This is a genomic window from Annamia dubia NIES-4383 (assembly GCF_055394725.1).
Genome location: NZ_AP025630.1, coordinates 3621373 through 3679043, shown reverse-complemented (window position 1 = coordinate 3679043; position 57671 = coordinate 3621373). Strand labels below are relative to the sequence as shown.

Sequence of the window (57671 nt, the reverse complement as noted above, 5' to 3'; positions counted from 1 at the left end):
TTTCTATTCTTTGATCTGTTCTTCCCCAAACATAACCTAAAATGTCTCCCCAAAGTAAATGACATTCATCAATCATAAACACTACAAGCTCTCCACTCTCTATTTCTTCTTTCCAAATCTCTAATTTTTCACTGATTTCTTTTTTTTTAGCTTCGACTAATTCGTCATTTTTAGCCGGATTCTTTTTTGAGTTTTTTCCAACTTATTTTCGCTTCTTTGAGCAAACTATAATAACTTTGATTGGATTTATAACTAATATTATATTCTCGCTCTAAATAAATTTTTAAATCTGATAATCTTAAATATTCTTGCTCTCTTAACCAATTAATAACTTGGTCTTTTTCTTCTGGTTTTAATTCACTTTTAGTTCCTTTAAACTGTAATTTCAAGCTTTCTACTCCACAAAAAAGAGCTTGATTTTTCCACATACTAATAAAGCTATGAGAAACTTGTAATAATTCTTTTACTTCATGGTATGATTTTCCTTCTAAAATCATTTTGACAGCTAAAGCCCTTGTCATTTCTTTAGCCTCTTGTGTTTGATTGATGAAATCATTTAACTCAGAAATAATGTTCATTTTTTTTTCCTTGAATTTAGATTATAATTAATATTATATCTGTTATGACCTATTTAGGATTGCTATATTTATCTCCATAGGAGATTGAAACATAACTGGACTTATGATTTATTTGATGACCCCGCTTTTTATTAATAATTATCTCCATAGGAGATTGAAACAATTATATTTAATTTTCAGGGAAAACTATCCTCAAATGCTCTAAAATCAATCTTCATAGGAGATAATTATTAAATTTTAGTTAAACATAATTAACCATCATGAAAATAACTTTAAAGCCCGTTTATTATCGCACCAATCTTAAAACATCCGTACCTTTCCCCGGATTATCTAACAGTAATTCACCCTATCAACATCAAATACAAACCTATTGTGCCATCGCCAGAACTCAAAATTATCAAACAGCTTCCCAATGGTGTAATGATTGTGAATTAATCAATCAATGCCCTATTCATCAACTTCCAGAATTAACAAATCAGCAAACAATTTGTATTACTAATTCAGCTATTACAGGGGGAGGAAAAACCCTAGCTAGTTATGCTTATGGTATCGAAAACTGTTACAAAGGTCATAAAATATTAGGGGTATATCCAACCAATGAATTACTCCATGATCAAAAAAGAGCAATAATTAAATTATTTCAACAAATTCACGGCCGTGAACCAAAAATAGGAATAGATGGAGATATATTAATTGTTGACGGTGAATTTCTGCGACAAGAAAAAGACGCAGGAGAACGCAATATTAAACTAATAGAATATATTTTAAGCGACACAAAGATCGTCTTAACTAATCCCGATATACTTTACCTCTTGTGTCATCATCTTTATGCAAATAGTCAAGAAACAACAGGCACCAATATTAGTGCTTTTTCTATCTTAATGCGTGATTTTAAAACAATTATTTTTGATGAATTTCATCTTTATAATATTAAACAACAATCCTCAATTATCTGGATTGTTGGACTTTGCGCTCAACTTTTTGCTAAAATAAAAACAAGAACAAATCATAGTTTTATCTTTTCCTCCGCCACACCCTTAAATTTAGAAGAAGGTTTCGGTAAACAATTACAATCATTAGAACAATTTGGAGTTATTTCTGTTAATATTCAACAAAAAGGAGACGATGAGGGGCGCCCCGTCATGGAAGAAATTAATTTAACCCTTGAAAGTGCTAATTTAAGGGCATGGGAAGGGGCAAATAAAGCCTTAGAATTATTACCCCAAATTCAATTTTTATTAGCTCAAAATCAAGAACATCGCTGTTTATATGTGATGGATTCCGTAGCAACAGCCAGAAAATTAAAACAAGAATTAAGTCAAATATTTGGGATTCAAAAAGTAGGAGAAGCACACGGTTTAGTACAAGCAAATGAGAAAAAAGAAGCTTTAAAAAAATTTCATACCACAGGCACAAGTGGCATCGAAGTAGGGATAGATTTTACCGATGAATATTTTAAGGACTTATTATTATTTGAAGCCAGAAATAGCTCTCAATTCTTACAAAGATTGGGTAGAATTGGCAGAAATGGGCGTAATATTTCCGATAATCAAGCAATCGCAATTGTTCCGGCAGAAGTAGTTAATTATTTTCAAGAATATCCTCATCTTGCTAATAAATTAGAGCGTCATACATTTACCCAGTTAATAAAACAAGCATTTCGTTGGTTTGAACCAGAAAGATTTAATCATTATCGTAATATTTATTCACCAATAGAAGCCGAATATACCAGTAAAATTTATTTAAGAGGCTTTGAATGTGGCAAAAATAAAGTAACAGGAAAATTTGAAGAAACAGCAGAAAGAAAAGACATCTCCAATAACTGATAAAGCTTATATGGTAACAGTTTCATCTTTAATCAGCACTCAGCAATCAATCGCCGTAAAGTTAATTTCACGTCAAAATTTCCTCTAAATCTAATTTCGTCCCAAAAGTATGACTAATTAAAACATCAATTACTTCATTTGATGACGATGATTTTACTATTTCTAAAACTAAACTCTCAATTCTTAATCTCACTAACCCACAAACTGTTAAAAATACTGACTGATATTTATCTTTTCTTAATCTAAATCTTTCTCTTGCTACTCGCCATATTTTTATGATTCTAATTAAATGTTCTATAAATATTCTTACCGATGAAATCTTTTTATTTTCTTCTTTTTCTTCCTGAGTTAATACTCCTTTTTCGGTTTTTTCTTTGGGGTAATAATTTGTGGCTCTCCCACATAAGCTTTATCCCCTTTAAACCTTTGATCTATCCCAAACTTATTAAGATTTTGACGACAGATGTTAATATCACTTGAAGGCCCTGGTTTTCCCGCCACTACATCCACAATATCTCGGCCTTTTGGAAGACTAATTAATTGATTTTTAAAAGTATGTTCACATTTTTTTCCACTATAACATTTTTTCTGTTCTTCATAGTCTAAAGGTCTTTCTCTTGGCTGTTCTTCACTATCTACTAATAATTCATTTTCCTTCAATTTTTCCAACATTTCTTCTATTTTTTCTGGGGACTTTTTTACTTGTTCTAGTAAAGAGCATGGCAAAGCTTCTCTCATAATTTTTTGCCAATAATCAAACAAATTATTGGCTGTTGATTCACTTACTTGAAAGACGATACCTAATAGTTGAAAACTCAGATGATGTCTTAAATAAATTAAAGTCAAAATAATCTGGTTTTCTTTTGAAAGTTTACTCTCTCTACCACCCCCTGAATTGATAATTCTAGTTTTTTGTTTTTCGGATTCTTCTTTTGCTTGTTTCTCCAAGATTAAAAGATGTGCGATTAGCAGTTCTAATTGTTCATAATTAATTCCTAATAATCTTTTAGTTGCTTGTTTGTGATCTTGAATATATTGCCAAGTATAATTACTCATTTTTGTTATTTCTCCTTAAAATTTTTGTTGATGATAGCTTAATTTTTTTATTTATATTATATTATAGAGATGTCTAAAGTTTACCAGAGAACAACTTAGTGATTTAATCATAACCTTATATCCGGGTCATAATCGTGAAAATATAGGCAAAGAATTAACAAAATTAGTTTTTAATGGCACAATTAGCGCTATTTTTGGTTTTCGTAGTGGTGGTAGTATTTTAGAATCAAATATTTATCGAATGATGGGCTTAAAAGAAACTAAATTACAACCATTAATTAACTTTAATATTCCCTATTTTGATTATCAAAAATCTCAAGAAAATAATAGTTTTCCTTTTCATAATTATTCCTTATACCATTTACAAAAAGTAGCTACACAGATAAAGCATTCACAATATAATCCCAACCTGCTAAAGACAGGATAAAATCTTCTTGTAAATTATTTAAGATATTAGCTACTTTATTTTTGACATCATCTAAGTTCTTAAACCAGATATTTTTTAACTGTTGTTTGATATATAACCACAGTCTTTCAATCGGATTTACTTCTGGACAATAAGGTGGTTGAAATAACAAAATTATATTCTCAGGTACTTCTAACTTTTTGGCAGTATGACAGGGTGCATTATCTAACTGTATTATATGAACCTCATCGGGATATTCTTTACTAAATTCTGTTAAATATTTACCAAAGCATTCACTATTAAAATGAGATAGTTCATAGAAAAAACTTTTGCCATTTTCTACTTCGATTAATCCATAAAGATAATAATAGTCATAATGCCATTGTAATTCTTGTTCTGGTTTGACTCCTTTTAAAGTTATTTTCCTTCCTAATTCTGTTCTAAAACCTAATCTAGTTTCATCTTGACACCAGTAACAAATATTTTTAGTATCACCCCATTTCTCTTTTATTTGAGCTATTATGCCTTTTAATCTTATGGGTAAATACTCTTTAAATACGGATATTACCCCTTCATTTTGATACTCATGATAAGGACGTGGTACTTTTAATTTTGCCCCTAATTCGTATCTCACTAATTGATGTATTGTGGTATAACTTATCTCAATATCTTGACAAGTAAATAACCATATTTTTATTTCTTGGTAACTGTTAAATCCTTGAGGCTCACTTAATTCTTTTTTGACCAGAGCCACTGTTTCTAGCTCTAGTTTTTTTGGTCTTCCTGTTTTATTATGTTCTTGTAATAATGCGTCTAATCCTTCCGTCTTATATAAGTGAAACCATTCGTAAATTGTTCTCTCACTACGTCCCATCATTACCGCTAAGTATCTGATCGTTTCAGCCACTTGAATTTTCCAAAGATATAAAGCTTGAACTTTGGCAAAATTCAAAGCTGTTTTTTGTTGTTTCATGAGATTTTTTAGTGTATCTGCTGATTCAATTACTTCTATTTTTGATATTCCTGACATACTATTGCTCCTGTTAATTTATTCCTATACTAACCCTGAACTTACTTTTTGTAAATGGTATTAATACAGGAAAAGCCTTTAATGTAGCACAGCAAAAACACTTACCACCCTTATTTGAGATACTAGACTTTCAATGGGGAATTAGCTCGGCGAAATATCATATTGCTTTTGATTTAAACGCCTTTTTTCTTTGTTGTTTACCAGAAAAAAATCAAATTTTAATGTGTTAAAGTATTAAAAAATTTTTTTGATCACTACCGAATAAAATCAATTTGACAAATATTTAAGGGGATAATAGGCTCAAATTCTTTGCGATCTGAAGTAACTAAAATACCCCTTTCCTGATGAGCTAAAGTTAAAGCAAAACAATCAGCTAAAGAAATTCGTTTAATTGTGGCTTTATATTTACTAACTTGTCGCCAAAAAGTAGCAGAAAAATCAAAGCGAGTTTTAACATTAATATCACTCAATTCTTTGATTATTTTTTCTGCCGAAGTTTCCCCACCACTACGATAAAAGTCATAGTAAACTTCACATAAATTAACAATATGAATCATACAATGATTATCGGAATTAAATAACAAATTTTCAACATTTTCTGCTCCTGTTTCATCCCTAAAAAAAGCAATAACAGCACAAGCATCTAAAATAATATTCATCGGTTACGATCCTCCCAATCAATTTCTGCTTGTTTACGTTGAGCAAAATCTTCACTACTGGTATTAAGATGGGCATATTTACCACGCAATGAGTTAATTAATTGTTTTCTTTCTTCTTCTGACTTAACAGTTATTTCAGGAAGAAAATTTTGCTTAATTAATTCTCTAACTTGCCATAATTGATCATCAGAAAGACTATTTAAAGATTCAATAATTTCTTGACGAATTTGAGTATGATTAATCATTATTAGCACCTCAATTTTGAATACCTTTTTTAATTATCCATTATCCATTATCCATTGTCAATTGTTATAAATCAACTTATTCTAAATATAATTTAACCATTTCTTCAGTAATTTGCTTAAATTCTTCAACTAAAAAATCAGGGGTAATAATTTCCACATAAGGTAAATATCTTAACAAACGTTGTTTTGCCCAAAAATAATTAGTAATTTGAGCATTAATTAATAAAGCATCGGGATGACGTTTACAAGGATCAGAAATCGGCTGATCTTCATGATAAAATCTGGGTTGATATTGTTTAGCGATATTACCCCAAACTCGAAAAGAAATAGGATAAGTTTTCGGTGATTGAGGATTAAATTTTCTGGCTAAAACTTTTACTTTATCTCTAATTCGATCAATCCGAAAAGACTTTTCCAGATTTTTTCCCACCTGATATGCTAATAAATAAAGCCTTCCTTCTTTCCAATCTAAACTCATCGGTTCAAGATGATATAATAAGGATTCTTGACTATTTCTACCTAAGTAACAAAATTCAACTTCTTGACAACAACGAATCCCAAATTCTAACTTATCAATATTATAAGAATGATTAGCTAAATCAATTAAAATATTTGGGACAAAATTAAAACCACTACTTTGATTTAATAACTTTTTTTGAGAATTAGGAAGGATTCTAATAATTTCCGCTAAAGCTACAGCCGAACTTGTCAAACCAATATCATCTAATAATTTAAAAGCAATTCGTAAAGCATCTAAAGTATTTTCTGATAACCTAACAGGAAAAGCACAAGCAGTTAATACTCTTTTTTTATTGATAACTTCCAAACTAAAACCCCAATCTTTTAAACGAGTTAAATCATTTTGAATTGTCACTCGATCGGGAAGATAACCCAGATCAACTTCAATTTTATCTCTTAATTGTGCCATCGAATGAGGTTTTTCTGATAAATAGCGTAATAATAACAACATCCTTTCCGTCGCCCCAAAAGAACTTTTACGTTTTGTCATCTGTAATTAAATTTACTACAGTTCATATTTTACTCTTAAATAGAGAAATCAAAATCAAGATATTCAAAGGAGATAAAAAAATGCCAGTCAGTATCTTAATTCATTTTTTTCCTCAAGTTCAACTCAGCCGTAGTGCTAGTAGTGGAAAATGGTTACATGGTTTAGTGTTTAACTTATTTAATCGTCTTGATCCCCACTATGCCCAACTCTTGCATGAAAAACATAATTATAAACCATTTACCTTATCTCCTTTATTAACTAAAGGCAAAGGAAATTTAATCAATGAAGGGCAAAAGTGTCAAGTAAGATTAACCCTCTTAGACGATGAAAAAATCTCAGATTTATTAACAGTTTTTACCCAAATCAATCAAGAACAATTGATTTTAGGTAATGCCCCTATTTCTATCGAAAAAGTACAAGTTTCTTCAGAAAATAATCATGATTTAACTCGTTATCAAACATGGGAAGAATTACTAGAAATTTCACCCACACCATATATTAATTTACAGTGGCATTCTCCTACCGCCATCAAGCAAAAACAACGAAATTCTCTCTTTCCCATTCCCGAAACGCTCTTTTATTCATGGCAAAAAAGATGGGAAACGCTCTCTCCCTTGCCATTACCAAAACAACTTACTCCTGATGATTGGTTTAACAGTTCTCAAGTTAGTAATTATCAACTCCAAACATCTACAGTTTACTTTGGTAATTTTAAACAAAAAGGATTTAAAGGAACAGCTAGTTATGAAATTAGAGGAGATGAAATAACTCAAAAACTAGCGAATATTCTTAGTCATTTTGCTTTTTATTGTGGCACTGGATATAAAACCACAATTGGGATGGGGCAAACGTCTGTAATTAATCAACCTAAACTATTGACCAATTCTCAACTCTTACTCAAATAATTATGCTCAATTATGATGAAGTTTTTGTTCCAATTGCATCCCTCAATAATTATAATTATTGTCCTCGATGTTGTTGGTATATTTATGTTACCGGAGAATGGCAAGACAATCAATTTACCATTGCCGGAACTCGTCAACATCAAAGAGTAGATAGTGAAGAATTTACTCAAGAGAATAACTTAAAACAATGGCGTTCTTTACCTCTTTATTCTGAAAAATTAGGATTAATTGGAAAAGCTGATTTAGTTGAAGAAATTGATGGTCAACTCTATCCAGTAGAGTACAAAGTTGGGACAAGTGCTAAATGGAAAAATGATCATCTTCAATTATGCGCTCAAGCTTTAGCCCTAGAAGAAATGCTTAAAATAACTATTCCTATAGCTTATATGTATTATGCAGGTAGTCATCAACGCATTCCTGTCCAATTAGATGATTATTTACGACAACAAACTATTAACAAAATTGAAGAAATTAAACAAATGTTAATCACTGGAAAATGTCCCCCTAATCCTTACAAATCGGAATGTCGAGGCTGTAGTCTTTATGATATTTGTTTACCAAAAGAAACAGCACAAGCTCAATTAGCAATTCAACTTCAATAGTCTATCTATTCCTATACTAACCCTGAACTTACTTTTTGTAAATGGTATCAGACTAGATTTTGATCTTCTTTCAGTTGTTAGTTATGTGAGAAAAATTTGACTTGTTTTCTTCATTTTTCCTTTATAATCAAGAACAAATATTCTCAAGCAAAAATCAAAATTATGGCCATCTCAGAAATTACCAAAACACTTCTAGCGGCAAAAAAAGCAAAAGGTTTAACCTTTGAAGACTTAGAAAAAGCAGTAGGATATGATGAAACATGGATCGCTTCAGTCATTTACCGTCAAGCCAGTGCGGATGAAACGGAAGCAAAAAAAATCATCGCCATGTTAGGGCTTCCTGAAGAAATGGCCGAAGAATTGACGATACCGCCGTTAAAAGGCTCTCTTGAACCCACCATCCCCACGGATCCTTTAATTTATCGTTTCTATGAAATTATGCAAGTCTATGGAATGCCCCTCAAAAGCGTCATTCAGGAAAAATTTGGGGATGGAATTATGAGTGCGATTGATTTTTCCCTTGAAGTGGATAAAGTCGAAGACCCTAAAGGCGATCGAGTTAAGATTACCATGTGCGGTAAATTTTTACCTTATAAAAAATGGTAACTTCTCTTGATTTGGCGATCGCACGATTCCTTCAATCAAAACAAGGTTAACTGACCAATACTCACATTTCCCCGTTTACCAGCATGATAGCTCAAATGGCACGAAGTACAAAGAGGGATCAGATTTTCTTCCCGGTTATCCTCTGGACGAAAGAAGTGGAAAGTGTGAAGTGTGAAGTGGGAAGTAAGGAAAGCTCCACTTCCCACTCTTTTCTGAGCTTTATCATCAAGGGGTCTGAGACATTGCCTTCCACACTTAGCACATTGCCAACCAATCCTCAATCGCTTTAATCGTTTCCTTACCCAAGGAAATAGCTTCACTTTGATCTTTCTTGCCCTTGCCAAAAATTGTTAACTTATCCTGAATTATTCATGAACAAAAAAATCAAATCTGAACTAATCCAAAATTAATCATCAATAGACTTGTTGCGAAATAATAAAAAACCATATTAATTATGAAATCTAAGATCATAGCTTTCTCCTAATCTGTTTTCAATCTTATGCTACCTCCAAATATAAATTCCATAATCCACACGCTGTTAACATTAACTTATCATCAAAATCGGACACACGATTCCTATAAATATCACTCACTGCTTTATATCTTTTAACTCCCGCAAAAGCATTTTCATATACTACTCTTTCTTTTGCTAACTCTTTATTTTCTTGTTTTTGCTGTGGTGTTAATTCTCCTCCTTTCGGCTTCTTATGGGGCAAATGGATATTTTCATACTGTTTTTGTACCCCCTGAAATCCTAAGTCTGCTAACACTGATATTTCTTCGGGTATGCCACCAATTATATCTTCTTGATCGTGTATTTTTTTATCATGTTTTTTTCCATTACTACTCGGACTTAAAATTAAGATTTCCTTCAATAAATGATCAAAGGCTTGAAGATTTAAGCCTGTTGTCGCTCTTAATAATCTTTGATTGTTAACGATCTCTGTGTTTGTTCTCACGATCGCTGGTTATTATAACCAAATCATGACCTATTTCGCAACAAGTCTAATTAATAAGAAGAAAAAATACAAAAATCAACATCACATTACCTGATAGGAACAAATTTTCCAAGGTAAAATTAAATTATTTTCTTCAGTCTTAATTTTGTTTTCTAATAGATCAACTTTTTCTTTAATTTCTAAGTTTAATTCTCCTGATAATTTAAGCTTAGTTTCTTCTCCATAAGCCTCATACAATCTCATAATAATCTCATTACTTTCTTCTCCTAATTTCAAAGCCATTAAGATTAAATTTTCACTTCCTAAATTTAATAATTCTGCTTTTTCTGGAAAAATATGCTCACCACTTCCATTATAAGAAACATCAATTAAAATGTCAAGTAATTTTTGATTAAATTCATAACCTTTTTGCACAATTTTAGCAGTTTTCCAGTCACCTTGATGGGGTAAAATTCCATAACTAAAATGATGTATTCCTCGATCGGCATTAGGATCGGGAAATTTTGGACTTCTTAACAAAGTTAAACGTATTTGATCTCTCTTACTATCATAACCATATTTACAGTTATTAAATAAAGTTACCCCATAATTACTATCACTTACACTAGCCCAATGTAAAGCATAAACTTCCCATTTTGCCTGATCATATTTATTTTGAGAAATGAGGGGAGTTCGTATCGTGCTACATGGCGTAGCACGATATAGATATGGACTTTTAAAGGTTAAAGGGAAAGAAGTTTTAACTAAGATCTGATCTTCTTGCCAGTTGACAGTTGTATCAATAGTTAATAAGGGAGAATTAAAAGATAAAATATAATCTTGGGTAAAGGTAGAATGATTAAATTGTTTGATCACCCTAACTATTTGACGTAGATCACCATTTTCTAACCATTCGATTGAACTTAGTTGGGCAGATGGTAACATTTTACTTTCATAATTTGGATCAATATTCCAAGCATCCCAGTATTGACCTTGATCTGTAAAAAACTGTAATTGATTACCATTAGCTTTTAAAACTTGTTTATGATTAACTTTATCATAAAAGTGTGCGATTTCTCCAGTATTTTGATCGAGTTCAATTTTCACATAGTCATTTTCTAAAACAAAATCTTTTTTAATTATTTGAACATCTTTAACTTCATCATCTAGTTGGGAAGCATAAACAATTTGATAGCCGATCGAGGGTATATTTTCCGCTAAAAATAACCATTGTTGATCATAAGTTTGTTGTGATGGTATTTCTTCGCCTTGACTATTAAATAATTGCCAGTTACCTTGGGGTAATTTAATCTTAACAAAATCACTACGACACCAGTTTAAACTATTAAAAATTAAAATAGCTTTCCTTTCTTGAGATGGTAAATTTTTTAAAGCAATATATGAAGCTAATTTCTGTAAACTATGAATGATCATTGTTTCTGCTGAGACTATAACTTTTTGCCATTTCTCATTAGCTTCTGTGAAAACTTCAGGAATAGAAGTACCCGGTAAAATATCATGAAACTGATTAAATAAAACATCTTTCCATAACTGTTCAATTTTTAATTTTTGCTCTTGACAATTGACTTGACAAGGGGTATTATAGATAATGGGAAAAGATGTCGCCCGATAACCCCCTTCTTCAATTAACTTTTGCTCAATAATGTAGTTAAGAGTATTAAGTAACTCAGCTTGATATAAAAGCACTTCACAACGGCGGTTAAAATATTTTTGTTCACTATGGGTAGTATAACAACCTCGGTGAAATTCTAAATAAAGTTCATCCTCCCAAATGGGAAAATTAGATTGATGATCCTTGCTTTCTAAAAGTTGTAAATAGTCTAAATTAGTGGTAAATTTACTATCAGGAAAAAAAGGAGATTGTGACCATTTTTTTTGTACCTCTAACATATCACGGGTAGGGCCGCCACCATGATCACCCACCCCCGGAAGCCATAACATTTCTTGTAAATTAGTTTGACTTTCCCACTCTAACCAATAGTCTACCATTGTTAAGGGATTGGTATTCATAACTCCCGCCTTATTAGGGGGTGAAATTAAAGTTAAAATCTCACTACCATCAGGCGATCGCCACCAAAAAACACCGTGAGGAAATTTATTAGTATCATTCCAATGTAATTTACCCGTCACAAAATATTTAATCCCACTTTGTAACAAAATTTGGGGAAGTTGGCCACAAAAACCAAAACTATCAGGAAGCCATGCTATTTCTGTAATAAAACCGAATTTTTCTTGATTATATTTTTGCCCATATAATAGTTGACGGATCAATGATTCTCCTGAAATAATATTAACTTCAGGCTCTACCCACATTCCTCCGATAACTTCCCATTTTTTTTGTTCAATTTTAGCTTTAATTTGCTCAAAAAGATCAGGCCGATTTTGTTCGATCCATTCATATAATACGGGTGTAGAATGACAGAAAGTTAAATCTTCATATTCCTCTTGTAAATTTAAAACTGAAGTAAAAGTATTTTGGGCAACTTGCCAAGTTTCTTTAGTTTCCCATAACCAAGCTAAGTCTAAATGGGTATTTCCTACTATATAAAATTGACGTTGTTTTATGCCCGTAGTGAGGGGAATTAATTTTGCTCTAATTTCCCTTAAATGTTGATGGAAATGCTCCCTATTTGTTAAAAGTTGCCAATCAATTTTAGTTAATTCTTCTGCTAAAATTTCTAATTGATCGGGCTTAAACTTTTCTAAATATTGTTGTAAAATTTGTAGTTCATCGGCAAAGGTAGCTAAACAAAAACCCGTTTCATTCTCATAGATAGCTTTTGACTGCATTAAAGCCCCTATATCATGGTTAGGGCTAACTAATCTTATTAATACCGTAATTTCTTGATTAATACTAGCTCTTGAAGTTAAAATGATACGGGTACTAGAATCAAATAGATCACCCTCTTGGATCAACTTTCCATTAAGATAAATTTTCGCATCTTTCGCCCACCAAACTAAACTTAATCTTAAGGTTAAACTCTCTACAAAATAACCATTAAAATGCTCAGGAATAATCAATTTTTGTCCCAACCATTGCACTTGACAACCTTTAGGAAAGATGATATAATTATTATCATTTAATGATGCTGGTTGACCTAAACTAAAATCAATTTGGTTTAAATTATTAATATCTATAATTTCAGGAAAAGATAACCAATTTTGTTGTGTTTCCCATTGGGTAAAATGACGTAATTGTTGAATTGTATTGGTGATAATTTGTAAATTCCGATTAATACTTAATTCTGTCATGATTAAAAGCTTAAAATTGTGCTAAAATAAATTAAAATAAAATAATATAATATTTTTCCTACTGTTATGACTCCAGAAAGTAAAATTTTAATTCAAGGAATTACTGAAGCTAGAGGCATCCATTATGCTACAAAAATGAAAGCCTATGGCACAAATGTGGTAGCAGGTGTTTCCGTTGGGCAAGGGGGCGAAAATGTCAATGATATTCCCGTCTTTGATCTAGTGGAAGAAGCGATCGCAACGGTAGGAGAAATAGAAGCATCGGTGATTTTTTCCCATCCCTATCAAGTCTTAGATGCCGCCTTAGAAGCCATTGCAGTGGGGGTAAAACAATTAATTATCGCCACTTCTGGCGTTCCCCCCCTTGATCTGATCAAATTATTGAAAAAAGTACAGGCTACTAATACTCTGATTTTAGGGCCGGGCAGTAACGGGATTATTTTACCCGGTAAAATGTACGCCGGAACTTATGAGCCTCACTTTTATCAACCCGGTAATATCGGCATAATCAGTTTTAGTGACGGATTAAGCTACGAAACCGCTTTAGCCTTGAACAAAGCAGGTTTAGGCCAATCTATGGCGATTAGTTTAGGAATTGATGATATTATATGCTCACATTTTGAAGAATGGTTAAATATATTAGATGATAATTCAGCCACCGAAGCCATAGTTTTAATCGGTTATCCTCATGGAAAAACAGAGGAAACAGTCGCAGAATATATTAAAAATTGTATAAATAAACCAGTTTTTGTTTATATTCCGGGGGAAAATACTCCGGTTGAAGTTAATTTTAAAGATGCGGCCACAATTATTGCCACACAATTATCTAGCCCCGTCATTGAAACGGTAACTTTTGCAAACAAAATAACCACTTTTCAAAATGCAAATATTCCCATAGTTCAATCTTTACAAGATATTCCTATTTTAATTAAAGAAAAACTAGCTATAGTTTAAAGTAGAGATATACGGGGTACATCTCTACATAATTTATTGATTAATATTGATAGTTTCTGTTGTCTCAATATTATTAATTTCAGTTAAATTTTGATTTTGCTCCAACATTTCTAATAATCTTTGTTGTTGAATAATTTTAAAATTATCAGATTCTTGATTAATATTTTGATTAGATGCTTCCACATCAAAACTACCTCGGTTTAAATTCATATTATGAATTAAATCAAAAGGCTTTAATGAGCCACCTAAAGTAGATGAGGAGTTTTCTTCGTTATTTTGATAACCCGTATTATTAGGCTGATTTTGTGAAGCAGTTTGGGCAATACTACTAACAGTATAAAATAAATTAATACTAATACCTAAACTGAGGAAGACCATAATTTTTGTTAAGTTTTTCATAAGATTAGACTTCGCAAGATAAAAGTTAATTATTGGTCATTAATTACTACTTATTACTTATTTATTGATTAATTAATTAATTGGCTAATTCTTCTAATTTTGCCTGTTGATCTTGACTGATACAAGACTGAATAATTGTTTCCAAGTCGCCCGTTAAAACCGTATTTAAAGGGAAATTTTGCCCTAAACGGTGATCGGTAACTCGATTATCTTTATAATTATAAGTCCTGATCTTTTCAGATCTTGCACCCGTTCCCACCTGCGATCTACGCATCGAAGTTACTTCAGCCTGTTGTTCTTGTAACTTCATTTCATACAGTTTAGCGCGCAAAATTTGCATCGCCCGTTCTTTATTTTGTAATTGTGAGCGTTCTTCCGTACAAAAAATTCTAATACCCGTTGGTTTGTGAGTTAAATCAACCGCCGTTTCCACTTTATTAACATTTTGACCACCTGCACCGCCCGATCGAGCCGTTGTTAACTCAATATCCTTGGGATCAATATGTACCTCCACTTCATCCACTTCAGGCATGATCGCCACCGTAGCGGTAGAAGTATGGACACGGCCACCAGCTTCTGTGGCAGGAACTCTTTGCACACGGTGAACTCCCGCCTCATACTTAAGTTGACTGTAGACCTGATCCCCAGTAATTTCTAAGATAGCCTCTTTAAAGCCTCCCATATCGGCCAAAGACTCACTCAGTAACTTCACATTCCAATTTTGGGACTCAGCATAACGGGAATACATCCGTACTAGATCACCCGCCCAAATACCGGCCTCATCGCCACCCGTACCGGCGCGAACTTCTAACATAATATTTTTATCATCATTAGGGTCACGGGGAAGAAGTAAAATTTTTAAACGGTTTTCTAAAAATTCAATTTTTTCGTTTAATTCTTCTACTTCTAAAGTGGCCATTTCTTTCAATTCTGGATCGCCGTTAGCCTCTTTCATAATCTGTTTTGCACCGATTAATTCATCTTGGGTTAACTTCCAAGTATCATAGGTGTTAACAGTTTCTTCAAGGGAAGATCTAGCCTTAGCAATTTTTTGTAATTCGTCCGGCTTGGTGGCAATATCGGGATCGGCTAAACGGCGAGTTAATTCATGAAAAGTCTGTTCAACTGATTGTAATTTATCTAAAAGATAGGTTTCGGCCATAATAATTTAATGCTTTTTTTATTTGTTATTTATTATTTGTTATTTGTAAATATAATTTAGCACCGCTAACCTTTTCTTTCTCTATAATTGCGGTTAATATTGTTATTAATAATAAAATTTAATAAACTCATTCTGATTTATGTTAAAGATTTAATCTAATTGAAAAAGTAATTATAATTAGTCTATAAAATCAATTATTATTACTTTTCCTTGTTTTCTGTTCTTTTTTTCGTGAATTTTGACTGATAACGGTTAACTGAGAAACTAAAAACTTATTTTTGAGTAGAGTCGCTTTTCTCAAGCATTCCATATTTGCGTAAGAAACGATCAACTCGTCCTTCCGTATCAATAATTTTTTGTGTTCCGGTATAAAAAGGATGATTTCCAGACCAAACTTCTACGTTAATTTCGGGTTTGGTTGATCCTACGGTCATAATTACTTCACCATTACAAACTACTTTTGCTTCGGGATACCAAGTAGGATGAATACCTTGTTTTGGCATAGTTTTTAATACTCCTATTTTTAAATAATCAATTAAGCAATTGACTATTATAACATATTAGGACAGTTTTAAATCGAATTAACCAATTATCAATTATCCATTGTCAATTGATAATGAAAAGCTATAATATAGCAAAACTAGGAGATTTGGCCACAATGAATCAATCAATTAGCTGGAGTAAGGTCATAGCGATCGCCCTGATCCAAGGATCAATAACTTTAACTTGGATTGTTTATAATTTATATTTACCTGACTTTCTCAAAACTTTAGGATTAAGTGCTAGTTTAGCACAAATAATATTAGTAATTGAGCATTTTTTAGAAGTAATAATTGAACCGATCGCAGGTAATTTTTCTGATCAACAGGAAAGAAGGATCGGCACTAATCTTCCTATGATAACTGTGGGGATTATCTTAGGTTCAAGTTTATTTTTTTTGTTACCTGGGGTGGTGATTTTTGGGGATGAAGGGATCAAATGGTTATTAATTATTATGGCTATTTTATGGGCTAGTGCGATGGCTATTTTTCGTGCGCCTGTGATGTCTTTATTAAGAAAAGTATCGAGGAGTGAAAAATTAGTTGAAGCGGCCAGTTTATTAACTTTATTTAGTAGTATTGTTGGAGCTTTGCAGTTTGATGTTTTTGAGATTATTTTGAAAATGGGAGCGCCTTTTGCTTTTTTCTTAAGTTCAGTTATTTTAATAGGCTCAGGCTTTGCTATTCAAAGGGTTTTACCCCCTGACTTTCAAGATGAAAATACAATTATTGCTAATGAATTAAATAAAAAAATCCCCTTGATTAAATTAATTATTATTAGTTTTACAGGGTTATTTGTGGGAATAGGTTTAAGATTTTTTTATGGTACTTTAACACAAGTTTTTAATAGTCAATTAGGAGATAAAAGTAAGTTAGCAATGATGTTATTTTCAATTATTTTAGGAATTTCAGCTTTATTGACTGGCAAAATTGCCAACAAATTAGGTAAAAGTCAAGGCTTATTTTTGGGGACAATTATGACAGCTATTTTTTTACCAATTTTAGCATTTATTCCCGTAAATATTATTACTAATCTAGCTATTTTGAGTTTATTAATTAGCTTTAGTTTTGTGTTAAATGGAGTTCTACCCTTTATTTTAAATATTACCCCTGATGGAAAAACTGGTTTTGGCATGGGTTTATATTTTGGTTGTTTTGGAGGAGGCATAAGTCTATTTATTTTATTGTCCAATTATCTTAAATTTTTATTCACCAATTTAACCCCTCAAATTAATAGTATTGGTGGCCTAATTTGCTTTGCGATCGCCTCCGTTTTCATTTATTTAAGTTCAAATCAAAACCATTAATAAAGAATAAAAAATAACTAATCTAAACCTAAAATTTCCTTAGATTTTTCCAAAACTTCTCTAGGGCGAAAAGGTTTAGTTAAATAAAGATTAGCTCCCACCGCAATGCCACTTTTTTTATCAAATTCTTGCCCCCTAGCTGTTAACATAATAACATAAACATTATCCATTTTATAAACATTTTTAATAATATTACAAACTTCTAAACCACTCATTTTAGGCATCATTACATCTAAAAAAATTAAATCAGGTTTTTTTTCTTTAATAATTTCTAAAGCCGATTGACCAGTATTAGCAGTTAATAATTCCACGTCATATTCATCCTCTAAATATTCTAAAGCTTGTTCCATTAAAATTAGAATATTCGGTTCATCATCAACAATTAAAATTTTCTTAGTCATAAACAATTTAAAAGTTATTTATTATTAATAAAATAAAAAATTATTATTTATTTACTGTTCACTTAAACAATCCAACTGTTTTAAAGATAATTTAAGAATTTGATTATACAACACTTCATCTAATCAAACAAAACCCTTATGTTTATTTTCCATTGTATCTATATTTTGGGCAATTTGGGCTAATAAAGTTTTTGGATTTGCACTTTTAACTAAGATAGCTAAAGGCAATAATTCAGAAATATTCAATAAAAATAATGGATACCATTCCCAAATTTTAATTACAATTCTTCAATAATATGTTCAGCAGAATGGACAATTTCCCTTAACATTTCTAATAGATTGGGATCGACTTTTTGCCATAATCCTCTTTGATTTGCTTCTAATAATCTTTCCCCTATATCCCTTAATGCCCAAGGGTTTTTCTCCTTAATAAAAGCCTGTACTTTCTCATCTAAAATATAAGCTTTTGTTACCCCTTCATACATATAATCTTCCACACAATTAGTAGTAGCTGAATAACCGAATAAAAAGTCTACAGTAGCGGCTATTTCAAATGCTCCTTTATAACCATGATCCATTACTCCTTTAATCCATTTTGGATTAATGACTCGACTTCGATAAACTTTCGCTATTTCTTCTTTTAATAATTTTACTTTAGGATTAGTAGGAATGGAATTATCCCCAAAATAAACTACAGGATTTTTCCCTTGGAGTGAACGCACAGCAGTGGTTAAACCCCCTTGAAATTGATAGTAGTCGTCAGAATCTAAGAGATCGTGTTCTCGATTATCTTGATTTTGTAGGACAATTTGTAAATTTTTTAATCTATTTTCAAAGGCTTCACTAGCTTTAATTGCTTCCATTTCTTGACTATTTTCCTTTAGTTGATAGGCATAACTACTCCAATCAAGATAGGCATTAGCTAAATCTTGATCATCTTTCCAGTTTTGACTATCAATTAATCCCTGTAAACCTGCGCCATAAGCCCCCGGTTTTGAACTGAATATTCTGTAGGTTGCTCTCAGTTTGGCTTCTTTTTCTGTTAAGCCTTGATTTTCCCAAAATGCCTGTTCTATCTCCACTTGAGACGCTAAAGGATTAATTTCTTTTTCTTCTTTTAGGCTTGACACAGCGAAAATCACGTTGTACAATAACTGTAGTAGATTGGGGAAACTATCTCTAAAAAATCCCGATACCCTCAGCGTCACATCAACACGAGGCCGCCCTAATGCCGATGGTGTAAGGATTTCAAAGTCAATCACTCGGCGGGAAGCATAATCCCAAATGGGCTTTACACCCATTAAAGCCAACACTTGTGCCACGTCATCTCCACCAGTTCTCATGGTGGATGTACCCCAGATGGAAATGGCTAGAGTTTGGGGGTATTCGCCGTTTTCTTGAGTATATCTTTCAATTAGGGTTTCGGCGGCTTTTCGCCCCACTTCCCAGGCGGTTTGGGTGGGGATCGAGCGAATATCTACGGAATAAAAGTTTTTGCCCGTAGGTAATACATCTGTACGGCCACGGGTGGGAGCGCCGGAGGGGCCGGGGGGGACATATTGGCCGTTTAAGCCTTTGAGGAGGTTAGTAATTTCTTGATCGGTTTGTTGTAAACTGGGCAATAATTGATGTTGAACCCACTGTAAAACCTTTTGGGTAAGGGGGAATTGATAATTAGTAGTAGATATTTCTTGATGGGGTAAAATGCCTTCTAATAATTGACTGGCATAGTTTTCTAATATTTCAATCACATCGCTAATTTTAACGGCATTTTTGAGGTGATAAAAGAGTTCTGATGACATCATCCCAGGGTTATTATGGAAGATGAAATAATCTTGGGGGTTAGAGGTTAAAGGATTAAGATTTAAACAAAAATCAGAGGCGATCGCTGAGGTTAAACCAAGGTGATCTGAACTTGGTTGACGTGCCATAGATAAAATTAAATCCCGTAGTTTTTCCCCTTGGGGGCATTGGCCAAAAATATGTAGGCCGTTTCTAATTTGTGCTTCTTTCAATTCACATAAATAACCATCAGCAACGGTGAGAAATTCTGGTAAGGTTTGTTGATCTAATTTTTCAATACCTAAATCTCGATCTATGTTACTATCTTTAACTAATTCAAGTATTTTTTGGTTAATAATTTTTAAGCGAGAGGGATCGAGAGATTGTGCCTGATAATATTCATCTATTAATGTTTCTAATTGTTGTAAATTATCGTAAAGTTCCGCCCTTGTTAAAGGTGGTGTGAGATGATCAATAATAACAGCATTACTCCGTCTTTTGGCTTGTGTTCCTTCTCCCGGATCATTAACAATAAAGGGATATAAATTAGGTAAATTATCTAAACAAACTTGAGGATAACAGTTTTGAGAAAGCACTACACTTTTCCCCGGTAGCCATTCTAAATTACCATGTTTTCCAAGGTGAATAATGGCTAAACTATTGAACTTATTTTTTAACCAATAATAATAGGCTAAATACTCGTATGGAGGTTCAAGATCGGGGGCATGATAGTTTAAACTTTGATCGAGATCGTATCCTCTAGGGGGTTGAATACCTACAAAAATATTACCAAAAGTTAAGCCAGAAATGGGAAAATCTTGTTCAATTTTATATTTTTCCCAACGGTTATTAATACCTGTTTGTACTGCTTCAGGTAAACTTAAAAAATAGGTTTCAAATTCTTGATAGGATAGACTTTGATAGATGGGGCGGCCATGTTTACTTTCTGGATCATTGGTGATAGATTGGGTTAATAACTGAATCAATTGATCACCATTTTCAGGAATATTATTAACGGTATAACCTTCACTTTCTAAAGCTTTTAAAATATTAATACAACTAGCAGGAGTATCTAAACCAACGGCGTTAGCAATTCTCCCATTTTTATTGGGATAATTAGCTAAAATGATGGCTATTTTTCTTTCTTTTTTAGGGGTAGTTTGTAAGGTTAACCAATTTTGGGTTAGATCACAGATCGCTTCGATGCGATCTAAGATAGGTTCATAGACAACAATATCGGTTTCTAATTGTTGATTATTAGTAGCCACCGACTTAACAGAAATAGCATGGGTAATAATGCGCCCATCTACTTCAGGTAATACCACATTCATGGCGGTATCAGAAGCACTTAAACCTTGCCAACTATTTTGCCAAAATTCTAAACTACTTCTACTTAAAATTACTTGTAAAATAGGGATATTTAATTTTTGCCAAAGTTGGGGGGCTTCTTCTTGATCTAATGTGCCTAAAGAAAAGCTAGTGGTATTTAATAAAATGGAAATTGACTGCCCATTTTCTGGTTGAAAATATTGTAAAAGTTGAGGATGTAAGCTAGAATCTTGTAAGGAGGAAATAAAGACGGTTATAACTTCTAAATTACGATTTTCTAAAGTCTTAATTAGGGTATCAATGGGTTTAGTATTTCCCGCTAAAAAATGGGAACGATAAAATAAAATACCTACTTGATTTTTGGGTAAATTATTATTATTATCTACTTCCCACTTCCCACTTCCCACTGCTTGATATAAACCAATTTTAGGGATAACTTGGGGCTGTTCAAAAGGATAATTAGTATCTAAACAATTATTAGTAACAAACTTTAAAGCATTAACAAAATTATTAACTCCACCTTCCACAAAATAACGCCATAATTGATCCACTAAATTTAAAGGTACGGTAGAATTACTAATTAAAGTGGGATCGGGTAGATCATCCCCAGGTAAAACAAATAAATTAATCTCATACTCGATCGCCAATTGTTTAACCACCTCTAAACCATAAGACCAATAAGAACTACCCCCCAATAATCGTAAAATAATAACTTGAGCTTGACTTAAAATTTTCTGCGCATAATCATCAATACTTAATTCTTGTTGTAATTGTAATAAATTAACACTTCTCACCGCAGGGAAAGACTCAGGTAAATAGGATAAACTAACGGCTAAAGTTTGAATATCCGTATCGGCCGCCGTTAATAAAATAATTGGTGCGCAAGTTTGTTCGATGAAAATAACCCCTTGTGTGTCAGGTGTCCAACCTCCGGGGATGGTCGCAATTCTGTGCATTAAAATTCCTCGTAAGTAAATTTAATAATTATTTTCCCTTTCTTTAAAAATAATTAGATCTTGTGACAATTTCAACAAAATAAGTAATCATATTATTAGTTATTCGTTATTTGTTGTTAGTAATTGATTACTATTAACTGTTCACTGTTCACTGTCCACTGTAATGTTCAGTTCTGATTGTTGTACAATTCGGCGCACTTTATCTCAACAAATTTTCCAACAACTCTGTCTATTTTGGCAAGAGTTCAGGGACAATGATGAGGAAAATACCGTTTTGCTTGATGAAAACCTTTTGAAGGCTCAAATAAATATTATAGAACAAGAAATAAAAATAGATACCAATAATCAAAAAAATCGTCTTTTATTTCTGCTAACTCCAGAATTTCAAGTTTTACTTAGTGGACTAGAAATTAATCAAGGTTTATTTTATCAGGTTACAATTTTATTTAATACCTCCTGTGTTAATCTTCTGTTAGAAGATTTGTTAAATCATTTAGAAACACCATTTTTCTTAAAAACAAAAATTCAAAAAATCAAAAATTGTTCTGATCAATTACAATCTAATTTACAAAGTAAATTTCTCTTAAAATTAATTAATTTTTTAGAGTTAGCCGCTTCGGGTAAATTAAGTTATGATCTTGATTCTACTCAAGTACAACGTAAACAGGATATTTTAGCAGAAGTAGCCGAACAAATTAAAAATAATTTAGATCAATTAATTATTATTGAAAAAACATTACAAAAAGTTCAAAAACTATTAGATGTTGATCGCTTGTTAATTTATCAAGTTAATGTACCTATTACCTGTGCTTTAGATAATTCAACCTTGGAAGAAACAGTTGACTTAGTAACATTTGAAGTCTTAAAAAATGAAACAATTGAATCTATTTTATATTTTCAAGATGAAACTTGTTTTTCTGATTTACATTCTTGTCGTCAAAAATATTTAGAAGGTTTTAAATATGTAATCAATGATATAGAAAAAGATGATTTAATCTCAACTTGCTTAAAAAAATTAATGAGAAAATTAAAGATTAAATCAAAAATGGTTGTACCCATTATAGTTGATAAAAATTTATGGGGTTTTATCATTGCCCATTACTGTTGTAATACCCGCATTTGGCAACCAGCAGAAGTTAATTATTTAACCCAAATTGCTGAATATTTAGCCTTAGCAATCAGTCAATCCCAATCTTATCAAAAATTGGCAATTCAAAAACAAAAATTAGAAAAAAAGATTAATCAACATAATCAAGAATTAAAATATGCTTTGATTGCGGCTGAGGTGGCTAATCAATCTAAAAAACAATTTTTAGGGGCGATCAGTCATGAATTATTAACCCCTTTAACTTGTGTGATCGGTTTATCTGGCACATTAATTCATTGGTCAACTAATAAAAATAATCCCTATTTATCGAAGGAAAAACAACAGGAATATTTACAAAAAATCAATGATAACGGTCATAAATTAATGAATTTAATTAATGATCTTTTAGATTTATCTCAAGTAGAAGCTGGAAAAACTTTTTTACATTTACAAACTTTTTCTCTTCAACATTTATGTGCTTTTATTATTCATAATTTACACAATGAAGCCAAACAACATGATATTCAATTAAAATTAGATTTTCAAGTTACATCCGATCTAGATCAATTTTATGGCGATCAAAATCGTTTACAACAAATTTTATTTCATTTATTAGATAATGGCATTAAATTTACTCCGGCCGGAGGCGTGGTTATCTTAAGAGTTTGGCGAGAAAATCAATATGTTATCTTTCAAATTGAAGATAATGGAATTGGTATTTCTGAACATCAATTACCCTTATTATTTAATAAGTTTCAACAACTAGAACAAACTCGCACTCGTACCCATAGTGGCACTGGTTTGGGGTTGGCTTTAGTTAAACAATTAGTTGAACTTAATCAAGGTATTATTGAAGTAGAATCTATGGTAGGAGAAGGCTCAATTTTTACCGTGAGAATACCTCAAAATTTAACGATTAATAGTGAAGATCAAAACTTACTTAATCAACAAATAATTGAGGGAGAATCTAATTTTCCGGTGGGGCAAAAACCTAGTATTGTAATTATTTCTGATGATGAAGAAAATGCCACTTTAATTTGCGAATTATTAACCAGTTCTAATTATCAAGTTATTTGGTTAATGGATGGTTCAACTATTTTAGATAGTATTAGTTTACTTGAACCTTCTGTGATTATTATAGATGAAAGTATCACTGATTTTCATGATTTAGCATTTGATTTAAAATATCTTAAATCTAAACAAAAATATCATTTTATTCTCATTGCGATCGCCAATTCAATTCTAACAAAAAAAGGTTTAGAAGATTATCCCTTTAATTATTGTTTTTCTAAGCCAATTTCTCCCGTTGAATTTATTGAAAAAATTAAATTTTTAATTCCACAATAAAATATTTATTCCTTATTATCAGGTCAAGTTGTCAAGTTTCTACCATTAAGAGCGCTAAGAATTGATTAAGCTTAAATCCTTTTCGAGATGTTAAAATAATAAAAATTGATAACTTTTTATGATTCAATCAAAATTAAACTTAAAAAATGATGACTTTTAACGAGGAATTTCAATTATTATTACGCGCTTGTTATCCTTTAATTTACATTCCCACTTCTGAAGAAGAACGGGTAGAAAATGCGATTAATTTTGTTGCTCAAAAATTAGGTAATCGCAATCTTTATTTATGGGATTTTGTGGAAGGTTATCAAAATAATCCTAATCATCAAGGCCAAGCAAAACGTAATCCTTTACAGGCCTTAGAATTGTTAGATAAATTACCTGCTAATTCTGGTGGAATCTTTATTTTAAGGGATTTTCAAAGATTTTTAGAAGATATTTCAGTCTCTCGTAAATTAAGAAATTTAGCCAGACGTTTAAAGTCAGAACCGAAAAATATTGTGATTATTTCTCCTGAAGTTTCTATTCCTAATGAATTGGCAGAAGTGTTTACAATTATTGATTTTCCTTTACCATCTGCCACCGAATTAAAAATAGAAATTCAACGATTAATTGGCTCAACTGGTCAAAATTTATCGGAAACTTTTTTAAATGAATTAGTTAGATCCGCTCAAGGTTTATCATTAGAAAGAGTCAGACGGGTTTTAACAAGAGCGATCGCCTCTCATGGCCAAATCGAATCTGAGGATGTGGAGTTAATTTTAGAGGAAAAACGTCAATCTATCAGACAAACTCAGATTTTAGACTTTTATCCGGCCACTGAGCAAATTTCCGATATTGGGGGCTTAGATAATCTCAAAGACTGGCTTTTACGGCGGGGAGGTGCTTTTAGCGATCAGGCTAGGGCTTACGGTTTACCCCATCCCCGTGGCCTCTTATTGGTGGGGATCCAAGGTACGGGAAAATCCCTCACGGCCAAGGCGATCGCCCATCATTGGCATTTACCCTTATTACGTTTAGATGTGGGGCGTTTATTCGGAGGATTAGTAGGAGAATCCGAGTCAAGAACTCGTCAAATGATCAATTTAGCAGAGGCACTTTCTCCCTGTATTCTCTGGATTGATGAGATTGACAAGGCTTTTTCTGGGATAGAAGGAAAAGGGGATTCTGGCACAACTAGCAGGGTTTTTGGGACTTTTATCACATGGTTAGCCGAGAAAAAATCTCCGGTTTTTGTGGTGGCAACTGCCAATAATATTCAGACTTTACCCCCTGAAATGCTCAGAAAAGGCCGTTTTGATGAAATATTTTTTGTGGGATTACCCTCACAAGAGGAAAGAGAGGCTATTTTTAATGTGCATTTATCCCGTTTACGCCCTCACAATCTGAAAAATTACGATATTAAACGCCTTGCTTATGAAACTCCCGACTTTTCTGGGGCGGAAATAGAGCAAACTTTGATCGAGGCCATGCACATTGGTTTTAGTCAAAATCGAGATTTCACCACTGATGATATACTAGAGTCAGCCAGTCAAATTGTGCCATTGGCCAGAACTGCACAGGAACAGATCCAATTTCTCAAAAGTTGGGCGCAAGCGGGAAAAGCCCGTTTAGCGTCACGTTCAAGTAGTTTAAATCTTCGATTTCAAACTAGAGAGCAGTAAATAAATAATAAGTAATAAGTAATAAATTAATAATAATAATTTATTCAAAATAATTAATCTTTGATAAAAAATATGCAAACTTTAGATAATATTATGATTATTTTCGCCATTTTAATTTTAGGTGGTGGCTTTTTTATTTTAGTTCAAGGTGTTTTAGCAATGGGGAAAGAAGATCAGAACAAATGATCTATAATAACTATTCAATAGTAGACATCGGGCTAAAATCATCGGTAAAATAATAATTGAATCACAATTATTTTAGAGAATAAAGATCAATTATCTAATGATCATAAAATTTTTAATTTTCAAACAATTATGAGCTATAATAATTTCATCAGCATTTATGACCCTGTTAAATCCAATGACTATTTCTGATGATAATTCAGTTAAAAACTTAGTTGATCATATCTTCAAAACTCATCGTTTATCCCGTGCTGATCAACAAACTTTAATGTCTTTTTTATTGTCTAAAGATATGATTAGTCGGGAAGAAAATCAATTAATTAATAGCGTTTTTGATGCTGTTCGTCAAGGGCGTATCCGTGTTTCTGATTAACTTTTATTGAGTCTTGTTTATTAAGTTTTGCCAACTAATTGATCAGGCCAATTGATCGGTTTTGATCGGTTTTGATCGGCTCGAATTTGTTTAAAGTTAATCAAAAAAACTTCTCAAGTTTATGGCATTCATCAAAATAAATATTTTAAATATATTTAATCATAAATAAACCATTTTTTATCAATTAGAAAAATCATGTCTCAGCCTCAAAATTTACCATCTTTAGATAATTTAGAGTTTGTTCCTTTTTTAGATGAACAGGGAAAAATTAACGAAATTTATCAGGGAAAGATTGGAGTTTATGGAATTTTTAATCAAGATCAAACATTACAAGTTGTTAGTTATTCAAGGGATATTTATTTAAGTTTAAAACAACATTTAGTCAGAAAACCTTTAGAATGTTATTGGTTAAAAGTCAAAACGATCGAGCGGCCGAGTCGGACTATTTTAGAAGAAATTAAACTAAAATGGATTGAAGAAAATGGTCAAATTCCTTTAGGAAATGGAGAGGATGAAGATCAATGGCATAAACCGATCGAGGTTAAACCTTTGATGAGTGATCAAGAAAAAGAAATGTATCAAAAAGAAGAAGAAAAGGCTCAAATTAAGTTATTAAAAAAAGTAGCAAGAAGGATTGAATCTCAAATTCAAGAGCAATTAGAAAAAAGAGGTGTGATCATGGAATTTAGATTTAATCCTAAACTAAAAGAACAAGGTTTATTAGATTTAAAATAAGATCAAATTATAATGATCAAAAGTTGGAAATTTTTGTTAAAATAAAGAGGAAATCTTTAACGTAAATCAAAAATCTCTGACTTTTTTCCTAACCATCTCTTTCTTGATAAGATCTAATTATGGAGTCACAAGTTAATCATCAATCGTCATCATCTAATTCAAGTTTAAATAATACACAAGAATCTAATTTTGTCATTCCTCCTTCTATACAGAGAAATCAAGCTTTTTATCTTCAAGAAGTAGACACCAATAATCCTTGGTTACTGATAACATCTATGATTGTGATGATTATTGGGTTACTATTTCATTGGCTTTGGATTGGAATTTCTGGCACTTTTGTGACTCTTTTATTATCTTTAAAAGTGGTTTTACCCTCTTTAAAGGGGTGGATCTGGCAATTTTTAACGCCACAGGAGCGTAATTTATTAGTCGGCTCGATCGGCTTAACATTTGGTTTCGGGATATTATTCCATTATTTAGGCTTTTATGGTCAGGTTGGGGAATGGCTCAACCAGTTTAAATATGATGAGTTTGGCTCATGGGCGGAATGGGTTGGTGCGGTTGGTCAAATTTCCATCGCCGTGTTAGCGGTATATGTAGCATGGCAACAGTATGTGATCTCCCGTGATCTAACCATTCAACAAAACCGCATTACCCAACAACAAACCATTGACACCTATTTTCAGGGTATTTCGGATCTTGCTTTAAGTGATGAGGGTTTATTAGAAGACTGGCCACAAGAAAGGGCGATCGCTGAGGGGCGCACGGCGGCCATTTTAAGTAGTGTAGATGCGGGGGGAAAAGCCAAAATTTTACGCTTTTTATCCCAATCAAGACTAATTACCCCTTTAATGCGTGATAGCCACTTAGGAAGGGCAATTTTAGACGGATCGGGAGGTTATTTAGAGGATCGGCCTAATGGGGTGAGGGTAATTTCTTTAGGGGTCATTTTAGCAGGTGCGGATTTAGAAGGGCAAGATTTAAGATGGACAGATTTAAGTGAAGCGAATATGATTAGGGCTAATTTAAAACATTGTGATTTAGTTAAGGCTAATTTAAGCCGTACTGTTTTATATGAAGCGGATCTTAGTGGGGCTGATCTCAGGGGTACTCGTTTATTTTATGGTAACGTAGAAACCGCCACACCCCGCAGTCGTAATCAAATACCTAACTATGAAACGGGTGAATATACGGGCGTGGTGATTGAAAATGCTAATTTTACCGATGTTCAACGTCTTAGTGACGAACAAAGATACTATTGTTGTGCATGGTGTGGAGAAAAATCTCGTAAAACTATTCCGGGGGGATGTGAGGGGATTCCGAATAAGTTAGGAAGATAATGGATAATTGATAATTAATCAATAAGCTAAATTAATGATTTCATTAAGGCTTAACTCTAGTCTGCGAAGGCAGACTTTGTTTAGATAGCCTTACCCTTCAGGGTTTAGGTGTTTTTTTAGATCTGATTAATTAAAATCATTAATATAATAGCACAAATTGCCCCAATTAAAGTATTAATAATATTAACTAATTCATTACTTAACCATGTTATTTTTGCCTGTAAAGTTGCACCGATTAAACTCTCCATCGTAGTGGCAATAAAGGCCGCTATTACTGAAATAATCACCCCCTGAAAATTAATTAAATTAACAGCAAAACCTAACAAAGAAATGATCAAAGAAGCAAAAATTCCCGCTAAAGTTCCCTCTAAACTAACAGCCCCTTCCGTACCCCTTGGCACAGGTTTTAAAGTAGTAATTAAAAAGGTACTTTTGCCATAAGCTTTGCCGATTTCACTGGCAGTCGTATCGGATAATTTAGTGCTAAAATTAGCGATATAACCTAACATTAATAAAGACTGAATATAACTATCTTTAAAAATTAAAATACCTAAAGCACAAAAGGCCGCTATTAAAGCCGATCCCCACACATTTTCCGCACCTCTTGCCCCCGATCTTTTTTCCGCTATACCTTCGGCTTCTTTTTGTTTAATTTTAATGCGAGTTACCCCCGATCCCACTAAAAAATAAAAACCCACAATGAGATAACCTTGCCAACCTAAACTTCCCCAGATTAAAACACCTAAAATCCAAGCATTAATAATACCACTTAAAGTTAATAATTTTTTCGGGGCGATCGCCACTAAAGTTAGGAAAAAAGTATTTAAAAATATGGCCATTAACCAAGGATTAATTCCTATTACAATGTTAATAAATTCATTCATGTTTAGACTCCTTATTTTTTAATTATTAAATAGTCTCCCCTCGCCCCTTGGGAGAGGGGTTAGGGGGTTAGGGCAAAGAATTTTAACCCGATTTTTTATGTGATTAATTCTTTAAAACTACACCACAACGCCGTAGATCTCCAGCCCCTTCCATCATACCTTGATCAGTTTTTCTCACCCCATGTACACCCCCAAAAAACATATTTTGATCTTGCCATAAAATCGTTTTAGTATTTAAAGGTAAATTAAGATTTTCTAATATTATAGATGCTTGATCTGGTTCAATACTAAAATTATTATTTTCCCAATGAACTCTCGGTAAATTAATCGCTTCATTAATAGGAAAATTAAAATTAATAATATTAGAAATAACCTGAAAAATAGCCGTTCTAATTCTATTTGATCCACCCGAACCTAAAACAATTTCTGGTTTACCATTTTTTAACACCATTGAAGGCGACATCATCGAAGAAATACGTTGATTACATTGCCATTGATGAAAACCAAAAGGATTTAGATCTTCTTCCCCTAACATATTATTTAACATAATACCAGTATTAGGAATAATATAACCCGAACCTTCTCCATTTGAAGTAGTAACACTAGCCGCATTTCCGTCTTGATCTAACACACTAATATGGGTGGTACTACCTAATTTATTAACCTTATTATATAATTGATTTTGATAGAAACTTAAATGTTTTTCTCCTAAAAATTCCTCAATAATATTACTTCTAAAAATATGAGCATCATAGCCATTTTTTCTAGCTTCATTGGTTAAACTCATCACAAAAGCTAAAATTTCTAAATGTTCCTTACTTCGCCATTCAATATTACTTAAATTTAAACTTTCTAATAATTTTAAAGCAAAAGCAATTAAAGCACCTCCTGAACTTGGCGGAGGATTAGTTAATAAGTTATAATTGCGATAATTAATCGTTAAAGGTTTTCTAATGATAACTTGATAATTTTGTAAATCTTCTAATGTTAAATAACCGCCCTCTTGCATCTGTTTAACTAATAAATGGGCGATCTCACCTTGATAAAATTCCTCAAAACCTTTTTCTACTAAATAAGTTAAAGTATCAGCTAATTCTGGTATAGTATAAATATCATTTTCTTGTAATAATTGACCATCTTTTTCATAAATTTTTTTACCTGCGGATTTTTCCGTTAAAATAGGCTGTAAAATTTTCATACAATAGGCCTGAAATTTATTAACTTCAATGCCATTTTTAGCGTAATTAATAGCAGGTTCAGCGATAATATTTAAAGGTAATTTACCTAATTTTTGATGAACTTTTAATAATCCCGCCAAATTTCCCGGAACAGCGATCGAACCTTTACCAATGTGAAAAACTTGACTTTCACCCCCACCAAAATTAACATTAACGGGGTAAAAATCAAGCTCAGAAATTGCTTTTTTGTGGCGAGGAGTTTGACAGAAAAAATCAAACAAAATATTTTCCCCTTGTTGGGTATGTGCTAATAAAAAGCCACTCCCACCAATAGAAGTTAACATCGGCTCAACGGCAAAAGCCCCTAAAACAGAGGCAATGGCCGCATCAAAAGCATTACCTCCCTGATTAAAAATTTCGATCCCTGCTTCGGCCGTTTTGTGATGACCGGCGGCTATTATTCCTTTTGTTTTTTTGCTCATATAGATTTTTTATTACATAAAAGCGACTGTTAAGAACAAAATCTTTTGAAATTATGTATATTATATTATAATCTATAATGTTAACAATAAGTCACAAATATCAAGGATAATCTAAAGTGAAAACAAGACAACTTTCCTTATTTCCTGTCATCGAAAAACAGAAAAAAAAACAACCAAAATTAGGAAGATATGAGAGGCTTCATCGTCAACTAGAAAAACAAGACGATGATCCTTATAAAATATTTGTAGATATTCAAGAAACACCAGAAACATATAATTTTGTTGATCTTTTTAGCGGTGCTGGTGGAATGTCTAAAGGTTTTACTCAATCTGGTTTTAAGCCTATGTTTGGTATAGAAATTAATCCCATTGCTTCAGCAACATATCAAAAAAATTTTCCTCAATGTTTACATATTTGTGGTGATATTCAAGATTTTATACCCTTAGAAATTTTAAATAAAATAAATAATCCAGAAATTCATTTAGTAGTAGGTGGCCCACCTTGTCAGGGGTTTTCTATAGCGGGAAAAAGACAAGAAAATGATCCTAGAAATTATCTTTTTCAGGAATTTATTAGGGTTGTGTCAGAAATACGCCCTTGGTATGTAGTGATGGAAAATGTCCCCGGAATTTTAACAATGAAAGATGGAAAAATTAAAAATGATATTTTTCAATCTTTTCAAAATATTGGTTATACTGTTTCTGTTGCTATATTAGAAACTGCCGCTTTTGGTGTAGCTCAAATTCGTCCTAGAGCTATTTTTATTGCTAATAGATTTAAGCAAAAAAATCCTTATCCTAAAGCTCAATTTTTACCTCATCAATATAAAGCAATTGAATCAGTAATTTCTGATTTACCTGAATATCAAACTATCCCAGAAATTAATCATCAATGGACTCGTCATTCTCCCGAATATATGGAAAGATTAGCCCAAGTAGCCCCCGGAGAATCTTTATATAAAACCTATGCCGATGCCTTTAAACGTCAATATTTAGGCAAACCAAGTATGACCATTAAAGAAAATCATGGAGGTACACATATTCATCCTTATCTTAATCGAGTAATTTCTGCGAGAGAAATGGCAAGATTACAAAGTTTTCCTGATAGTTTTATTTTTGAAGGTACAATGAAAAAAGCAATGTGGCAAATTGGAAATGCAGTTCCCCCAAGATTAGCAGAATGTATTGGTTATGCTTTAATTCCTTATTTAAGAAAAATAAAATCTAGTTATTTTTCTTAATTTTTTGATTAAGATTAATACGCCATTTTTCAAAATCATACCAACCACAACCTATACAGCCTTTTTCTGCTTCTGCTCCAGTTTGAGGAATATTTTTTGACCAATTTTCATCACCTTGATACCAAAATTTAATACCAAAAGGTGTTCCTCTTTTTCCTGTTTTTAAACAATTTTCACAACTTCTTGATTTAAGTAAATTATGATTACCTGCATCGTCTTTTTTTAGTAATTGAAATTTAGTTTTAATTTCAGTTTCACTTAAATTAATATCCAATTTTTCCTCTGTATTTCCCCATCTGACCATTGGAAAACGATGATCAATGACTAATTCATGTTTTGCTCTTTTTCTTTGTTCAATAACATCAGTATAATCATAATATTGTAGAATTTTACTAATTAATTTTGCCGGAATATTACTAGGAGCATTGGCTGATTTTATTTCTCCTGTCCAACGATCCCAACGAGTTTTTTTATTACAAATATTACAAAAATCATCTTTACTTTCAATAACTAATCCGTGTCTAGTTTTTGTCCCTCTTTGTAATCCTTGAATACCGCCACCTCCAGCATATTGTTCAGATGCTATTTGTTTACCTTCACAGCTACGACAATGCCATTTTTGATCAGCAAGTAGCTGAAAAACTTTTGCTTGAGTTGAATCTTTTTTTTGAAATTTTGATATAAATTCATTAATAAAATTTTGATTATTCATTTAATTTGTTAGCTTCTTTTTCTAGTTCAAAAAGAAGTTCTGATACACTAATTCCTAAACCTTTAGCTAAAGTAACAAGAGCAGTTAAAGATGGATTTCTTACACCTCTTTCAATTCCAGAGATATAAGTACGATCTAAATTAGCTTGAAATCCCAATTCTTCCTGAGAAATTCCTAATTTTATTCGTTTAGTTTTAACTAATTTTCCTAATGCTAAGAGAACTTTTCTTTTTGATTGATCCATAGATTAACTTTATATCTTTTGTGGACGATTAATCTACGGACGATGTGTCACATTTTAATTTATATTAAAATTCTAATCTTGAGTTAAAATTAAATTTATTTTCAGATTTAAAATTATGTTAGAACAAAAAACTACAGAAATTTTAATAATTGGCTATGGTAACACTTTACGCAGTGATGATGCCATAGGCCAAAAAGTAGCCGAAGAAGTTGAAACGTGGCAGATCCCAACGGTGCGATCGATCTATTTACATCAACTTACCCCTGAATTAACTTTAGAAATGACAACTGCCAAAAAAGTAATTTTTATAGATGCCATTAAAATGACAGATAAAATAACAGAAATTGAGTTAAAAAAAGTAACAGCAATTAAAGAAAATAACAGTTTTACCCATCAAATTAATCCCCAATCTTTATTATACTTAACTCAACAATTATATCAACAAAATCCTGAAGTTTTTTGGTTGATTATTCCCGTCATTAACTTTGATTTTGGTGAGGAATTTTCCCCTATAGCAAAACACAATTTTGACTTAGCTTTAATTAAACTTAAAGAATTGATCTAATGGGAAACATTGATTATAATAATGATCAATGACATCCTAAATGTTATATAATATCCAAATAATGATAACTTTATTATACTGCAATATTTTTATGGAAAATTATCAAGAACCGATCACAAATAATCAATCAGCACAACCCAGCAAAAATGAGCCAATTTTATGTCCACATTGTAAACGAACTGCCACTAATGGCATAAAATGTAAGGGTATCTGTGTGGCAGATAGTGATTATTAGAAATAAGGTATAAGTCAATTAACATAAAATTTGATTAGACATTGCTATTATTGGTTATACAACTAATAGTTTATAATGTTTTTGTAAGATCAAAAATAATTAATTTAATGATGAATCAAGCTAATTTTCGCATCGAAAAAGACTCTATGGGAGAAAGACAACTCCCTGACGATGTTTATTATGGTATTCAAACTTTGCGCGCCACTGAAAACTTCCCCATTAGCGGGATCAAGCCTTTACCTACCTATGTTGATGCTTGTTTATTAATCAAAAAAGCGGCGGCGATCGCTAACAGCGAGTTGGGCTGTATTGCCGAAGATACCGCTAAAGCCATTGTACAGGCTATTGACGAAATATTAACGGGGCAATATCGAGATCAATTTGTAGTAGATATTTACCAAGCAGGGGCGGGAACTTCCCATCACATGAATATTAATGAGGTATTGGCTAACCGTGCCTTGGAAATATTAGGAGATGTTAAGGGAAATTATCAGAGAATTAATCCTAATGATCATGTAAATTACGGACAATCTACTAATGATGTAATCCCTACTGCTATTAGAATTGGTAGTTTACTAGCTTTAGAACATTGTTTATACCCCGCTTTATCAGAGGCTATTACTGTATTAGAGAATAAAGCCGATGAATTTCAAGATATTGTCAAATCAGGGCGTACCCATTTACAGGATGCCGTACCTGTTAGACTAGGTGAGAGTTTTAGGGCTTATGCACAAATTTTAAGCGATCACCTTAATCGGGTTGAAAACTCAGAAAAAGACTTATATAGTTTAGGTTTAGGAGGGAGTGCGGCCGGCACTGGCTTAAATACCCATCCGAACTACCGTTTTCGAGTGGCTGAACTCCTATCAGATTTAACTCATAAACCTCTGAAATCAGCCCCCCATTTAATGGCCGCCATGCAGAGTATGTCGCCGTTTGTGAGTGTATCCGGTAGTTTACGCAATTTAGCTCAAGATCTGGTTAAAATCTCCCATGATCTAAGATTAATGGACTCTGGCCCAAAAACCGGATTTAAGGAAATTCAACTTCCCCCCGTACAGCCCGGCTCTTCGATCATGCCTGGTAAATATAACCCTGTGATGGCGGAAATGACCTCAATGGTATGTTTTCAAGTGATGGGATATGATAGTGCGATCGCACTGTGCGCCCAAGCCGGACAATTAGAATTAAATGTGATGATGCCCTTAATAGCTTATGATTTAATTCATAGTATTGAGATATTAGGTAAAACAATTAAAGCTTTAACTGACAATTGTTTAGTAGGAATTACCGCTAATGAAAATAAATGTAATTATTATGCGGAAGGAAGTTTAGCTTTAGTAACTGCTCTGAATACTCACATTGGCTATTTAAGTGCCGCTAATGTGGCCAAAGAATCCTTAGAAACTGGTAAATCTTTACGTCAAATAGTATTAGAAAAAGGTTTAATGGATGAAACAACATTAAATCAAGTTTTAGACTTAGAAAAAATGAGCAAATTAAATTAATTTTGTTTAGTAAATCAAGAGAATTATTCAAGACTTTCTGATTTTTTAATAATAAAAAAAATGCTCTTTTTTCTCCATATAAGGGGATAAGGGCATTTTTAACTTTAAAAAAATGTGAAAAAATTACTTTTTTTATGATTAATTATTCGTCCTTACATAACCATACCACCATCAACATTAAAAACTTGTCCCGTAATATAAGCTCCTGCGGGATCACTAGCTAAAAATCGGATCATTCCCGCTATTTCTTGGGGTTGACCGAAACGGTTGAGAGGGATTAATTTTAAAATTTCTTCGTTATTTAAACTGTGTGTCATGTCGGTTTCAATGAAGCCCGGAGCCACCGCATTAACGGTAATACCACGAGTCGCCACCTCTTTCGCTACGGTTTTCGTAAAGCCGATCACACCTGCTTTAGCCGCACTATAGTTAGCTTGGCCGGGATTTCCCATTAATCCTGCTACTGAGGTAATATTAACAATTCGACCGCTTTTTTGCTTAATCATGGGTTTAAGAACGGCTTTTGTACACAGAAAAACTCCGGTTAAATTCAGATCAATTACTTTTTGCCAATCTTCTAATTTCATCCGTAATAACAAAGTATCACGGGTAATTCCGGCATTATTCACTAAAATATCTATTTGTTTAAACTGATCTAAGGTAGTTTTAATCAACTGATTCACTTCTTCTTCTTTAGAAACATCAGCTTTAACGGCGATTGCCTCTGATCCATTATCTTTAATTATTTTCACCACTTCATCGGCGGCATCACTGGCACTCGCATAATTTACCACAACTTTTGCACCCTCTTTGCCTAGAGCGATCGCTGTTTCTCGGCCAATACCTCTGGATGAACCCGTCACGATCGCCACTTTACCCTGTAATGTGGACATAATAAAATTTAACCTCTTTTAATTTTTGAAATAACAAAATGATTTTATCCTATTTTGGTCACGATCGAGGTAGAAAAAAAGACTCAAAAGCAAAAATCTTACGATCTAAAGTTAATTTAGCTTTACAAATTCAAATGTTAATTAATTAAGATTATATTATAAAATTAAATTAAATATTTCTTGTGCAAAATCAAATCAGTAAATATGGTTAATAAAATAAAAGAAATAATTAACACTAAAAATCAAAAAATATCCCCCCAATGGTTAGGAGGATTAATCTTATTAGCACCTTCTGGCCTGTGGTTATTTTTGCTATTAGTTGTCCCAACTTTAGTCATTTTTGAATTAAGTTTAGTCCCCAATATTCGCCCCGGAGAAATTGTTAATCCTAGCAATATTCAAAACTATTTATATGTGTTTGATCCGACTAATTTAAAAGTAGTAGGACGCTCTACTTTTTTTGCAATTGCTACAACAATTGTTTGCTTATTATTCGGTTTTCCCGTAGCCTATTGGATCGCCCAAATGACTCCAAAAAAATGGCGAAATTTGCTATTATTAGGCTTTATTTTACCACTTTGGACATCATCTTTATTAAGAACTTATGCGTGGATGGCAATTTTAAGACCATCAGGAGTTTTAAATAGTATTCTCGGATTAATTAATATTCCTAGTTTTAATTTTGAAACTAATAGTTTTACATGGGGTCAACCAAGTATTGACATTTTAAACACAGGTTGGGCGGTAGTAATAGGCATGGCTTATAGCTATTTACCCTACATGGTTTTAATCCTTTATGCTTCTTTAGAAAAGCTAGATCAACGACTATTAGAGGCATCAGCGGATCTAGGAGCAAGACCTCAACAAACTTTTTGGAAAGTAACAATTCCTCAAACATTTCCCGGAATTGCGGCGGGATCTTTACTGGTATTTATAACAGGATTAGGGGATTTTGTTGATCCAGAATTATTAGGAGGTGCTTCAAGTATGACCATTTCGCGCTTAATTTATAATCAATTTTTAGGCTATTCCCGTAATTGGGGATTTGGTTCTGCTGTTAGTATGGTTTTAATATTAGTAGTTAGTATTGGCATTGCTTTATTAATTAAATATGGCGATCAAAATATCGAAACTTAACATTCTTCTGAACTCCCTACCCCCTCTCCTACAAAGCTAGGGGGTAGTATTTTCTAACATTAAATCAAAAAATATTACAAAAAAATTTCTAATTCTTAAAACAGACTAATAAAATCTAATCTTTATCTTTCAGCCCATTAGGTAAAATTGCCCCTTTTAAATTAGCATCTTTAATATTATTAAGATTAATTTTTGCACCAGTTAAATCAGCATTCCAAAACACAGTTTCAGCTAAATTAGTATTAATTAAATTAGCACCCATTAAATTAGCATTTCCTAAATAACTTTTACTTAAATTAGCATTTTCTAAATTAGCACCTATTAAATTACTATTAGTTAAATCACTATTACTTAAATCCGTATTACTCAAATTAGCACCCTTTAAATTAGCATTTTGTAATTTAGTAATTTTTAAATTAGCACCTTCAAGATCAGCACCCATTAAATTAATCCCATTTAAGTTCATTCCAGATAAATCAAAATCTCTTAGATCACATTTTTTACAATGTTTATTAAATTTTAATTGCTTTTCTAAACTATTTTTATCTTTAATAATAGGAGGTTGAGATATTACTGGAGGTTTAGTTTTTTTATTACTAAAAACCTGATAACCAAAAAACAATAATAGTAACAAAATTAAACCTTTACTAATACCAGAAATTAAAGCAGGTTTAGGAATAGTTAACCAAGAAAATTGATGATCAAGACTTTTCAAGGCTTTTAACGCCGTATTAGCATCAGAAAAACGATAATTAAGATTAGTTGCAATCATTTGATCTAACCATTTAATTAACTTTTTATCAACATTAAAAGTCAAATGTTTTTTATAATTTAATTTACCTTGATGATCAATTAATTCCCCTATTTTATAAGAAGGAATTTTCGTTAATAAACAAACAATTGTCATCCCCAAACCATAAAGATCAGAGGCGGTAGTTAATCTTTGATTATATAATTGTTCAGGAGGCATAAATCCTAAAGTACCCTTAACAACACTACTCATAGCGATATTCTCGCCCCCTTTTCGCGCAAAACCAAAATCAATTAAATAAACATTTAATTGATCATTATTACGCTCAATTAAAATATTTTCCGGTTTAATATCTCGATGGAAAATAGGCGGTTTATGACTTTGTAAATAACATAAAATTTCTAAAATTTGTACTGCAATTTCTTTAATTTCTGCTAAACTTAAATCATCAATTTCCGATAAAGGAGTAGACCGTTTATATTCCTGTACTAAAGCAAAACCAGATGGCGTTTCAATTGTTGCTAAATATCGGGGAATATTGGGATAAGAAAGTTGTTTTAAAACCTCAATTTCCCTTTCATAAGCTTCATAATCTGACCAAGTTACTTGACTTTTAGCAAATTGAAATTCCTTAAGCACAACGGGCTTATTTTCCTCAATTTTTGTAGCTAAATATGTTACTCTACCACCTGCTTTATTTGTGCCTAAAATTGATTCAATTTCATAACCTTTAGCTTGATATTTTGCTTTATATTCAGTCAACTGAGATTCAGGGTAGTTATCCATAATTCTACCTCAATTAATAAGTAATAATTAATAATTGATAATTGATTGTGACCAAATGACCAATAACAAATGACCAATAATAAATGACTAATAATCACATAATAAAGTTTCTCTAGTATCTCGGCCAGTGCTTGGATTCTTTCCAGAAGCGACTTCACATAATTTTTTCTGAATATCATCACGGAATAAAACATCAGTAAAATCTGCACCTTCAATTATCGCTTTATCTATTAAAATATTAGTCATAAAAGCACCTTCTAAAATTGCATTTTTAAAGTTAACTCTAGTCAAACGAGTAGCATCTAAAATTGCATAACTTAAATCAGCCCCTTCAAAATTTGCTCCCGATAAACTAGCACTAAAAAAACGCACTCCCCTTAAATTAGAATAACTAAAATTACTACCTCTTAAGTTAGCATGATCAAAACTTGCTTCGGTTAAATCTTGATGGGAAAAATCTTCTTCAATTAAAGTTCTATTATTATAATCAACGGCCAAAGTTGTCATAGGAAAACTGACAACAATTAATAAATTAATTACTATTAAAATTAAGAATGATAAAATTAAATTGACTAAAGATATTTGCTTATTTTTGATTAATAACATTAATTGAAGCCTCCTTCATTTTTAAATTATTTTAAGTAAAATTTAAGTAATAACTAAAACGATTATAACATTAATAACAGATCTAATGAATCAGAAACCACAAAAAAATCTTAAAATTGGAGAATTAGGAGAAAAAGCGGTTAGTCAATGGTTAATCAATCAAGGCTGGAAAATTTTGGCTTCTCGTTGGCGTTGTCGTTGGGGAGAAATTGATTTAATTGCACAAAATCACACTAATCTCATTGCCTTTATTGAAGTAAAAACTAGAAATAAATTTAATTTAGATCATCAAGGAATAGAGGCGATCACCTCAACAAAACAATTAAAAATTATCAAAAGTGCAGAATTATTTTTAACAGAAAATCCCCAATTTAATGATTATATTTTACGTTTTGATGTGGCTTTAGTTACCTATCAAAATCGAGATCAGCCCAGTTCTTTTTCTGTGATCAAATATCTTGAATCTGCCTTTGAAATAGACGATTAAGCCCGATCAAAAAAAGAAAGAGACGTAAATTTTTACGTCTCTTTCTTTACTTTTAATTATGACAATATGTCTAATTAATTAGAATGTGAAAGTAGTTCTTAAAGTACCGATGATCGCATCATCAACATTAACAGCATTGCTATCACCTTCGGGATCGGTTAACCAAATTAAACCAGGAGTGATGGAAATGTTTTCGTTAACTTTATACTTGTAGAAAGCTTCGATGTGATAAGGAACGGTATCACCTGCTGTGGCTAGAACATTACCTGCATAAGGTTGAGCGCCTCCAAAGATACCTAAAACATTACCCTCTTTACCTAAGTCAGGGAAAGCAACACCTAAACCGTATGACCAGATTTCTGCACCACCAGTTTTAAGAACAATGGCATCAGTATAGTTGAAGAAACCACTGATAGAGATTTTATCACTAGGCATCCATGCTACAGAAGCACCATAGGAGTTAGAAACTGTACCAGAAGTATTTACAAGTGCTGAAGCTAAGTTAGCATCGGTTGTTCCAACAATACCAGTAGCACCACCAGCATCAAAGATTGCACTACCAACACCGTTATAAGCATTAACATAGGTTAAACCTAAACCGAATTTATCGCCTAGTTCAAAATCAACCTGACCTAACATGGCATAGTTTCCGTTGAATAAACCATTACCATCAGCGGGGTTAGACGCTTCATCAGCTAAGTAACCTAAACGGATATTAGCGGTATCGCCTAAAGGTACGGTAGCACCTACACCTGCACCACCACCGATCCGATAGATGGGGTTCTCAGAAGCGAAGGTAGATAAGGCACCGTTTCCACCATCATAACCTTCAAAGTAAGGGTTATTGGTTTGTTTCACATAATCACTGTGAATACCACCGGCCGCCGCAATATAAACTTCACCCTCACCTACAGGTAAGTAGTAAGCCGCCCAGTCAATCACCACATCATTACCATTGTTACCAAGGTTAAAGGTTTGAGTTGTTTCGGGATGAGTTGTTGTCACACCAGCAGTTGTGGTAGAGAAAGGAGCTAAATTTCCGGCGGCTAAACGGGTAATTAATAAATCATCTCCAGTGAAACTGGTGTTAAGAGTTAAACGAACACGATCACCGAAGATGGTGTTGTTATCATCACCAATACTAGGAGTACCACCAGTAAAATCTCCACCGAACACGTCAGTGGCAGCAAAGATAGCTTCTCCAGTTAATTTGGTGGTTGTAGAGAATTGGTTATCTTCTAATTCATCAACACGAGCTTCTAAACTATCAACACGAGCGCCTAAAGCTTCTAATTCAGGTCTGAATTGGTCAACTAAGCGTTGTAATTGGTCAAATTCTTCACGGGTAACGAAGTCACCACTAGGGCCGTTTAATTTCTCTAAACAAGCATTTAAACCTGCGGCAAACTCATAACGGGTTAAAGGACGATTTCCTCTGAAGGTTCTGTCGGGATAACCTTCAATACAATCGTAATTTTCAACCAGATTTCTTAAAGCCTGATAAGCCCAATCTCTGGGAGATACGTCTCTTAATTCGTTAACACTACGAATTTGACCTTGGTTTACAGTCCCTTCTTGGTTATATTGATTAATTTGATTTAAAATTTCGCTGTTAGAAGTTTGAGCGGAAACGGAAGTTACGTTCGCACCCACTACCACAGCCGAGCTTAAAATTAAAGATTTCCAGAGTAATTTAGACATTTTTTTAGTTCCTCACACCTGAATGTGTACTTATTTTATAAGAATTTTATGTACTTTTGTTTGGTGTTTTATATTTTGACAGTTAATTAAAGTAGTTTTTTTGCTTTCAATTTCAATTAAATTGAGATTGTTAAGCTCGATTCCACTTTTAATTACCTCTAATATACATGAGTAATCAGGGATTGAACCGCAATTATACCACATTTTTAACTGTCACAGTTTTTAACAATTAGGGAAAAATCTTATCAGATAAAGCTTTTTACTGTTAGTCCCTAAAATAATTCTAATTCTTTAAATGTTATTTGATTGTTTTGAAGTTCTCTATTAATTTGATTAGAATTTTCGCCACAAGTGCGAGGAGTAGGGAAGATTTTGGTAGGATTGGCTAATTGTTTGGGATTAAAAACACTGCGAATATATTGCATTGTTTCCAAGTCGGTATGGCTGAACATATCAGGCATATAGCATTTTTTATCCGAGCCGATGCCATGTTCACCTGAAATACTACCCCCCACCTTCACACATAGTTTTAAGATTTCTCCTCCTAATTCTTCTACTTTTTCCAAGTCCCCGGGCAAGTTATGATCAAATAAAATCACTGGGTGTAAATTGCCATCTCCAGCATGAAAAACATTGACGATCGAGTAACCATATTGGGTACTTAAACGGTTAATTTCTTTTAAAACGGGGGCTAGTTGGGTGCGTGGGATCACCCCATCTTGCACAAAATAATCTGGACTCATTTTGCCGGCCGCTCCAAAGGTGGCTTTTCGCCCCTTCCAAAGTTTTAATCTGGTTTCTTCATCATTGGCAAAAGTAAGATTTCTTGCCCCATTTTTTTTACAAATTTGTGCTACTTTTTCTTTATTTTTTTCCACTTCAATGGGCATTCCATCTAATTCAATTAATAAAATAGCCTCTGCATCCCTTGGATAACAGCCTATTTTCATCACTTCTTCTACAATATTAATGGCTAAATGATCCATAATTTCTAAGCCGGCCGGGATAATTCCGGCTTGAATAATGTCCGTAACAGTGCTTCCGGCATTTTCAATACTGGTAAAATCTGCCAACACAACACAAATTTTTTCCGGTGTTTTCAAGATTTTCAGAGTTATTTCAGTGGCTATGCCGAGTGTACCTTCTGAGCCAACAAATAAGCCAGTGAGATCATAGCCCGGCATTTCTGGGATCCCCCCTGTATCTATAATTGAGCCGTCTGGTAAGACTATTTTTAAGCCTAAAACGTGGTTAGTGGTAGCCCCATATTTTAAACAGTGGACACCGCCTGAGTTTTCCGCAATATTACCACCGATCGAGCAGACAGTTTGACTGGAGGGATCGGGGGCATAGAAAAACCCCGCACCACTGACGGCCTGCGTTACCCAGTTATTGATAACTCCGGGTTGTACCACTATTCTTTGATTTTCGTAGTCTATACTCACAATACGGTTCATTCTGGCGGTAACAATTAAAATACAGTCTTCAACGGGTAAAGCCCCACCCGATAAGCCTGTTCCCGCTCCACGCGCTACCCAAGGAATGTCATGGTGATCGCATAATTTAACAACGGCGGCCACTTCTTCGGTAGTGCGGGGAAGTACCACAATGGCTGGTTTTTGGCGATAAACGGGTAAACCGTCACATTCATAGGTTAATAATTCTTCTTTGCGACTAATTACACCATTTTTACCAATTATTTGTTGTAATTCTTGAATAATGGGTTTCCAGTTACGAGTTGGGGGTTTAATTTGGGTTAACATAATGTTGAGCAAAAAATAAAGATAGAATTATTTTACCAATTGACAGTTGACAATTGGTGAAGATAAAACATTTTTAAAGGAATTTATCATTAATTTTTCCATAAACTATTACATGGCGATCGCTGACTTGTTCTACTGTTAAATAATCAAGATTTTCTGTGCTTAATTGTGCTTTAATTTCTGTTAAAGTAAACGAAGCACAAAGGGAATTAAAAAAATCTCTTTGTAAAATTTGTGGCTCATTATTAGCATAAATTTTAACTAATTCTTTGGCCTGATTAATATGATCAGGACGTAACAAGTCCATGATAAAAATTATAGTTTGATTTTTGCTGTATTTCTTAATAGTTTGCCACAAAATTAAAGGATTATGCAAATGATGTAATAAACTATTACTAATAATACCATCATAACCCTTTGTATTTAAAGAAAATTCTGGCAAAATTCCTTGATAAAAATTAACTCGATTGTGTAGATTTTCCGTTGCATTAACTAAATCTTTTTTGGCAAAATTTAACATCGAGTTAGAACCATCAAGCCCATCAATGTTACAATCTTGATAAGCCCTTGCCAATCTTAAAGTAATATCACCTGTGCCACAACCTAAATCTAAAAATTTACCCGTCATATTATGTTTAAATTTAGCTTGAAATAATCTGATAAAATTACTATGAGGTTCTTCAAAATCTGCTTGAGCATAAGCCAAACTTTGAGCTTCATCTAACATTAATTCAGGTTCAGTGATTCTTTCCATAGTTTGAGAAGTTAATTAATTAATAATAAAATTTGGAGAATTGTCCATTAATATTGTAAACTATGAATAGTGATCACTTGACAACTGGGTATCAAAAAAGTTGTTGTCCACTGTTAATTGTTAAAAATAACATTTTTAAGAGGAATAAATTTGATGAGAACTGAAAATAAAGAGTTAGATTTAGCACAATATATTGATCATTCGATCTTAAATCCTACTGCTACCAAAGAACAAATTGAACAGGCTTGCAAACAAGCCGATCAATATCATTTTCCTGTGGTTTGTGTTTATCCTTGTTTTGTAAAAATAGCCAAAGAAATTTTACATCAAAAAAGGATTAAAATTTGTACAGTAATTGGTTTTCCCACAGGCACAAATACCACTCAAACTAAATTACAAGAAGCATTAGAAGCGGTGGAAAATGGAGCGACAGAGTTAGACTTAATGATTAATTTAAGTTGGCTAAAAATGGGAAAATCGGAAGAAATTTATCAAGAAATTGCGAGAATTTGTGAAGAAACTGATCAAACAGTTAAAGCAATTTTAGAAACTAATTTATTAACAAATACGGAAAAACGTCTAGTAGCTGAAATTTGTATGGATGCCGGAGTTTCGTTTTTAAAAACCAATACGGGCTGGTTTGGTGGGGTTAATCTCGCTGATGTTAAAATGTTACATGAAATAACTAAAGGTAAAATTGGCATTAAAGCGGCCGGTGGTATTCATAGTGCCGATCAAGCGGTGGAGTTGATCAAGGCAGGGGCGACTCGTCTTGGCACTTCTCATGGTGTCAAAATTATTCAAGAAAGGGAAAATCAATTTTCCTAAAACAGTAAGGGAGCTAACAAGCAAAGCTTGTTAACCCCCATCCAGTTACCAGTTATCAGTTATCTACATAATATAGCATTAAATCTAAACTTTGACAAGGGGTTTTTTAGAATTTTTCAAAAATTCAGGTAAAAAGATAATTTTTAAGTCAATAAATTTGATTAAAACTAATCAAAATTTAAGGGAAATAATTAATTTTTAAGTAATTCTAAGATTAAGCTAATTGAGAAAACAATTAAGCCCAATTAACAAAAGTTAAATTTTTAAGTTTAACAAATTTTTTTCTTAATTTTGGATTTCTTAATGTTAAAATTGATTTTGTTTACTACTAACTTAAAATTATAATGCAAACCGTTGATTTTACTACCTTAATTGCCCTAATTTTAGAACTTAAAAAAAATTGGCTACCTGCAAAAATTGAACAGGTTTATCAGTGGGATGCTCATAAAATTTCACTAGGTTTACGCACTTTAAAAAAACGAGCTTGGTTGACGATTTCATGGCATCCCCAAGGGGCAAGAATTTGTTTAGGAAATAACCCGCCCAAATTAAAAGATACCTTTACTTTTAGTGATCAATTACGTCATCAATTGGGGGGTTACGCTTTAATTTCCCTTGATACTATTTCCCCTTGGGAAAGGGTAATTGATTTTCAATTTGCCCAGAGGCCGGGAGATAATCCCGTTTGGCATTTATATGTAGAAATTATGGGTAAATATAGCAATGTTATTTTAACAGATGGTCAGCAAAATATTGTGACTGTGGCTCAACAAATTAACGCTAAAAAATCTAGTTTTAGAACGATTCAAACAGGACAAAAATATCAAATTCCTCCCGCCTTAACTAAAAATATTCCAAGTTTAACAGAATCTCAACAATCTTGGCAGGAAAGGGTTAGTTTAATCCCTAAATCTATTGCCAGTCAGTTATTAGAAAATTATCGTGGTTTAAGCCCTCATGTGGTGAAAGAGATGATTTTAGCTTGTAATTTTAATCATGAACAAACTACAGATAATTTAACTCAAGAAAATTGGGATCAATTATTCAAAAAATGGCAAGAATGGTTAACTATTTTAGACAATGGTAACTTTAAACCTAGTTTTACTTCAGATGGTTATACTGTGTTAGGTTGGCAAAATAATCTATATTTAACAACTGATGTTAATAGTTTAATTAATAATTATTATCAAGATCAACTCAATCAAGAACAATTTAAAACAATTAAACATCAATTAAGCCAAAAATTAATAAATATTTTAGCTAAATTACAACAAAAAGCTGATAGTTTTAGTTTTAGATTAAAACAGTCTGATCAGGCTGATCTTTTCCGTGAATATGGGGATTTATTAATGGCTAATTTGCATTTATGGCAGTTAGGAATGAAAGAGATTATTTTAAATGATTTTATGACGGGAAAACCGATTAAATTAACTCTTAATCCTGAAAAAAATGCGGTTCAAAATGCCCAAAGTTTTTATAAACAACATCAAAAGTTAAAAAGGGCTAAAAATGCGGTTGAACCTTTATTAAATGAGGTGGTAATTGAGATTAATTATTTACAACAGGTTGAACAAAGTTTACAACAATTAAATGATTATCAAAATGAACAAGATTTACAAACTTTAACGGAAATTAAAGAGGAATTAATCCAACAAAAATACCTCAAAAATTATCAAAAACAGGAGCAAAGTCGTCAAAATGAATCTTTACCACATATTTATAAAAGTCCTTCTGGTTTTGAAGTTTGGGTAGGAAGAAATAATAAACAAAATGATTATTTAACCTTTAAAATAGCGGGAGATTATGATCTTTGGTTTCATACTCAAGAAATTGCTGGAAGTCATTTATTATTAAGATTAAAACCAGGTGATGTTGCTGAAGATATTGATTTACAATTTACGGCTAATTTGGCGGCTTATTATAGCCGTTCTCGTCAATCTGAGCAAGTTCCAGTGGTTTATACCTATCCTAAATTTGTTTATAAACCTAAAGGTGCTAAACCCGGAATGGTAGTATATAAAAAGGAAAAAGTTTTGTGGGGAAAACCCTTAATAGTTAACACCGAAAATCAAGAATAATGATTATTTATTATTACTTAAAATTAGAATTTTTAGATTAACTTAAGAGTTAATAATTAATGTTTATTTTGTTTAAGTTTCATCGGCAAATAAATTAGCTAATCTTAATTCTTCTTTTTGATTTTCTTCTTCTATTTTTGATAATAAATGTTGAGTTTTTTTTAAATCCTGTTGCAGTTTTTCAAGATTATTTAATTCTGATTTTAATTGATGATAAGAACGTAAAGCAGAAATTAAACTGGTCATTAATTTATTTTGTGTTAGTTCAATTTTTGTTTTATAATCATTAATTTCATAATCACTCATTAACCAATCTTCAGGGGCTTCTCCTGGGTGTCCTGTGCGCACAATAATTCTAACAATTTGATTATTTAAAATATTTCTAACATGATGAATTACTTTTAATCCTGCGTCATTAGTTTCCATAACTACATCTAATAAAATAACAGCTAAATCAGGATTTTTTTCAATTAAATTAATACTTTCTTCGGCGGAATAAGCGGATAAACAACTTAAAGGAAGCTCCTCAAAAGTAAAGTGTTTTAAAATTAATTTAGTAGCTTGATGGATAGCGGGATCATCATCTACAATTAAAATCCGCCAAGAATTAATTAATTCTTGATCTTTCATAATGATTGATGATGACGATTTAATCTGATCGTGATCTTCATCTTCTATAATAATAATTTCTTCATCTTTTGGATTAATATTCATAATCAATTATTAATTTGATAGCTAATTAATCATAGGTAAATGTTCAATAGGAATAGTTAAAATAAAAGTCGTTCCTAGGCCTAATTCACTTTGACAATAAATCGTTCCTTTTAAAGTTTGTCGAACTAAATTATACACAATATGTAAACCCAAACCAGTGCCTCCTTGATTTCTGGAAGTAGTAAAAAATGGTTCAAAAATTTTAGTTAAATTATCAGGGGAAATGCCACAACCATCATCGCTATAGCGAATTTCCAGATTCTTATTTTTTAATTTGATTTTCAATTTTAAACGGCCTATTTTGCCTGTGGGATAGGCGTGTTGAATTGAATTAATGATTAAATTGGTGATAATTTGGGAAAATGCCCCCGGATAACTTTCAATTTTTATTTTTTCATCTCCTTCAATTGTAACAAAATAATTAGTAGATTTGAGGGTTGGTTGTAAACTAATTAAAATTTCTTCTAAATATTCTTTAACCCCAAAAATCCGTTTTTCTAAATGACTTTGATCCACTGCAACTTGTTTAAAACTTTGCACTAATTGGGCGGCTTTTTCTAAATTATTTAAAATTAATTGACTGCTTTCAATTGCTGTTTCTAAATAATCATTTAAAACTGATCTTTTAAGAGCTCCACTTTCACAATTTTGTTTGAATTTTCCTGTTTCTTGGGCTAGGTGAGAAGCCATCATTACTCCAATACCAACGGGGGTATTAATTTCATGGGCAACTCCAGCAACTAAACCTCCTAAGGATGCCATTTTTTCTGCTTCAATTAATTGTTTTTGAGTTGTTTCTAATTCTTCTATAAGTTGAGATAATTCTGCTGTTCTTTCTTCTACTTTTTGTTCTAAAGTATAATATAATTGAGCATTTTGTAACGAAATAATAGCTTGGGCGCAAAGCAAATTTAAAAGTTCTATTCTTTGAGGGGTAAATATATCATTAGTTAGATTATTTTCTAAGTATAAAATGCCAATTAGTTGTTGTTGATAAATTAAGGGTAAACAAAGAATGGCCTTAGGTTGATGTTTAATTAAATAGGGATCTTGTAAAAATTGATGCTCATAATTAAGATTATTTAAGATTAAATTTTCGTGAGTACGATTGACATAATATAAAATAGAATGGGGTAAAACTAGGGGTGAAATATCTTCTAAATCCTTAAATTCTTGAGCTTTAATTATGGATTTTTGGGAATTAATAATTTCAACTAAAATTAATTTTTGTTCTTGATAAAATAATAAAATACCTTGATCAGCACCTGCATTTTCAAGGACAATTTTCATAATTTGATTTAAGAGATTATCTAAATGAATTTCTTGAGAAATTGCTTGATATGCTTTGACAATACTTTGCAAATCAAATTCTGATAAATTACTATTACTACTAATAGTTGATAATTTAGAAAAGTTATGTTCAGTTAATAATTGATTTATCGTTAAAAGATTAAAATATTGTTTTTCTAGGGCTTTAACTTTATTAATGCCTTGCCAATTTTGATAATAATAATGGGCTTCTTTAAGATAAATTTGTGCTAATTTTTCTAGTTGATGAGTTAAACAAAATTCTCCTGTTAATTCATAAGTTAAAGCAATTTGTGGTAAATTTTGACTGGCGATCGCTCCTTGAATTGCCAGATCATAAAATTGTAAACTTTGCCAATAATTGCGTAAAACTTTCATTTTTTCAGCCTCAATTAAATGAGCTAAATGGGCAAAATTAACCGAGCAATTTTCGGCGGATTTTTGCAGTAATTTTTGGGCATAATTTACCTGTTGTAAAATAGATTTTTGTTCTAAATTATTACTTTGAAAATATTGACTAATTAAAATTAAAGCATGATAGAAAATAAATTGAGAATAAATATATAAATGTTTAATTCCTTTCACATATTTTTTTGCTAAATTAGCCTGTTGTTTAGCCTGAGTATAATCTTTAAAATAATAATAATAAATAGTTTGGGTAAAATAGTAAATAAACAGGTAATTTCCTTGGGAATATTCATTATTTTTGATAAAATCTTGTTGTGAATAATTCTGTTGTTTAAATTTAAAAATTAATTGTTGCCACAGTTTAACTTCTTGCGCAGAATAACTTAAATTTAATTGTTGAGTTAAATCTAAATAATCTTCACATTCTTGGTTAATTTCTCCTAAGTTTCTTCCAGCTAAAAATAAATTTTGACAACTTAATGTTACCGTATTACCAATACTTTCTAAATCACCAAATTCTAAAGCTTTTTTCAGATTTTCTTTTAAGGGAATTATTGTTTTTTGAATCGAAATGTGCCAAGGTTGAATAATCCCATAAAAGTTTTGAGTAATTTGAGATGAATTATCCTTAATATTAAAAGTTTTTAATAATCTTAAAGTGATTTTTCCTAAATAATAAGCCGTTTTAATTGTTTTAACTTTTTGACAGAGAAAAAGACTATAATAACTATAGGCAATGTTGATAAAATAAGCATTTTTCGGATAATTTGATCGCTCAATAATTGCCTTAAGTAAAGGGATAATTAATTGAGGTTTAATAATTAAAGCAGGTTGTAATAAATTAACTAATATTTTCAGAGCAATTTGAGATTCTTGATTAAGATTTTTTTCGTAATTTGGAGGATTATCAAAGTCAAATAACTCAAGATCAACTTGATCATTTTGTTTGATTTGATTTAAGTCAATCTTTAATTTTAAAAGTAAATCTAAGCCTACTTTTAAAGATTCTTGATAGCAATTATTAATATTTTTTATTTTAATTAAAAATTCATAAAAGTTAATTTTTTCTGATAAATTATTAAGCTGATTTAAAGCAATTTTACATAAATTTTCCACTACTATAAAATCACCATTAATAAATTTTTCTGTGATTAATTCTTGATAAATAGTAATCATTAGTTGATGATGATTTTGCCAAGGATCAGTTAAATTATTAATTAAAGTTAAAGAAAATTCAATCCAATGCAAGGCAAAAACTTTTTCTAATTTAGCTTGTTTGGCGGCTAATAAATTTAACTGGATTAAATTAATAATTTCTTTTTCATTTTCAGGATTAATGATCATCCCTTTATTATAGTGTTCAACAATTTTTAATAAATTCTTTTCAAATTCAAAAGAATGTAAATTTGCTAACATATTTTTAGCAATATTCAAATGATTTTTTTGTTTTTCTTCTAAAGATAAATAATCATAAATTGCTTGATAAAATCGCTGATGAGAAAATTGATAATCTTCAGTTTCTAGGTAAGGTAAAGAAGTAGATTGATTGCTAATTTTTACCGGAGAAAATAATGGTACAATCATAGATTTTTTTACTAAAGATCGTAAAATTTCATCTATTTTAACTAAAGTTAAATTTAATAATTTAGCTAAAGATTTAATATTAAAATTATAGCCAAAACAAACAGCTATTTTTAAAATATTTTGTTCTATTTCAGGAAGTTCTTTAATTTTTGAGATAATTAAATCGGCAATATTAATACTAATTTCTTCTGCTTCTATTTTGATTAAATCCCATTGCCAAATATGGGTAGATTGATCAAATATAATTAAATCTTTTTGATTTAATAAGAGAATAAACTCTTTGAGAAAAAAAGGATTTCCCCCTGTTTTTTTAATGAAAATTTGACCTAATTCATAAGCTTTTAAAGAGCTACATTTGAAGGTATCTATTAACATTAATTTGACTTGATTTAAGTCTAAATTAATAAGGGTAATAATCTGTAGATTGAGCTTAATATTTTCAGGTAACAGATCAAGAAAATTACTATTTCTACTTGCCATAATTAAGAATAAATTATGGGGGGCAAGTTCAACTAACAATTTAATAATTTTTAAACTAGGGGGATCAGCCCATTGTAAATTATCACAAAATAAAACGAGAGGAAGATCAAATTCAATAATCATTAAAATTATTTTTTTGATTAATTGATGATATTGATATAAGGATAATTCAGTTAAATTAATCTTGATATTTTCCATAATATTTTGATTGATCAGCAATTTGATTTCAGGAATTATATTGATTAATAAATTGAGATTATCTGAGAAAGTTTTAATTAGTTTTTCTTGAATTTTATTTAAAAAATTTTTATTTTCTTTTGTTAATTGTTTAAAAAATTGTCTTAAGCCATTTACTAAGGCCTCTAAGGCCAAATTTTGTTGTTCTTCCCTAAATTGAATCTCAATCAAATAAACTTTTTCTACGGTAATTTGTGGATAAATTTCTTTAATTAAAACGGTTTTTCCTAATCCTGATTCTCCCAGAATATAAAATAAATATTTCTTCTGATTATTTATTTTTTTTTGCTCATTGAAAAATGAATCAAAATTGCTATTTAAAAATTTAATTTCTCTATCTCTCCCATATAATTTTTCAGGAATAATTAATTGGAGGGAATAATCTTCTTCTCCTAATAAAAAATTTTGAATTGTTCCTGTTTCTTCTAACTGTTGTAAACAATATTTTAAATCTTGAGTAATTCCCCATGCACTTTGATACCTTTCTTCGGGAGTTTTAGCCATTAATTTAAAAACAATTTTCTCGATAATTGAAGGAATATTAATTAATTTTTGATTAATTTCTTGAAAAGATAAAGGTAATTTAGTTAGATGGGAATAGATTAATTCGATTAAATCATCACAAAGAAAAGGCACTTGTCCTGTTAACAATTCATAAAAAGTACATCCTAAAGCATAAAAATCAGTTCTATAGTCTATACTACGGTTAATTCTGCCAGTTTGTTCTGGTGAAATATAAGCTAATGTTCCCTCTAACAAATTAGGGAAATTAAAGGAAATATTTTCTCGATAAAATTGAGTAGAAATTCCAAAATCAATAATTTTTAATTCTTTGGTTTGGAGATTAAAAACAATATTAGAAGGATTAAGGTCTTTATGAATAATATTATGTTGATGAATTTCTCCTAAAATTTCAGTAATTTTAATGGCTATTTCTAAAAATTGTTTGAGGGTAAAATAAGGATTTTTTGATTGATTTTGATCTAATAAATACCGCAGTGATTCTCCGCCAAAATCTTCATAAATAATTAATAAACTATGTTCTGATTCTTCTAAACTATAGGCTTTAATTACTCCATCTATTTCTAAACAATGGGTGATATTATATTCTTTTTTATAACAGGATAATTTTTCAGGAGCGGGATAATTTTCTTTTAATTTTTTAATAATAATAGGTTGATGATCGCTCATTCTAATAGCACGATAAACCTGTGAATTTTCACTTTCATATATTTGAGATAAATGCTGAATATTATTAACCATAATGATCACAAGTTAATTAGCTAAAATATTTAATTATTAAATGGTTTTACTGCAAAATCTTTAAGGGTAAAAGTATAATTATTTTGAACACCTGTGGCCAGATAATTAATAATAACTTCTGAGGCAATTGCTACGGTAGCTATTACTAAATTTCTGGCTAATGGATAATCACAAACATCATCATTAATAGGTGAAGGAATGCGATAATAATTATTCCAAATAATCTCGCTATAATCAGCAGATAAACCAAGATGTAAACAAGGAATATTTTTAGTTAAACAATAATCTTTAACCATACTTCTACTCAGGCTATTATCAAAAGTATCAATAATTAAATTACTTTGATTTAATAAGTAATTAATATTATTTTGAGTCAATTCTTGATTGATTCCTTCCACCATAATTCCTAAAGCCCGATATAAATTATTAATCATAATTTTGGTTTTATAAGCGCCAATATCAGATTTATAATAAGGCTGAGTAGATAAATTTCTTTCTTCAATTCGATCTCGATCTATAATTTTAAGGTTCTGAAAGCCAGTTCTAGCAAGATTTTCTAATAAATTTGCACCTAAAGCACCACCTCCACAAATTGCAATAGAAGTATTTTTAAATTTTTCCATTAAATTAGATTTCCGATACAATTGTTCATGAAAAAAAATAGACATTTTTTACTCCAATTAACAATAATTTTTAAAGATTAGGTAGCCCTATTATTATAACATTTTATTTTTAAATAGGATTAAATTAAAAAGCTAATCGTCTCAAATTTGATCAAGGGAAGACAAAGATCTAAAAAAATGTAACATTTTGTAAATAATTGTTATTATCTTGATTGGTTTAGGGAAAGTTGAGTTTAAATTTATATTTATAGGGGCAGGTCTTCAAAGACAATTTATTTTCAAAATATTTGCAAAAAAAAGACATTTACTTATACTAATTTTTCATTTAAACAAATCAAGGGAGGTCAAGTTTATGGTGACACAAATCTCTCAAATTACAGTTCATCAACCATTAGGTTATATTTTAAAAGAAGCAGGTTTAATTTCTGATTATCAAATAGAAGTGGCTTTACAAGATCAACAGTATGATGATTCTTTGTTATTTGGTGAAATTTTAGCATTAAGAGGTTGGATCGCTCAAGAAACCGCCGACTTTTTTGTGATGGATTTTCCCACAATCAAACAACAACAAAAAAAGGAAAAAATCGGTTATTATTTAAAACAGGCAAAATTACTAACAGAAGATCAAATTAATTCTATTTTAGAAGAACAAAAACACAATTTGATTCGCTTTGGTTCTGTCGCAGTTTTAAAAGGTTATTTAAAGCAAAAAACTTTAGATTTTTTGTCAGAAAATTTATTTAAAAATCATAATAATAATTCATCATATATTATGACTTTTAATTCTGAACAAAAAGCTCAGGCAACCGAAAAAGAAAAACAAGCAAAAACGGCGATCAATTCACCTGAAACTCATATTCAGTCCCATCAAGAAACTTATTCTCAATTTTCTAAAGACACTTATCTTCAATCGGAAAAAGAAGATTTAGGAAAACTCCCAAATGAAGAACTAACTGAAGTAAAATGGATTGATTAAAGATTAAAACAGTTATCAGTTCACATATCAGTTCACAATTTATCAAGTTTAAAATCTAACTTTTTGTTATAATTCTATTTAGTAAAAATAATAGAATTAATTAATTTATGCTTATTTTTAACAATATCATTGCTATTTTTCGCAAAGAACTTCAGAGTTATTTTACCTCGCCTTTACCCTATATTATTACTACGGTTTTTTGGCTGATGTCCGGCTTTTTTTTCTGGGTTTTATTACTCAGTCCTTTTGGCATTATTCAAGATGTTATCAATCAAGAAAAAATGGGATACACCCTCCCCCCTATTGATGTTACCTATGAATTTTTAAAAGGTTTTTTTGATGTAATGGGGTCGTTAGTTTTATTTATTTTACCTATTTTATCAATGGGTCTTTATGCTGAAGAAAAAAGGCAAGGAACATTAGAACTTTTAGCAACTTCGCCCCTTACAAACTGGTCAGTTGCTGTGGGAAAATTATTAGGAGTTCTAACATTTTTTATCACCATGATCGCTCCATTTTTATTATATGAAGCCATTGCTTTTAATACAGCAAATCCTCCCCTTTCTTTAGGGGTTCCCTTATTAGCTCATTTAGCTTTAATTCTATTAGCCGCCTCTATTTTATCATTGGGAATGTTCATTTCTTCTTTAACCGATAGTTCAATTTTTGCCGCAATTTTAACATTTTTTCTAGTGCTTTTTCTGTGGATTATTGAAGTAATATCTAACAATATTGGCGGAATTATTGGTAACATTTTAAGCCATATTTCCCTACTTAATAACTATAATAATTTAGTCAAAGGAGTTTTTGATAGTAGTAGTATTATTGTGTTTTTAAGTTATATTATATTAGGAATTTTTCTAACAGCCCAATCTGTAGAAACTTTTAGATTTCAAAGAAATTAAGCAATAACTATTTATTACCTTACTTGAATTAATCCAATATGAAAAAATTTTTAATTAAATATTTTTGGTGTTTAGGAGTTATTTTCATTGTAGCAGGTTTAGTTGCTCAACTGCTGTCTCCAAAGCCCTCTAGCATTCCTATAATTTTCTTAATTTTAGGAATTATTTTATTAATTAGTTGGTTAATCGTTTTAACTTTAGCTACTAATTTCTGGCAAAAACGTTCAACCCAAGTAGGAACAAATGCCTTAATTTCTACTATCTCAGTAATGACGATTATTATTGTCGTAAATTTTCTTGCTTTTCGTTATAATTATACTTTAGATTTAACTGAAACTAAAATTTTTACCCTCTCACCACAAACAATAGAAACTGTTAAAAAATTAACTCAACCTTTAAAAATTTGGGTCTTTGAAGATCAAAGTAAACAATTAGATTCTACCCTATTTAAAGAATATGCAAAATATAATTCTAACTTTCAATTTGAATCAGTGGATCCCAATCAAAAACTTGGTTTAGCTCAAAAATTTAAAGTTGAAAATATCGGTGATATTTTTATCGAATATGGTGATAAAAAACAGAAGTTAACAACTTTAAATCAAGATGCACAACTAACAGAAATTCAATTAACCAACGGTATTTCTAAAATCCTCCAAAATCAATCTTATCAAATTTATTTTATTCAAGGTCATGGCGAACCTTCTTTAATAACTGGTAAAGGTTCAATGACTCAAGCCGTAAGTAGTTTAGAAAGTTTAGGTTATCAGGTTAACCCTTTAATTTTAGCCAATGAAACTAAAATTCCTGATGATTGCAAAGTTTTAATTTTAGCAGGAACAAAACGAAAATTATTAGATTCAGAAGTTCAATTAATTCAAGAATATTTAGATCAAGGTGGCAATTTATTATTCCTAATTGAACCTCAAATTAAAACAGGTTTAGAAACTATCTTAAAAAATTGGGGAGTTGAATTAAATCTTGATTATATCGTGATTGATCCGGCTAGTGAACAACCACCCACTTTTGCTGTTAGTTTTTATAGCGATCATCCTATCACTGAAAACTTAAATAATGAGATTTCTATTTATGATTTTGCCACCCCGATCAGTACGGTTAATGTTGAAGGAATCAATGCAGTTTCCCTCGTCACAACTAATGAAGAAACATGGGCAGAAAATTTAAAAAATTTAACGGAAAATACGGAAATTACTTTTGATGAAAAAACAGATATTAAAGCACCTTTAGACATAGGAATTGTTTTAACTCGTGTTAATTCAAAAAGTAAATTAAATCAAACAAAAAATAATCAATCAGATAAAATGATTGAATCCCATCTAATTATATTTGGCGATTCAAGTTTTGCCATTGATGGATTATTTGAACAACAATTAAATGGAGATATTTTTCTAAACTCAGTTAAATGGTTAGTTAATGATCAAGAAAATCCCTTATCTATTCGACCAAAAGAGTTCAAAAATAGAAGATTAAATCTTACTCCTTTACAATCAACAATTATTACTTTATTAGCCTTAATTTTGTTTCCTTTATTCAGTATAATTCTCGCCCTTTTCACTTGGTGGAAAAGACAATAAAATTTAATAAATTTAACACTAAAAATTAAACCCTTGATTAAATTAGTAACCCATTTT

General features: G+C 31.5%; 49 protein-coding genes and 1 pseudogene (2 of these 50 only partly in view). 23 read left to right on the top strand and 27 right to left on the bottom strand.

What is annotated here, in order from left to right; genetic code table 11:
* Window positions 1–569 (bottom strand): IS630 family transposase gene (locus Anndu_RS16490; protein ID WP_464104135.1). Its coding sequence is split into 2 segments (ribosomal slippage): window positions 1–191 and window positions 190–569, totalling 1029 coding nucleotides (it extends 458 nt beyond the left edge of the window); the frame shifts between segments, so codons are not numbered across the junction.
* A gap of 269 nt (window positions 570–838) precedes the next feature.
* Between Anndu_RS16490 and cas3 the strand changes: the two genes are divergently transcribed.
* On the top strand, window positions 839–2404 hold the full coding sequence (cas3, locus tag Anndu_RS16485) for a type I-D CRISPR-associated helicase Cas3' (RefSeq protein WP_464102233.1): 1566 nt from the start codon (window positions 839–841) through the stop codon (window positions 2402–2404).
* Between the two features lie 67 nt (window positions 2405–2471).
* On the opposite strand, the gene Anndu_RS16480 is transcribed toward cas3, so the two are convergent.
* The 6 genes and pseudogenes from Anndu_RS16480 to Anndu_RS16455 form a co-directional block, all read right to left on the bottom strand.
* Entirely contained in the window at window positions 2472–2597 is a 126-nt protein-coding gene (locus Anndu_RS16480; RefSeq protein WP_464104144.1) for a hypothetical protein, read from the bottom strand.
* Window positions 2598–2654: 57 nt separating this feature from the next.
* Window positions 2655–3460, bottom strand: a pseudogene (locus Anndu_RS16475) (transposase); the annotation flags it as partial.
* Between the two features lie 374 nt (window positions 3461–3834).
* Window positions 3835–4896, bottom strand: coding sequence for an IS630 family transposase (locus Anndu_RS16470; protein ID WP_464102232.1), 1062 nt, complete (start codon window positions 4894–4896; stop codon window positions 3835–3837).
* Between the two features lie 254 nt (window positions 4897–5150).
* Complete coding sequence (locus Anndu_RS16465; RefSeq protein WP_464102231.1) at window positions 5151–5555, bottom strand: PIN domain-containing protein; 405 nt, start codon at window positions 5553–5555, stop codon at window positions 5151–5153.
* Entirely contained in the window at window positions 5552–5800 is a 249-nt protein-coding gene (locus Anndu_RS16460) for a hypothetical protein (protein WP_464102230.1), read from the bottom strand. The genes Anndu_RS16465 and Anndu_RS16460 overlap by 4 nt, the downstream gene beginning before the upstream one ends.
* 76 nt (window positions 5801–5876) lie before the next feature.
* A complete protein-coding gene (locus Anndu_RS16455; RefSeq protein WP_464102229.1) occupies window positions 5877–6809 on the bottom strand; it encodes a helix-turn-helix transcriptional regulator in 933 nt (310 codons plus the stop codon).
* Between the two features lie 80 nt (window positions 6810–6889).
* Here Anndu_RS16455 and cas6 point away from each other — a divergent pair, with 80 nt between their 5' ends.
* The 3 genes from cas6 to cynS all read left to right on the top strand — a co-directional run bounded on the left by cas6 (window position 6890) and on the right by cynS (window position 8922).
* Window positions 6890–7714 (top strand): CRISPR-associated endoribonuclease Cas6, encoded by an 825-nt coding sequence (cas6, locus tag Anndu_RS16450; protein WP_464102228.1) that lies wholly within the window; start codon window positions 6890–6892, stop codon window positions 7712–7714.
* A gap of 2 nt (window positions 7715–7716) precedes the next feature.
* Window positions 7717–8316: a CRISPR-associated protein Cas4 gene (gene cas4, locus Anndu_RS16445; protein WP_464102227.1), complete on the top strand. Its 600-nt coding sequence runs from the start codon at window positions 7717–7719 to the stop codon at window positions 8314–8316.
* Window positions 8317–8478: 162 nt separating this feature from the next.
* Window positions 8479–8922, top strand: coding sequence for a cyanase (gene cynS, locus Anndu_RS16440; protein WP_464102226.1), 444 nt, complete (start codon window positions 8479–8481; stop codon window positions 8920–8922).
* 497 nt (window positions 8923–9419) lie between these two features.
* Here cynS and Anndu_RS16435 read toward each other — a convergent pair whose 3' ends face one another.
* Window positions 9420–9881, bottom strand: a complete 462-nt coding sequence (locus Anndu_RS16435) for a transposase family protein (RefSeq protein ID WP_464102225.1) — start codon at window positions 9879–9881, stop codon at window positions 9420–9422.
* An 81-nt stretch (window positions 9882–9962) separates the two neighbouring features.
* Entirely contained in the window at window positions 9963–13133 is a 3171-nt protein-coding gene (locus Anndu_RS16430; protein WP_464102224.1) for an alpha-mannosidase, read from the bottom strand.
* Window positions 13134–13199: 66 nt separating this feature from the next.
* On the opposite strand from Anndu_RS16430, the gene Anndu_RS16425 reads away from it, so the two are divergent.
* Window positions 13200–14087, top strand: coding sequence for a succinate--CoA ligase subunit alpha (locus tag Anndu_RS16425; RefSeq protein WP_464102223.1), 888 nt, complete (start codon window positions 13200–13202; stop codon window positions 14085–14087).
* Between the two features lie 33 nt (window positions 14088–14120).
* Here Anndu_RS16425 and Anndu_RS16420 read toward each other — a convergent pair whose 3' ends face one another.
* From Anndu_RS16420 to rpmE, 3 genes are all read right to left on the bottom strand, one after another.
* Window positions 14121–14486, bottom strand: coding sequence for a hypothetical protein (locus Anndu_RS16420; protein ID WP_464102222.1), 366 nt, complete (start codon window positions 14484–14486; stop codon window positions 14121–14123).
* 76 nt (window positions 14487–14562) lie between these two features.
* Window positions 14563–15648 carry a peptide chain release factor 1 gene (gene prfA / locus Anndu_RS16415; protein ID WP_464102221.1) on the bottom strand — a complete coding sequence of 362 codons (1086 nt, stop codon included), beginning with the start codon at window positions 15646–15648 and terminating at the stop codon, window positions 14563–14565.
* Window positions 15649–15920: 272 nt separating this feature from the next.
* Window positions 15921–16151 carry a 50S ribosomal protein L31 gene (gene rpmE / locus Anndu_RS16410; protein ID WP_464102220.1) on the bottom strand — a complete coding sequence of 77 codons (231 nt, stop codon included), beginning with the start codon at window positions 16149–16151 and terminating at the stop codon, window positions 15921–15923.
* A gap of 155 nt (window positions 16152–16306) precedes the next feature.
* On the opposite strand from rpmE, the gene Anndu_RS16405 reads away from it, so the two are divergent.
* A complete protein-coding gene (locus tag Anndu_RS16405; protein ID WP_464102219.1) occupies window positions 16307–17494 on the top strand; it encodes an MFS transporter in 1188 nt (395 codons plus the stop codon).
* A gap of 17 nt (window positions 17495–17511) precedes the next feature.
* Here the strand turns inward: Anndu_RS16405 and Anndu_RS16400 are convergent, their stop codons facing one another.
* Window positions 17512–17895: a response regulator gene (locus Anndu_RS16400; protein WP_464102218.1), complete on the bottom strand. Its 384-nt coding sequence runs from the start codon at window positions 17893–17895 to the stop codon at window positions 17512–17514.
* 278 nt (window positions 17896–18173) lie between these two features.
* Complete coding sequence (cobN, locus tag Anndu_RS16395; protein ID WP_464102217.1) at window positions 18174–21962, bottom strand: cobaltochelatase subunit CobN; 3789 nt, start codon at window positions 21960–21962, stop codon at window positions 18174–18176.
* Between the two features lie 163 nt (window positions 21963–22125).
* Here cobN and Anndu_RS16390 point away from each other — a divergent pair, with 163 nt between their 5' ends.
* The 5 genes from Anndu_RS16390 to Anndu_RS16370 all read left to right on the top strand — a co-directional run bounded on the left by Anndu_RS16390 (window position 22126) and on the right by Anndu_RS16370 (window position 28691).
* Window positions 22126–24396 carry a hybrid sensor histidine kinase/response regulator gene (locus tag Anndu_RS16390; protein ID WP_464102216.1) on the top strand — a complete coding sequence of 757 codons (2271 nt, stop codon included), beginning with the start codon at window positions 22126–22128 and terminating at the stop codon, window positions 24394–24396.
* A gap of 149 nt (window positions 24397–24545) precedes the next feature.
* Complete coding sequence (locus Anndu_RS16385; RefSeq protein ID WP_464104134.1) at window positions 24546–26060, top strand: AAA family ATPase; 1515 nt, start codon at window positions 24546–24548, stop codon at window positions 26058–26060.
* A 361-nt stretch (window positions 26061–26421) separates the two neighbouring features.
* Window positions 26422–26616 (top strand): hypothetical protein, encoded by a 195-nt coding sequence (locus Anndu_RS16380; RefSeq protein ID WP_464102215.1) that lies wholly within the window; start codon window positions 26422–26424, stop codon window positions 26614–26616.
* Window positions 26617–26811: 195 nt separating this feature from the next.
* Window positions 26812–27351, top strand: coding sequence for a GIY-YIG nuclease family protein (locus Anndu_RS16375; protein ID WP_464102214.1), 540 nt, complete (start codon window positions 26812–26814; stop codon window positions 27349–27351).
* A gap of 119 nt (window positions 27352–27470) precedes the next feature.
* Window positions 27471–28691, top strand: coding sequence for a pentapeptide repeat-containing protein (locus Anndu_RS16370; protein ID WP_464102213.1), 1221 nt, complete (start codon window positions 27471–27473; stop codon window positions 28689–28691).
* A 116-nt stretch (window positions 28692–28807) separates the two neighbouring features.
* Here Anndu_RS16370 and Anndu_RS16365 read toward each other — a convergent pair whose 3' ends face one another.
* A complete protein-coding gene (locus tag Anndu_RS16365; RefSeq protein ID WP_464102212.1) occupies window positions 28808–29575 on the bottom strand; it encodes a TIGR00297 family protein in 768 nt (255 codons plus the stop codon).
* Window positions 29576–29678: 103 nt separating this feature from the next.
* Entirely contained in the window at window positions 29679–31235 is a 1557-nt protein-coding gene (gene ggt / locus Anndu_RS16360) for a gamma-glutamyltransferase (protein WP_464102211.1), read from the bottom strand.
* A 116-nt stretch (window positions 31236–31351) separates the two neighbouring features.
* Between ggt and Anndu_RS16355 the strand changes: the two genes are divergently transcribed.
* Window positions 31352–32476 (top strand): DNA cytosine methyltransferase, encoded by a 1125-nt coding sequence (locus Anndu_RS16355; protein WP_464102210.1) that lies wholly within the window; start codon window positions 31352–31354, stop codon window positions 32474–32476.
* Here the strand turns inward: Anndu_RS16355 and Anndu_RS16350 are convergent.
* Window positions 32460–33188, bottom strand: a complete 729-nt coding sequence (locus Anndu_RS16350; protein ID WP_464102209.1) for a restriction endonuclease — start codon at window positions 33186–33188, stop codon at window positions 32460–32462. The two genes, Anndu_RS16355 and Anndu_RS16350, sit on opposite strands and share 17 nt — an antisense overlap.
* Window positions 33181–33432 (bottom strand): helix-turn-helix domain-containing protein, encoded by a 252-nt coding sequence (locus Anndu_RS16345; RefSeq protein ID WP_464102208.1) that lies wholly within the window; start codon window positions 33430–33432, stop codon window positions 33181–33183. The genes Anndu_RS16350 and Anndu_RS16345 overlap by 8 nt, the downstream gene beginning before the upstream one ends.
* A 115-nt stretch (window positions 33433–33547) precedes the next feature.
* Between Anndu_RS16345 and Anndu_RS16340 the strand changes: the two genes are divergently transcribed.
* The 3 genes from Anndu_RS16340 (at window position 33548) to Anndu_RS16330 (ending at window position 35740) form a co-directional block, all read left to right on the top strand.
* Window positions 33548–33997 (top strand): hydrogenase maturation protease, encoded by a 450-nt coding sequence (locus Anndu_RS16340; RefSeq protein WP_464102207.1) that lies wholly within the window; start codon window positions 33548–33550, stop codon window positions 33995–33997.
* 91 nt (window positions 33998–34088) lie between these two features.
* Window positions 34089–34232 carry a hypothetical protein gene (locus tag Anndu_RS16335; protein WP_464102206.1) on the top strand — a complete coding sequence of 48 codons (144 nt, stop codon included), beginning with the start codon at window positions 34089–34091 and terminating at the stop codon, window positions 34230–34232.
* Window positions 34233–34339: 107 nt separating this feature from the next.
* Complete coding sequence (locus Anndu_RS16330) at window positions 34340–35740, top strand: aspartate ammonia-lyase (RefSeq protein ID WP_464102205.1); 1401 nt, start codon at window positions 34340–34342, stop codon at window positions 35738–35740.
* A 152-nt stretch (window positions 35741–35892) separates the two neighbouring features.
* On the opposite strand, the gene fabG is transcribed toward Anndu_RS16330, so the two are convergent.
* Window positions 35893–36633, bottom strand: coding sequence for a 3-oxoacyl-[acyl-carrier-protein] reductase (gene fabG, locus Anndu_RS16325; RefSeq protein ID WP_464102204.1), 741 nt, complete (start codon window positions 36631–36633; stop codon window positions 35893–35895).
* A gap of 204 nt (window positions 36634–36837) precedes the next feature.
* Between fabG and Anndu_RS16320 the strand changes: the two genes are divergently transcribed.
* Complete coding sequence (locus Anndu_RS16320) at window positions 36838–37770, top strand: ABC transporter permease (RefSeq protein ID WP_464102203.1); 933 nt, start codon at window positions 36838–36840, stop codon at window positions 37768–37770.
* A 115-nt stretch (window positions 37771–37885) separates the two neighbouring features.
* Here the strand turns inward: Anndu_RS16320 and Anndu_RS16315 are convergent, their stop codons facing one another.
* Both Anndu_RS16315 and Anndu_RS16310 read right to left on the bottom strand, forming a co-directional pair.
* Entirely contained in the window at window positions 37886–39307 is a 1422-nt protein-coding gene (locus Anndu_RS16315; protein WP_464102202.1) for a protein kinase domain-containing protein, read from the bottom strand.
* A gap of 87 nt (window positions 39308–39394) precedes the next feature.
* Complete coding sequence (locus tag Anndu_RS16310) at window positions 39395–39814, bottom strand: pentapeptide repeat-containing protein (RefSeq protein ID WP_464104133.1); 420 nt, start codon at window positions 39812–39814, stop codon at window positions 39395–39397.
* A gap of 184 nt (window positions 39815–39998) precedes the next feature.
* Here Anndu_RS16310 and Anndu_RS16305 point away from each other — a divergent pair, with 184 nt between their 5' ends.
* A complete protein-coding gene (locus tag Anndu_RS16305; RefSeq protein WP_464102201.1) occupies window positions 39999–40400 on the top strand; it encodes a YraN family protein in 402 nt (133 codons plus the stop codon).
* A 78-nt stretch (window positions 40401–40478) separates the two neighbouring features.
* Here the strand turns inward: Anndu_RS16305 and Anndu_RS16300 are convergent, their stop codons facing one another.
* The 3 genes from Anndu_RS16300 to Anndu_RS16290 form a co-directional block, all read right to left on the bottom strand.
* On the bottom strand, window positions 40479–42101 hold the full coding sequence (locus tag Anndu_RS16300) for an iron uptake porin (protein WP_464102200.1): 1623 nt from the start codon (window positions 42099–42101) through the stop codon (window positions 40479–40481).
* A gap of 272 nt (window positions 42102–42373) precedes the next feature.
* Window positions 42374–43864, bottom strand: a complete 1491-nt coding sequence (glcD, locus tag Anndu_RS16295) for a glycolate oxidase subunit GlcD (protein WP_464102199.1) — start codon at window positions 43862–43864, stop codon at window positions 42374–42376.
* 73 nt (window positions 43865–43937) lie between these two features.
* Window positions 43938–44618 (bottom strand): class I SAM-dependent methyltransferase, encoded by a 681-nt coding sequence (locus Anndu_RS16290; RefSeq protein ID WP_464102198.1) that lies wholly within the window; start codon window positions 44616–44618, stop codon window positions 43938–43940.
* Between the two features lie 153 nt (window positions 44619–44771).
* Here Anndu_RS16290 and deoC point away from each other — a divergent pair, with 153 nt between their 5' ends.
* Together deoC and Anndu_RS16280 are read left to right on the top strand one after the other, a co-directional pair.
* On the top strand, window positions 44772–45446 hold the full coding sequence (gene deoC / locus Anndu_RS16285) for a deoxyribose-phosphate aldolase (RefSeq protein ID WP_464102197.1): 675 nt from the start codon (window positions 44772–44774) through the stop codon (window positions 45444–45446).
* 344 nt (window positions 45447–45790) lie between these two features.
* Window positions 45791–47524: an Rqc2 family fibronectin-binding protein gene (locus tag Anndu_RS16280; RefSeq protein ID WP_464102196.1), complete on the top strand. Its 1734-nt coding sequence runs from the start codon at window positions 45791–45793 to the stop codon at window positions 47522–47524.
* Window positions 47525–47596: 72 nt separating this feature from the next.
* On the opposite strand, the gene Anndu_RS16275 is transcribed toward Anndu_RS16280, so the two are convergent.
* From Anndu_RS16275 to Anndu_RS16265, 3 genes are read right to left on the bottom strand one after another with little or no spacing between them, the layout of a single operon-like run.
* Window positions 47597–48238 carry a response regulator gene (locus tag Anndu_RS16275; protein WP_464102195.1) on the bottom strand — a complete coding sequence of 214 codons (642 nt, stop codon included), beginning with the start codon at window positions 48236–48238 and terminating at the stop codon, window positions 47597–47599.
* A 21-nt stretch (window positions 48239–48259) separates the two neighbouring features.
* The gene (locus Anndu_RS16270) at window positions 48260–53518 is read right to left on the bottom strand and encodes an ATP-binding sensor histidine kinase (RefSeq protein ID WP_464102194.1); all 5259 of its coding nucleotides are present in this window, start codon (window positions 53516–53518) and stop codon (window positions 48260–48262) included.
* A gap of 29 nt (window positions 53519–53547) precedes the next feature.
* Window positions 53548–54186, bottom strand: coding sequence for a ThiF family adenylyltransferase (locus Anndu_RS16265; RefSeq protein ID WP_464102193.1), 639 nt, complete (start codon window positions 54184–54186; stop codon window positions 53548–53550).
* A 307-nt stretch (window positions 54187–54493) separates the two neighbouring features.
* Between Anndu_RS16265 and Anndu_RS16260 the strand changes: the two genes are divergently transcribed.
* The 4 genes from Anndu_RS16260 to Anndu_RS16245 form a co-directional block, all read left to right on the top strand.
* Entirely contained in the window at window positions 54494–55117 is a 624-nt protein-coding gene (locus tag Anndu_RS16260; RefSeq protein ID WP_464102192.1) for a hypothetical protein, read from the top strand.
* Window positions 55118–55224: 107 nt separating this feature from the next.
* Entirely contained in the window at window positions 55225–56022 is a 798-nt protein-coding gene (locus Anndu_RS16255; RefSeq protein WP_464102191.1) for an ABC transporter permease, read from the top strand.
* A gap of 38 nt (window positions 56023–56060) precedes the next feature.
* Entirely contained in the window at window positions 56061–57614 is a 1554-nt protein-coding gene (locus Anndu_RS16250; protein WP_464102190.1) for a GldG family protein, read from the top strand.
* 33 nt (window positions 57615–57647) lie between these two features.
* Window positions 57648–57671 carry the beginning of a chloride channel protein gene (locus tag Anndu_RS16245; protein WP_464102189.1) on the top strand. 2604 nt of this gene lie beyond the right edge of the window, so 24 of the gene's 2628 nt are visible here — the first part of the coding sequence; the start codon lies at window positions 57648–57650; its stop codon lies off the right edge, out of view.

What these genes read in the sequence shown, in the direction of transcription:
- cas6 (WP_464102228.1), top strand. Translation starts at nt 6,890, where the DNA reads ATGCCAGTCAGTATCTTAATTCATTTTTTTCCTCAAGTTCAACTCAGC.
- Anndu_RS16340 (WP_464102207.1), top strand. Translation starts at nt 33,548, where the DNA reads ATGTTAGAACAAAAAACTACAGAAATTTTAATAATTGGCTATGGTAAC.
- Anndu_RS16260 (WP_464102192.1), top strand. Translation starts at nt 54,494, where the DNA reads ATGGTGACACAAATCTCTCAAATTACAGTTCATCAACCATTAGGTTAT.
- deoC (WP_464102197.1), top strand. Translation starts at nt 44,772, where the DNA reads ATGAGAACTGAAAATAAAGAGTTAGATTTAGCACAATATATTGATCAT.
- Anndu_RS16420 (WP_464102222.1), bottom strand. Translation starts at nt 14,486, where the DNA reads ATGAAAAACTTAACAAAAATTATGGTCTTCCTCAGTTTAGGTATTAGT.
- Anndu_RS16465 (WP_464102231.1), bottom strand. Translation starts at nt 5,555, where the DNA reads ATGAATATTATTTTAGATGCTTGTGCTGTTATTGCTTTTTTTAGGGAT.
- Anndu_RS16250 (WP_464102190.1), top strand. Translation starts at nt 56,061, where the DNA reads ATGAAAAAATTTTTAATTAAATATTTTTGGTGTTTAGGAGTTATTTTC.
- Anndu_RS16310 (WP_464104133.1), bottom strand. Translation starts at nt 39,814, where the DNA reads ATGACAACTTTGGCCGTTGATTATAATAATAGAACTTTAATTGAAGAA.
- Anndu_RS16370 (WP_464102213.1), top strand. Translation starts at nt 27,471, where the DNA reads ATGGAGTCACAAGTTAATCATCAATCGTCATCATCTAATTCAAGTTTA.
- Anndu_RS16380 (WP_464102215.1), top strand. Translation starts at nt 26,422, where the DNA reads ATGACTATTTCTGATGATAATTCAGTTAAAAACTTAGTTGATCATATC.
- Anndu_RS16365 (WP_464102212.1), bottom strand. Translation starts at nt 29,575, where the DNA reads ATGAATGAATTTATTAACATTGTAATAGGAATTAATCCTTGGTTAATG.
- Anndu_RS16320 (WP_464102203.1), top strand. Translation starts at nt 36,838, where the DNA reads ATGGTTAATAAAATAAAAGAAATAATTAACACTAAAAATCAAAAAATA.
- cas3 (WP_464102233.1), top strand. Translation starts at nt 839, where the DNA reads ATGAAAATAACTTTAAAGCCCGTTTATTATCGCACCAATCTTAAAACA.
- Anndu_RS16350 (WP_464102209.1), bottom strand. Translation starts at nt 33,188, where the DNA reads ATGAATAATCAAAATTTTATTAATGAATTTATATCAAAATTTCAAAAA.
- Anndu_RS16335 (WP_464102206.1), top strand. Translation starts at nt 34,089, where the DNA reads ATGGAAAATTATCAAGAACCGATCACAAATAATCAATCAGCACAACCC.
- Anndu_RS16425 (WP_464102223.1), top strand. Translation starts at nt 13,200, where the DNA reads ATGACTCCAGAAAGTAAAATTTTAATTCAAGGAATTACTGAAGCTAGA.
- Anndu_RS16315 (WP_464102202.1), bottom strand. Translation starts at nt 39,307, where the DNA reads ATGGATAACTACCCTGAATCTCAGTTGACTGAATATAAAGCAAAATAT.
- Anndu_RS16275 (WP_464102195.1), bottom strand. Translation starts at nt 48,238, where the DNA reads ATGAATATTAATCCAAAAGATGAAGAAATTATTATTATAGAAGATGAA.
- Anndu_RS16280 (WP_464102196.1), top strand. Translation starts at nt 45,791, where the DNA reads ATGCAAACCGTTGATTTTACTACCTTAATTGCCCTAATTTTAGAACTT.
- Anndu_RS16430 (WP_464102224.1), bottom strand. Translation starts at nt 13,133, where the DNA reads ATGACAGAATTAAGTATTAATCGGAATTTACAAATTATCACCAATACA.
- Anndu_RS16460 (WP_464102230.1), bottom strand. Translation starts at nt 5,800, where the DNA reads ATGATTAATCATACTCAAATTCGTCAAGAAATTATTGAATCTTTAAAT.
- Anndu_RS16400 (WP_464102218.1), bottom strand. Translation starts at nt 17,895, where the DNA reads ATGACTAAGAAAATTTTAATTGTTGATGATGAACCGAATATTCTAATT.
- Anndu_RS16455 (WP_464102229.1), bottom strand. Translation starts at nt 6,809, where the DNA reads ATGACAAAACGTAAAAGTTCTTTTGGGGCGACGGAAAGGATGTTGTTA.
- Anndu_RS16375 (WP_464102214.1), top strand. Translation starts at nt 26,812, where the DNA reads ATGTCTCAGCCTCAAAATTTACCATCTTTAGATAATTTAGAGTTTGTT.
- cynS (WP_464102226.1), top strand. Translation starts at nt 8,479, where the DNA reads ATGGCCATCTCAGAAATTACCAAAACACTTCTAGCGGCAAAAAAAGCA.
- Anndu_RS16345 (WP_464102208.1), bottom strand. Translation starts at nt 33,432, where the DNA reads ATGGATCAATCAAAAAGAAAAGTTCTCTTAGCATTAGGAAAATTAGTT.
- Anndu_RS16470 (WP_464102232.1), bottom strand. Translation starts at nt 4,896, where the DNA reads ATGTCAGGAATATCAAAAATAGAAGTAATTGAATCAGCAGATACACTA.
- glcD (WP_464102199.1), bottom strand. Translation starts at nt 43,864, where the DNA reads ATGTTAACCCAAATTAAACCCCCAACTCGTAACTGGAAACCCATTATT.
- ggt (WP_464102211.1), bottom strand. Translation starts at nt 31,235, where the DNA reads ATGAGCAAAAAAACAAAAGGAATAATAGCCGCCGGTCATCACAAAACG.
- prfA (WP_464102221.1), bottom strand. Translation starts at nt 15,648, where the DNA reads ATGGCCGAAACCTATCTTTTAGATAAATTACAATCAGTTGAACAGACT.
- Anndu_RS16290 (WP_464102198.1), bottom strand. Translation starts at nt 44,618, where the DNA reads ATGGAAAGAATCACTGAACCTGAATTAATGTTAGATGAAGCTCAAAGT.
- Anndu_RS16330 (WP_464102205.1), top strand. Translation starts at nt 34,340, where the DNA reads ATGATGAATCAAGCTAATTTTCGCATCGAAAAAGACTCTATGGGAGAA.
- Anndu_RS16405 (WP_464102219.1), top strand. Translation starts at nt 16,307, where the DNA reads ATGAATCAATCAATTAGCTGGAGTAAGGTCATAGCGATCGCCCTGATC.
- fabG (WP_464102204.1), bottom strand. Translation starts at nt 36,633, where the DNA reads ATGTCCACATTACAGGGTAAAGTGGCGATCGTGACGGGTTCATCCAGA.
- Anndu_RS16270 (WP_464102194.1), bottom strand. Translation starts at nt 53,518, where the DNA reads ATGGTTAATAATATTCAGCATTTATCTCAAATATATGAAAGTGAAAAT.
- Anndu_RS16305 (WP_464102201.1), top strand. Translation starts at nt 39,999, where the DNA reads ATGAATCAGAAACCACAAAAAAATCTTAAAATTGGAGAATTAGGAGAA.
- Anndu_RS16300 (WP_464102200.1), bottom strand. Translation starts at nt 42,101, where the DNA reads ATGTCTAAATTACTCTGGAAATCTTTAATTTTAAGCTCGGCTGTGGTA.
- Anndu_RS16385 (WP_464104134.1), top strand. Translation starts at nt 24,546, where the DNA reads ATGACTTTTAACGAGGAATTTCAATTATTATTACGCGCTTGTTATCCT.
- Anndu_RS16255 (WP_464102191.1), top strand. Translation starts at nt 55,225, where the DNA reads ATGCTTATTTTTAACAATATCATTGCTATTTTTCGCAAAGAACTTCAG.
- rpmE (WP_464102220.1), bottom strand. Translation starts at nt 16,151, where the DNA reads ATGCCAAAACAAGGTATTCATCCTACTTGGTATCCCGAAGCAAAAGTA.
- Anndu_RS16265 (WP_464102193.1), bottom strand. Translation starts at nt 54,186, where the DNA reads ATGTCTATTTTTTTTCATGAACAATTGTATCGGAAATCTAATTTAATG.
- cobN (WP_464102217.1), bottom strand. Translation starts at nt 21,962, where the DNA reads ATGCACAGAATTGCGACCATCCCCGGAGGTTGGACACCTGACACACAA.
- cas4 (WP_464102227.1), top strand. Translation starts at nt 7,717, where the DNA reads ATGCTCAATTATGATGAAGTTTTTGTTCCAATTGCATCCCTCAATAAT.
- Anndu_RS16390 (WP_464102216.1), top strand. Translation starts at nt 22,126, where the DNA reads ATGTTCAGTTCTGATTGTTGTACAATTCGGCGCACTTTATCTCAACAA.